47 protein-coding genes and 1 pseudogene (1 of these 48 only partly in view) are annotated in these 57,671 nt (G+C 44.0%); 26 read left to right on the plus strand and 22 right to left on the minus strand.

Features of this window, described 5'->3' with window-relative positions:
• Positions 1-262 precede the first annotated feature (262 nt).
• The 3 genes from AACT19_RS13175 (at position 263) to AACT19_RS13185 (ending at position 2,842) form a co-directional block, all read left to right on the plus strand.
• The gene (locus tag AACT19_RS13175; RefSeq protein WP_076646628.1) at positions 263-1,156 is read left to right on the plus strand and encodes a nuclear transport factor 2 family protein; all 894 of its coding nucleotides are present in this window, start codon (positions 263-265) and stop codon (positions 1,154-1,156) included.
• Positions 1,157-1,457: 301 nt separating this feature from the next.
• Complete coding sequence (locus tag AACT19_RS13180; protein WP_076646752.1) at positions 1,458-2,324, plus strand: DMT family transporter; 867 nt, start codon at positions 1,458-1,460, stop codon at positions 2,322-2,324.
• Positions 2,318-2,842: a MerR family transcriptional regulator gene (locus tag AACT19_RS13185; RefSeq protein WP_054543117.1), complete on the plus strand. Its 525-nt coding sequence runs from the start codon at positions 2,318-2,320 to the stop codon at positions 2,840-2,842. The genes AACT19_RS13180 and AACT19_RS13185 overlap by 7 nt, the downstream gene beginning before the upstream one ends.
• A 209-nt stretch (positions 2,843-3,051) precedes the next feature.
• Here the strand turns inward: AACT19_RS13185 and AACT19_RS13190 are convergent, their stop codons facing one another.
• Positions 3,052-4,863, minus strand: coding sequence for a PLP-dependent transferase (locus AACT19_RS13190; RefSeq protein ID WP_076646630.1), 1,812 nt, complete (start codon positions 4,861-4,863; stop codon positions 3,052-3,054).
• A 142-nt stretch (positions 4,864-5,005) separates the two neighbouring features.
• On the opposite strand from AACT19_RS13190, the gene AACT19_RS13195 reads away from it, so the two are divergent.
• Positions 5,006-5,461, plus strand: coding sequence for an Lrp/AsnC family transcriptional regulator (locus tag AACT19_RS13195; protein ID WP_017088527.1), 456 nt, complete (start codon positions 5,006-5,008; stop codon positions 5,459-5,461).
• An 11-nt stretch (positions 5,462-5,472) separates the two neighbouring features.
• Here the strand turns inward: AACT19_RS13195 and AACT19_RS13200 are convergent, their stop codons facing one another.
• Positions 5,473-6,042, minus strand: coding sequence for a hypothetical protein (locus AACT19_RS13200; protein WP_076646632.1), 570 nt, complete (start codon positions 6,040-6,042; stop codon positions 5,473-5,475).
• A gap of 469 nt (positions 6,043-6,511) precedes the next feature.
• On the opposite strand from AACT19_RS13200, the gene AACT19_RS13205 reads away from it, so the two are divergent.
• The 9 genes and pseudogenes from AACT19_RS13205 to folM all read left to right on the plus strand — a co-directional run bounded on the left by AACT19_RS13205 (position 6,512) and on the right by folM (position 14,495).
• The gene (locus AACT19_RS13205; protein ID WP_076646634.1) at positions 6,512-7,420 is read left to right on the plus strand and encodes a dienelactone hydrolase family protein; all 909 of its coding nucleotides are present in this window, start codon (positions 6,512-6,514) and stop codon (positions 7,418-7,420) included.
• Between the two features lie 307 nt (positions 7,421-7,727).
• Entirely contained in the window at positions 7,728-8,531 is an 804-nt protein-coding gene (locus tag AACT19_RS13210) for a MetQ/NlpA family ABC transporter substrate-binding protein (protein ID WP_076646636.1), read from the plus strand.
• A 228-nt stretch (positions 8,532-8,759) separates the two neighbouring features.
• On the plus strand, positions 8,760-9,440 hold the full coding sequence (locus tag AACT19_RS13215; RefSeq protein ID WP_076646638.1) for a haloacid dehalogenase type II: 681 nt from the start codon (positions 8,760-8,762) through the stop codon (positions 9,438-9,440).
• 77 nt (positions 9,441-9,517) lie between these two features.
• Positions 9,518-9,610 (plus strand): annotated as a pseudogene (locus AACT19_RS13220) (Lrp/AsnC family transcriptional regulator); the annotation flags it as partial.
• A 431-nt stretch (positions 9,611-10,041) separates the two neighbouring features.
• Positions 10,042-11,661, plus strand: a complete 1,620-nt coding sequence (locus tag AACT19_RS13225) for an endonuclease (RefSeq protein ID WP_076646640.1) — start codon at positions 10,042-10,044, stop codon at positions 11,659-11,661.
• A gap of 438 nt (positions 11,662-12,099) precedes the next feature.
• Complete coding sequence (folK, locus tag AACT19_RS13230) at positions 12,100-12,597, plus strand: 2-amino-4-hydroxy-6-hydroxymethyldihydropteridine diphosphokinase (RefSeq protein ID WP_076646642.1); 498 nt, start codon at positions 12,100-12,102, stop codon at positions 12,595-12,597.
• Positions 12,598-12,754: 157 nt separating this feature from the next.
• The gene (gene folX / locus AACT19_RS13235; protein WP_004734786.1) at positions 12,755-13,126 is read left to right on the plus strand and encodes a dihydroneopterin triphosphate 2'-epimerase; all 372 of its coding nucleotides are present in this window, start codon (positions 12,755-12,757) and stop codon (positions 13,124-13,126) included.
• A gap of 17 nt (positions 13,127-13,143) precedes the next feature.
• Positions 13,144-13,782, plus strand: a complete 639-nt coding sequence (gene folE / locus AACT19_RS13240) for a GTP cyclohydrolase I FolE (protein WP_076646644.1) — start codon at positions 13,144-13,146, stop codon at positions 13,780-13,782.
• Positions 13,779-14,495, plus strand: coding sequence for a dihydromonapterin reductase (folM, locus tag AACT19_RS13245; RefSeq protein ID WP_076646646.1), 717 nt, complete (start codon positions 13,779-13,781; stop codon positions 14,493-14,495). Before folE ends, folM begins: the two co-directional genes overlap by 4 nt.
• A gap of 95 nt (positions 14,496-14,590) precedes the next feature.
• Here the strand turns inward: folM and AACT19_RS13250 are convergent, their stop codons facing one another.
• The 3 genes from AACT19_RS13250 to AACT19_RS13260 all read right to left on the minus strand — a co-directional run bounded on the left by AACT19_RS13250 (position 14,591) and on the right by AACT19_RS13260 (position 16,269).
• Positions 14,591-14,959, minus strand: a complete 369-nt coding sequence (locus AACT19_RS13250; RefSeq protein WP_076646648.1) for a hypothetical protein — start codon at positions 14,957-14,959, stop codon at positions 14,591-14,593.
• 15 nt (positions 14,960-14,974) lie between these two features.
• The gene (locus tag AACT19_RS13255; RefSeq protein ID WP_076646650.1) at positions 14,975-15,847 is read right to left on the minus strand and encodes a patatin-like phospholipase family protein; all 873 of its coding nucleotides are present in this window, start codon (positions 15,845-15,847) and stop codon (positions 14,975-14,977) included.
• An 83-nt stretch (positions 15,848-15,930) separates the two neighbouring features.
• Entirely contained in the window at positions 15,931-16,269 is a 339-nt protein-coding gene (locus AACT19_RS13260) for a hypothetical protein (protein ID WP_004734781.1), read from the minus strand.
• A gap of 509 nt (positions 16,270-16,778) precedes the next feature.
• Here AACT19_RS13260 and AACT19_RS13265 point away from each other — a divergent pair.
• Positions 16,779-18,287: a DUF3360 domain-containing protein gene (locus AACT19_RS13265; RefSeq protein WP_004734780.1), complete on the plus strand. Its 1,509-nt coding sequence runs from the start codon at positions 16,779-16,781 to the stop codon at positions 18,285-18,287.
• A 471-nt stretch (positions 18,288-18,758) separates the two neighbouring features.
• Positions 18,759-19,133, plus strand: a complete 375-nt coding sequence (locus tag AACT19_RS13270; protein WP_241905751.1) for a hypothetical protein — start codon at positions 18,759-18,761, stop codon at positions 19,131-19,133.
• Between the two features lie 122 nt (positions 19,134-19,255).
• On the opposite strand, the gene AACT19_RS13275 is transcribed toward AACT19_RS13270, so the two are convergent.
• Positions 19,256-20,182 carry a hypothetical protein gene (locus AACT19_RS13275; protein WP_076646653.1) on the minus strand — a complete coding sequence of 309 codons (927 nt, stop codon included), beginning with the start codon at positions 20,180-20,182 and terminating at the stop codon, positions 19,256-19,258.
• 1,083 nt (positions 20,183-21,265) lie between these two features.
• On the opposite strand from AACT19_RS13275, the gene AACT19_RS13285 reads away from it, so the two are divergent.
• Genes AACT19_RS13285 through AACT19_RS13295 form a run of 3 tightly spaced genes read left to right on the plus strand, consistent with a single transcriptional unit; the run spans position 21,266 to position 25,096 of the window.
• Positions 21,266-22,477 carry an N-6 DNA methylase gene (locus AACT19_RS13285; protein ID WP_076646655.1) on the plus strand — a complete coding sequence of 404 codons (1,212 nt, stop codon included), beginning with the start codon at positions 21,266-21,268 and terminating at the stop codon, positions 22,475-22,477.
• On the plus strand, positions 22,470-24,197 hold the full coding sequence (locus AACT19_RS13290; protein WP_076646657.1) for a zinc ribbon domain-containing protein: 1,728 nt from the start codon (positions 22,470-22,472) through the stop codon (positions 24,195-24,197). Before AACT19_RS13285 ends, AACT19_RS13290 begins: the two co-directional genes overlap by 8 nt.
• A gap of 11 nt (positions 24,198-24,208) precedes the next feature.
• Complete coding sequence (locus AACT19_RS13295) at positions 24,209-25,096, plus strand: hypothetical protein (RefSeq protein WP_076646659.1); 888 nt, start codon at positions 24,209-24,211, stop codon at positions 25,094-25,096.
• A gap of 134 nt (positions 25,097-25,230) precedes the next feature.
• On the opposite strand, the gene pheT is transcribed toward AACT19_RS13295, so the two are convergent.
• The 7 genes from pheT to AACT19_RS13330 form a co-directional block, all read right to left on the minus strand.
• Positions 25,231-27,618 (minus strand): phenylalanine--tRNA ligase subunit beta, encoded by a 2,388-nt coding sequence (gene pheT, locus AACT19_RS13300; protein WP_076646661.1) that lies wholly within the window; start codon positions 27,616-27,618, stop codon positions 25,231-25,233.
• Between the two features lie 18 nt (positions 27,619-27,636).
• Positions 27,637-28,620 (minus strand): phenylalanine--tRNA ligase subunit alpha, encoded by a 984-nt coding sequence (gene pheS, locus AACT19_RS13305; RefSeq protein WP_004734764.1) that lies wholly within the window; start codon positions 28,618-28,620, stop codon positions 27,637-27,639.
• Positions 28,621-28,976: 356 nt separating this feature from the next.
• Positions 28,977-30,128, minus strand: a complete 1,152-nt coding sequence (locus AACT19_RS13310; RefSeq protein ID WP_371699051.1) for a GGDEF domain-containing protein — start codon at positions 30,126-30,128, stop codon at positions 28,977-28,979.
• Positions 30,129-30,288: 160 nt separating this feature from the next.
• Positions 30,289-31,521 (minus strand): hypothetical protein, encoded by a 1,233-nt coding sequence (locus tag AACT19_RS13315; RefSeq protein ID WP_076646663.1) that lies wholly within the window; start codon positions 31,519-31,521, stop codon positions 30,289-30,291.
• A gap of 9 nt (positions 31,522-31,530) precedes the next feature.
• Positions 31,531-32,322 (minus strand): outer membrane lipoprotein-sorting protein, encoded by a 792-nt coding sequence (locus AACT19_RS13320; RefSeq protein WP_076646665.1) that lies wholly within the window; start codon positions 32,320-32,322, stop codon positions 31,531-31,533.
• A gap of 44 nt (positions 32,323-32,366) precedes the next feature.
• Entirely contained in the window at positions 32,367-34,865 is a 2,499-nt protein-coding gene (locus tag AACT19_RS13325) for an efflux RND transporter permease subunit (protein WP_076646667.1), read from the minus strand.
• Positions 34,866-34,985: 120 nt separating this feature from the next.
• Positions 34,986-35,771, minus strand: coding sequence for a TetR/AcrR family transcriptional regulator (locus tag AACT19_RS13330; RefSeq protein WP_061024674.1), 786 nt, complete (start codon positions 35,769-35,771; stop codon positions 34,986-34,988).
• Positions 35,772-36,325: 554 nt separating this feature from the next.
• Between AACT19_RS13330 and AACT19_RS13335 the strand changes: the two genes are divergently transcribed.
• Positions 36,326-37,111 carry a hypothetical protein gene (locus AACT19_RS13335; RefSeq protein WP_017091255.1) on the plus strand — a complete coding sequence of 262 codons (786 nt, stop codon included), beginning with the start codon at positions 36,326-36,328 and terminating at the stop codon, positions 37,109-37,111.
• Positions 37,032-37,817 (plus strand): hypothetical protein, encoded by a 786-nt coding sequence (locus tag AACT19_RS13340; protein ID WP_076646669.1) that lies wholly within the window; start codon positions 37,032-37,034, stop codon positions 37,815-37,817. Before AACT19_RS13335 ends, AACT19_RS13340 begins: the two co-directional genes overlap by 80 nt.
• A gap of 150 nt (positions 37,818-37,967) precedes the next feature.
• Here AACT19_RS13340 and AACT19_RS13345 read toward each other — a convergent pair whose 3' ends face one another.
• From AACT19_RS13345 to AACT19_RS13355, 3 genes are all read right to left on the minus strand, one after another.
• A complete protein-coding gene (locus AACT19_RS13345; protein ID WP_017088180.1) occupies positions 37,968-38,462 on the minus strand; it encodes an outer membrane beta-barrel protein in 495 nt (164 codons plus the stop codon).
• Positions 38,463-38,604: 142 nt separating this feature from the next.
• The gene (gene hrpA / locus AACT19_RS13350) at positions 38,605-42,705 is read right to left on the minus strand and encodes an ATP-dependent RNA helicase HrpA (RefSeq protein ID WP_076646671.1); all 4,101 of its coding nucleotides are present in this window, start codon (positions 42,703-42,705) and stop codon (positions 38,605-38,607) included.
• Between the two features lie 198 nt (positions 42,706-42,903).
• Positions 42,904-44,217 (minus strand): MipA/OmpV family protein, encoded by a 1,314-nt coding sequence (locus tag AACT19_RS13355; RefSeq protein ID WP_076646673.1) that lies wholly within the window; start codon positions 44,215-44,217, stop codon positions 42,904-42,906.
• A gap of 81 nt (positions 44,218-44,298) precedes the next feature.
• On the opposite strand from AACT19_RS13355, the gene AACT19_RS13360 reads away from it, so the two are divergent.
• From AACT19_RS13360 to AACT19_RS13370, 3 genes are all read left to right on the plus strand, one after another.
• Positions 44,299-44,829 carry a hypothetical protein gene (locus tag AACT19_RS13360; protein WP_076646675.1) on the plus strand — a complete coding sequence of 177 codons (531 nt, stop codon included), beginning with the start codon at positions 44,299-44,301 and terminating at the stop codon, positions 44,827-44,829.
• 6 nt (positions 44,830-44,835) lie between these two features.
• Complete coding sequence (locus tag AACT19_RS13365; RefSeq protein WP_076646678.1) at positions 44,836-46,953, plus strand: hypothetical protein; 2,118 nt, start codon at positions 44,836-44,838, stop codon at positions 46,951-46,953.
• Between the two features lie 140 nt (positions 46,954-47,093).
• Positions 47,094-47,543: a tellurite resistance TerB family protein gene (locus AACT19_RS13370; RefSeq protein ID WP_004734748.1), complete on the plus strand. Its 450-nt coding sequence runs from the start codon at positions 47,094-47,096 to the stop codon at positions 47,541-47,543.
• Between the two features lie 33 nt (positions 47,544-47,576).
• Here AACT19_RS13370 and AACT19_RS13375 read toward each other — a convergent pair whose 3' ends face one another.
• The 6 genes from AACT19_RS13375 to AACT19_RS13400 all read right to left on the minus strand — a co-directional run bounded on the left by AACT19_RS13375 (position 47,577) and on the right by AACT19_RS13400 (position 52,800).
• Positions 47,577-48,014, minus strand: a complete 438-nt coding sequence (locus AACT19_RS13375; protein ID WP_076646680.1) for a hypothetical protein — start codon at positions 48,012-48,014, stop codon at positions 47,577-47,579.
• Positions 48,015-48,016: 2 nt separating this feature from the next.
• A complete protein-coding gene (locus tag AACT19_RS13380) occupies positions 48,017-48,742 on the minus strand; it encodes a winged helix-turn-helix domain-containing protein (protein ID WP_445286121.1) in 726 nt (241 codons plus the stop codon).
• Between the two features lie 441 nt (positions 48,743-49,183).
• Positions 49,184-49,879 carry a hypothetical protein gene (locus AACT19_RS13385; protein WP_076646683.1) on the minus strand — a complete coding sequence of 232 codons (696 nt, stop codon included), beginning with the start codon at positions 49,877-49,879 and terminating at the stop codon, positions 49,184-49,186.
• A 16-nt stretch (positions 49,880-49,895) separates the two neighbouring features.
• The gene (locus tag AACT19_RS13390; protein WP_076646685.1) at positions 49,896-50,252 is read right to left on the minus strand and encodes an antibiotic biosynthesis monooxygenase family protein; all 357 of its coding nucleotides are present in this window, start codon (positions 50,250-50,252) and stop codon (positions 49,896-49,898) included.
• A gap of 391 nt (positions 50,253-50,643) precedes the next feature.
• Positions 50,644-51,174: a 3'-5' exonuclease gene (locus tag AACT19_RS13395; RefSeq protein ID WP_004734743.1), complete on the minus strand. Its 531-nt coding sequence runs from the start codon at positions 51,172-51,174 to the stop codon at positions 50,644-50,646.
• 87 nt (positions 51,175-51,261) lie between these two features.
• The gene (locus tag AACT19_RS13400; RefSeq protein WP_076646687.1) at positions 51,262-52,800 is read right to left on the minus strand and encodes a sensor domain-containing diguanylate cyclase; all 1,539 of its coding nucleotides are present in this window, start codon (positions 52,798-52,800) and stop codon (positions 51,262-51,264) included.
• Between the two features lie 350 nt (positions 52,801-53,150).
• On the opposite strand from AACT19_RS13400, the gene AACT19_RS13405 reads away from it, so the two are divergent.
• From AACT19_RS13405 to AACT19_RS13415, 3 genes are all read left to right on the plus strand, one after another.
• Positions 53,151-53,783 carry a DUF2760 domain-containing protein gene (locus tag AACT19_RS13405; protein WP_017108190.1) on the plus strand — a complete coding sequence of 211 codons (633 nt, stop codon included), beginning with the start codon at positions 53,151-53,153 and terminating at the stop codon, positions 53,781-53,783.
• Complete coding sequence (locus AACT19_RS13410) at positions 53,783-55,771, plus strand: Hsp70 family protein (RefSeq protein ID WP_076646689.1); 1,989 nt, start codon at positions 53,783-53,785, stop codon at positions 55,769-55,771. The genes AACT19_RS13405 and AACT19_RS13410 overlap by 1 nt, the downstream gene beginning before the upstream one ends.
• Positions 55,772-55,909: 138 nt before the next feature.
• Positions 55,910-57,671, plus strand: partial view of an Hsp70 family protein gene (locus AACT19_RS13415; protein WP_065681266.1) — the 5' portion only. The gene runs 1,079 nt beyond the window's last position; 1,762 of the gene's 2,841 nt are visible here — the first part of the coding sequence; it begins with the start codon at positions 55,910-55,912; its stop codon lies off the right edge, out of view.

The following is a 57,671-nucleotide window of genomic DNA, read 5'->3' on the forward strand; positions in this document are numbered from 1 at the left end:
TCTATTCAGAGTAATTATATTGCTCTGATTTGCCCTTTAAAATAAGTAGTTATCAGATCCCAGCCAGTATCCCGTGACCATCATTAGATCTCGATTTAAGTAATAGACTTCACCTACCACCTCGCCACAACTACAACTACAACTACAACTACAACCAATCGAATTTATTCATGATAAGTATGAACAATGCCCTATTTTTTAAATTAATTAGAGTGGCTAGCATACAGGTGCTCAAACAAAACAAACCTAAAAAGGAAGAATCATGTCTATTAAATCTGTTGCAATCGGAATGGCTGTTTGTCTATTTACTGCCCCAAGCTTTGCTAACCTAAGCACCATTGATGCTCAAACTAATCAATCCATTAAACTAGCTGAAGGCTTCTACGAAGATGTACTGGTTTATAGGAATTTGAACAACTTCGGAAAGTACGTTGGTGACACTTACATCCAACACGCTACCGCTTATGGCGATGGACCAGCAGAACTGATTAAAGCGGTAGCTGGCGAGTTAACTGCTGATCCTGGCGTGAAAGTAGATATCTACCGTACCATTGCAGAAGGTCCTTATGTCGCAATACACTCTGTTTGGACAACTTCAGACGGTGCGGAATATGTTTATGTTGATATCTGGAGAGAAGAAAATGGCATGCTGGTAGAGCATTGGGATCACTACCAACAAGTTCCGGAAAAATCTGAAAACAAAAACACCATGTACCAAGGGCCAGACGCGAATATCTATGATGCAACTCAAGACATCGAGCGTAATCGAGGCAGAGCCATTGCTGTGTTGAAAAGCTTTGATAACCCAGCGGATACAAGTGCGTTAAAAAAGTATATTTCTAGCGAAACCTACATTCAACACAACCCAGAGGTTCCAAATGGTAGAAAAGCATTGGTTGGTTACCTTGATTACTTAAACAGTAACGGGACCAAGCTAAAAACGGAGATAGCAAAAACAATCGCAATGGGTGACATGGTTCTTGTTCATTCGAAGCAAATTGACCTAGGTAAAAAAGGCGATTTAGGTGTTGGTTACATTGATATCTTCCGCTTTAATAGCGAAGGGAAAATAGTAGAGCATTGGGATATTGCAGAAACTCAAACTGGAGAGTCAGCCAACGAGAACGATGTGTTTGGTTACCCTAGCCAACGTTAATTGCAGCTTCATTGAGTGGAAAAAGTGCTCAACATCAGTGTTGTCCAAAAACTACTTTTTCCGCTCATATTTGCCTTATGTTATAGGAAATGACCCATTAACATTTGAATATAGCCACCTCTGTGGCTAATTTCTTTTTCTAGCCGTTGACGACTCATACCACTTGACCTGTCTACAGGTAACCACTTTAGAATGATTAGCCTTATGCTTATCATGACTAAAGAGGCACATTTCGTTGTACCAATTACGAGACTTACAGCAGTCAAAGCTATTTCAGCTCTTCGACCATTTACCATCGACAATGAAAGGGATCACTCTTGCCCTTATATCTACAGCACTGTTTACGATCGTTGGGGTATTTGTTCGACAGCTCAGCACAGACTATGACACCTTTCAGATCCTGTTCTTTCGCCAGTTCATTTTTATGTTGTTGCTCATGCCTGCGATCAGCAAAAATATCGGCGTGCTACTTAAGCCCAACAAAATATCGCTTCACCTACTAAGAATACTAGGCGCTTTTACCGCTCTATATTTTGGCTTTATTTCAGTGAGCAATATTCCATTTGCTGACGCAACAGCACTCGGTTTCTTGCAGGTGCTTTTTGTGGCTCTAATCGCTCATTTCGTGTTGGCAGAGCAGATCACCAGCAGTCGAATTTTCACGATTGTGGTTGGATTTATCGGGGTAATGACGGTTGTTCGACCGACCTTTTCTGCAAACCATAGCCTTTATGTTTTATCTGGCGTGATTGCCGCACTAGGCGCGTCGGTAGCGGTAGTGTGTGTAAGGAAAGTTGCACAGAGCGAACCAAAGATAACATTGATGGCATACCAAGCTCTGGCAATTGGTTTGATGACATTAATACCAACCCTTTACTTATGGCGCACGCCAACAGTCGAAGACTTCATGTTACTGCTGTTAGTTGGCCTCATCTCTTCGTTTGCTCAGTATGTTGGTATCTCTGCATATAAATGGGCGCAAGCCAACATCATTGCCAATGTTGAGTATGTAAAGATTATCTATTCACTTATTATTGGCTTAGTTGTCTTTTCTGAAATTCCTGATTTATGGTCAATGATTGGCGCACTGATTATTCTTATTAGTGCATTGATTCCATTGATTTGGTCTCACTATCAAACCACCAAAGAGGATAGCCCTAAGTGTTGAGCATCAAACAATTTTGTGAACAACTAGAGGTATCTCGAACAACGGTTCTCTACTACGAACGAAAGGGGCTAATCACTCCCGCAGCTAGAACACCTAACGGTTATCGCCAATATGGCGAACGAGAGCTTGAAAGGTTTAGAGCAATACTTGCCTATCGTTCTTATGGTATTCCTGTCAGTGAGATTGAGAGCCTGCTACAGCAATCTCAAGATGAAGACCGAGATACGGTACTAAGACAACAGTTTGCTGCTCTCGATCTAGAAATTCAAAAGTTGCGTCAGCAGCAACAGTCCATTATGGCGTTACTCAAAGAGCCTGAACTTCTTAATCAAGGCCTACTCACCAAAGAGCGTTGGACAGAAATACTTAAAGAGTCAGGAATGGATGAACAGGACATGATCAATTGGCACAAACGCTTTGAGCAGATGGAGCCACTAGGACATCTCAAATTCCTCCAATCTTTAAATATCGATGAAGATGAAATTGAGCAAATAAGGGCGTGGTCACGAAAGCCGTGAGGTGTTGAAATGATTTGCCCACATTCCACGAGTTAAAGGCTATTAGGTGATTCATCGACGCATTTTTCTAGGATTTGTTCTAGGTTGGTTTATGCTGCTACCTAAAACCCAAAAGGCCTCGCACACGCGAGGCCTTACGTTTTTCATTTAACGTTTACAGCTACCCTACTTCACTGACTCCTCTTGTTAACTGTCCTTACTGACCTAAGTTACTGAGTAAGCTGACTGAACTTCGGCAAGCTCTTCACAAACCTCTGGTGTACATCCATATAGGTTTGCATATAGATTTCATCGATACTGTCACCACTCGGGAAACTCGATGAGAAGTCTGCGTGTTTGTGGTCAATCGACAATTTAGCGGCCTCGATAATATGAGCGATGAACATTCGAGGATCTTCTAAGCCGATAGAGATACGCATTGTGGTCGGTTTGATGCCTGCTTCATTTAACGCTTCATCGCTGAGCTCTGAGTGCGTGGTCAGTGCTGGACACAAGGCCACGGTGTTGGTTTGCCCTAAGCTCACTTGCATGCCGATTGCTGGCTCAAGCATGTCGAAGAACTGTTTAAACCCATCTCGATTGATTGGTGCACGATTGCCATTTCCTTCCATATCGATGGTAAAAAGCGCCGCTGGTAAACCCAAGTACATGTTGTTCTGGCAGTGTTCATAGTTATCGCTGTCTGGCAAAGCTGGACACGACACATTGATGTCTGGGTGAGCATCAAAGATCTTCGCGAGAGTCAGGGTATTAATCGTTTTCTGCACTACTCGCATCTCATACGTTTTCATACCATTGAGCACTTCAAACGCTTTGTCTGCGTCTAGGAATGCGCCCTTAATGTAGTACACATTCCAAAACAGCGTTTCGTTCCATGGAATGGTGGCCTCATCACCGTTAGGTTTGGTGAAAGTGACCTCCTCTCCTTTTGGAATAAACATGGTCTCGTTGCGGCCAATCACAACTCCAGCGGTTGTGGTGCCAGAACCCGCCAGTTCTTTGGTGTAGGAGTGAATCACATAATCGGGTCTTTCAGCCACATCGTCGCGTTTTAGTACTGGATGCAGCAATGGAGTCCCCACTGTTGAGTCAACAATCACATCCCAACCGCGAGAGTGGCCAGCTTTACTGATGCTAGCAACATCCAACACGTATCCATGCGGGTTACACGGTGACTCAAGGTAAACATAGATCTTCTTACCACCAGCGAGGCGATCTGCGTATTTATGAGTAACCTCATCAAGGCGCGTCGCGAACTCATCACCGGAATAACCATCCACCCACTCTACCGCGACATTCAGATTCGAAGGCTTGCCAAACCAATCTTCCAACAGCTGGTAAGAACCGCCATAGATATTACGTGAAGCCAAGACAATGTCTTCATACCCGAGCAAGTGGCTCAACAACCCATCAATAGCCGCCATCCCCGAGTTAAAATTCCATGCGAGGTATTCGTTGGCTCTAGAGCCGGCCTCAATATCAACCATATGGTTAGCCAATGAAATCGATGTTGGGTTAAGCAGTCGAGAGTAAATATCGTGCAGCGGCTCTTTACCGTTGAACGCATCTTCAATCCATTCTGTACACGCAAACAAATACGTTGCAGTGCGTGTAATTACGGGGCTGGCAGAGAAAATAGCAGCGACATTATCGAAGATAGGATACGCACCTTTAGACGCAAAATTGCCATTATTGGTGGCAATAGATTGGTAAGTAGCACGCATTGGGTTTTGCAGGTTGTCGAGGATCTTAGCTATCTGGAATGACAAGAAACGTTTGGCGTTAAACCAAGCGATTCGGTCACTCTTGTCGAGTTCTGAAAGTCCATCAACCGTCAATGCCCAAAGATCGTGTGTCTTGGTATTGGCTTTGTACAGTGTCGTCGCCAGTTCAATCAGAGTGACGCCGTAATCACTGTTTGGATCGATACCAAAATGCTTTGCTTGCTCAATGGCAAGGGCTTCTGCTTGTTCATGTTTGGTTGTTTTACGCAGCGGGCTAAGTTGAGTTGAAGTATTCATAATTCCTAAGTCATTCCATGCTTGTTGTTCCTCCTTTAATTTTAGTTTTGTACAGATGCTAAAAATTGCTATTTGCGAAGTAAGACATACACTTTGAGCAATAATATTGCCAAACTGAATTCGATATTGATGGATTATGCTAATGGACGAGATCGACAAGAAAATACTGGCTGAATTGCAAAGCAACGCACGACTGTCTAATCAAGAGTTGGCCGATCGCGTGGCGCTGTCGCCATCTCCTTGTTTACGCCGAGTTCGAGCACTCGAGAAGCAAGGGATTATTCGTGGCTATCACGCCAGTGTCGACCAAGAAGCATGCGGCTTGCCTGTGAATGTGTTTGTGTTGGTGAAACTTGAAAAGCCGACTGAAGAGAACATGCGAGACTTTGAACAGCACATCGAAGTGATTGACGAGGTGTTAGAGTGTTTTCTGATGACGGGCAATCACGACTACCTATTGCATGTGGTGAGTGAATCGCTCAAAAGCTACGAGCAGTTCATCCGCAAGCAATTAACCCGCCTGCCCAATATCGCTTCTATTGAATCCAGCTTCGCTTTCGGTCAGGTAAAAACAAAGACTAAGCTGCCAGTGAGGTAATTAGAAACGACTTAATTTAGCTGTGCTGATGGCATTGGATAGTCATCTCCAATCATACAGATAAGTGCGCCACCAAAAGCTTTGTCGTAACGTACTTTTCCTGTCGCATCCGAGCTTTCTATGCTCGAACTGCCGTCCACAATGTGATTAATTTCTTGTGCGACTTTTGTTGGTACCAACCAGATACAAGCCGCAACAGAGCAAGTGGATGATGACGATTCGCAACCTGTCTCGGTGCTTCCTCGTGCCCACTGACTATCTTTTTCCTTGAGCAGTAGTTGCGTTGCTATGTAATCTGGATGATCAATATATTGATCACCACCTATCCATGTATCGTCATAAGGTAGGTATGGTCCTTTCCATGTTGATAAGCCCGGATTTTCGATTAAGTGATTGATGTTTAAGTAGCCGAAGTTCGTGTCGGTATCGGAAGTGATTGGAGGCAAAGAGCTATTATCACGAGAATATTGCTCAGCAGCATCCAAAACAGTATTAAGTTGCCCGATTAGAAATTTTGCCTCGTCGACACGGGACATACGGTTCCCGAACTGGTTGTAGATAAAAAAAGCGGCAATGAGCATTAGTAAACTAAACGCGGCAAGTTTCTATTTTTCTATCTGACGCAAAAGTTTCAACATCTATTTTTATCTCTCATAAAGAAGGTTCTGATAACGCTAAGGCTGCTCTTATAGGAAAGATTATACCAGAGTAAAATCAAGCGTTTTGCATTGAAACGTACTTGTCCATATCTGTGGTAAATAGGCTTAACTCTTAAATGCCCAATTTAAAGCTAGAACTTCCTCAAAAACCAATAATCAAAACCGCACTACTTCACTGACTTAATCACTTGCATCAACCTTGTGTTGATTGATTCAGTAAAACAAACCTAAGACATGGGAATCGATTCCGAAGTGATCGTTTTATCTGACTGTCATCTAATTTTTGTACTTTGATATAACAAATAGCTTAAAAGATATTGAGCGATCGTTCAAATATGTTGAAATTTCCACTATAGTTGATTGGTCAAACAACTCACAACAAGGAAAAGTTATGAATCAAAGTACCGAATCTCAATCAGATCCGACTCGATCTATCCCTCAAGAAGCATTTGATTGGTACGACGAATATGCGCACGGTCTGATTGATCGCAGAGAGTTTATGGCTCGTCTATCCGGGCTAGCTGTACTTGGCTTAACCATGACAACATTAACTTCTGCACTGATCCCTAATTATGCGCAGGCAGAGCAAGTCTCTTTCAATGATCCTTCCATCAAAGCAACCTACGAGAAGTTTCCTTCGCCTAAAGGACACGGAGAAGGCTATGGCTACTTGGTGGTACCAAAAGAGTTAGAGGGTAATGCGCCTGTTGTCTTGGTCATTCATGAAAATAGAGGCTTAAATCCATACGTAAAGGATGTGGCAAGACGACTCGCGGCCGCGGGGTTTATTGCGTTTGCACCTGATGCACTCTATTCGCTTGGTGGGTATCCAGGTAATGATGATGAAGGCCGAGCAATGCAAAAATCATTATCCAGAGAGAAAATCGAAGAAGACTTTATCGCCGCTGCAAACTTTTTGAAATCTCATGAAAAAAGTAACGGCAAGCTAGGCGCAGTCGGATTTTGTTTCGGTGGCTATATCGTAAATATGTTGGCGGCGGTAATGCCAGAGCAACTGGATGCGGGCGTTCCGTTTTATGGTACTCCTGCCGCACCTGATTTAAGAAAGAGCGTTAAAGGGCCATTACTCATCCAATTCGCTGGAATCGATAAACGTGTGAATGCAACTTGGCCAGACTATGAAACCGAACTCAAAGAGAACGGAGCAGACTACACCGCATACATCTATGACGGTGTGAATCATGGCTTCCATAACGATTCAACAGGTCGATATGCAGAAGAAGAAGCGGAGTTAGCATGGACACGTACACTTGAGTTCTTTAATCAAAAGCTCTCTTAATAGGAAAGATTACCGAACCCGTTTTCTTTAAGTTCCAAGTTACTGCCCTATACCTTATTCAACGAAACCCAAAAGGCCTCATACGTGCGAGGCCTTTGTTTTCTCAACGCTACATTGGCTTGCCCTACAGATAGGTTTGGGGTCGTCGACATTCTGATATGAATTAAACCTGACTCTTAATATCAATCTAACCTATTAATATCAATCTAACTTTGCTTCTAACAAACCTATTGACCCGATCTTATAAATAGATAATATAGACACCCAGACGCCCAGATGTCTTTTTGAACAATTAAATGGAGTTATCATGAACAGCTACAAAAAAATCACAGCATCCCTGTTGGCATTAGCTTTCGTATTCGGTGTAACAGGATGTGGAAAAAAAGACGAGGCTGTCATCAAGATTGGGGCGACAGTTGGCCCACATGCACAAGTTGTACAGGCAGTCGCCAAAGAAGCAGCAAAGCAAGGGATTAACATTGAGCTAGTTGAATTCTCAGACTACATCACCCCTAACGCAGCATTAGATGATGGAAGCATCCAACTGAATAGCTACCAACATCAGCCATTTCTCGACAACTTTAACGACAATCACGATAGCAAGTTAGTTTCTATCGGGCGTTCAATTTTGATGCGCATGGGCGTTTACTCTAACAAGTACACTTCGCTTGACTCTATCCCCGACAACGCACGAATCGCGATTCCAAACGACCCAACGAATGGCGGGCGTGGACTATTACTGCTTGAAGATGCCGGGCTGATTTCACTAAAAGACAACGCTGGTTTCAACGCATCTTTAAACGATATTGTTAGCAACCCGAAGAACATTCGATTTGTTGAAGTGGATGCCGCGCAGTTACCCCGCTCTCTTGACGATGTAGATGCTGCTGCAATCACCATGAACTATGTGATGTCGGCTGGACTCGATCCTAAGAAACAAGGCATTTACTTAGAGAAAAAAGACGCACCTTTAGCCGTGATGGTTGTAGCGGCGCGAGAAGAAGACAAAAATAACGAAACGTATAAAAAGATCATCTCAATTTACCACTCTCAAGAGATTAATGACTTTTTAGACAGCACTTTCAAAGGCACCATCGAAGCCGCAAATTAAGCTAAATAATCTAAATAATCCAGATAAATCAAATAAGTCATTTCAGATTTGGCGTTGCCTGATACCTATGAAGCAACGCCAGATTTGAGTTGAAGGGTTGTCGCTGACGCATTCCAGCCCCTTTTCAAATTAGAGAGCAAAGCTCAAGTTACTTAAATCGAGGTTGAAAACCGTATCGTCAGAGCGGATTATGTAAGCATGAAATTCAATTAAATCTGGGTTCTTCGCATGAAAAAAGAAGTGATACTGTTTGATATAAATGAAACGGTTTTAAATTTGGGGTCATTACAGCCTAAATTTAAAGCAGTATTTGGCAGCGAGGATGCACTATCGCTTTGGTTCTCAAAGCTTTTGCACTCTTCAACGGTTTGCATCGCAACAAACGTAAAATCTACTTTTTCTGAATTAGCGAATGCAGCGCTCGACGCTATTGCACAGCGATACAAGTGTGATTTAACGGCGGAAAGCAAAGATGCTTTGTTAACTTCTTTTGCCAATCTACCAGCGCACACTGATATCAAAGCATCTTTACTTAAATTGCGTAACAACGGTTTTAAAACAGTCGCTTTTTCCAACTCATCCCTCGATCTCATCACTTCTCAAATCAAGAACTCGGGCTTAGAAGATTATTTCGACACCGTCATTTCCGTTGAAGAAACAGGCAGTTTCAAACCAAATTCAGACGTGTATAAATTTGCAGCCGAAACCTTACAAGAGCCTGTCGAAAACCTTCGTCTTGTCGCTACTCATGATTGGGACACTCATGGTGCACTATCCGCTGGCTTACAAGCAGCCTATATAGACCGCACAGGCGTTGAGTATCATTCCTTGTATTTGAAGCCGGAGATTAGCTCAAAGACGATGGATGGTGTGGTAGAACAGATAATTAAGCACAATTTAGAAAACTAAACCTCAAGAGACTTTTCTACTCCCGCTCGATACAAACAAAAAGGCCTCGCACACCCGAGGCCTTAATTCTATCTACAGAGCAATTAACTCGCCTGCCCAATATTGCCTCTATTGAATCCAGCTTAGCCTTCGGTCTGGTAAAAACTAAGACCAAGCTTCCCGTGAGATAAATGTGTGACGCTGTTGTTGGGGTTTATGGTGCGATAGAGGCTGATCTTCATCATGCCTTGAATCAAAAGCAATATGTGCTTGCACGGTCTTCAACTAGAAATCAGAACCAAACTGAATTGTGCGCATAATTTTCAGTTGGTTAGGTAAGGGCTGGATCGAACTTTAGTAGAGGTTACATTTACTATAGGCAGGGGTTGTGAATAAGTGCTTATTTTGGGTTCATCGCGGCTTTCCCCTGAAAGCCGAGATGAACTTTTTTCAATAATCTAGCGTGTGAAAGCATTAGACAGGCCGATATCACATTGCTTTACATCACATATATTAATAAAAGTAATGTTACTTACATTTATAAATGTGATGTTTATCTCCATTCATCTTTTGATTACTTTCTAAGCTTAGTTGGTTTTTATCCGATTAAACAGAAGGTTATATGATAAATAGAATAATAACACTAAGTGGCGTTGCATTACTTTGTTCAGCGAGTGCGCATGCGCAAATGCAAAATGGAAGTTTCGAAAACTGGGAAGGAAACGTACCATCTGGATGGAGTGTGATTGACTCCGGCATTGCACTTTCGCTCTCTACCGATCCTGTAAATAACGGCAGTTTCTCTGCACAAGTCACAGTGAATACAAGTACTCAAAGTAATACCGATTTTCTTCAAACGATAAGTGTTGAACAAGGGAAAACTTATGATTTCTCTGTCGATGTTTATCACACTGAAGGTAACGTGAAAGCTCGCCTTTTTGTTGATGGCTATTTAGGCTACTCGAATAATGGTTTAACGAATCAGTGGCAAGCATTGACTCACTCGTACAGCGCTACGAGCACTAAAGATATCGTTGTGGGCATACGATTTTATGATGATGCAGGTTTTGATGGTTCGGAAGTGGTGTATTTAGATAACTTTCAGCCTACGGAGGCTCCACCAACACAAAGCTGCAATGACACAAGTGCCGCACTCACGCTAGTGACGGATAACTATGGCTCTGAAACCAGTTGGTCTCTCAAAAACTCAGTATCTCAAACTCTTTATTCTGGTTCAGACTATCAAAGTAACACCAACAATGAAGTGGAAATGTGTTTAGCAGATGGTAGCTACACCCTAGAAGTCTCAGACTCTTATGGAGATGGAATGTGCTGCAGTGTGGGGAGTGGTTCATACAGTTTGTCGGTAAACGGAACCGTTGTGGCATCTGGTGGTGATTTCCAAGCAAGTCAGAGTACAGAATTTACGATTGGTGGCTCAACGACTACACCACCAACTGAACCACCAGTGTTAGGTGAGTATTACAAAGACGCTGAAGGCAAAGTGGGCTTTGCCTTAAAAACGGCCTTATATCAAATTATTGATAATCATAGTAGTCAGGGTTACACCGCTATTTGGACGTTAGTGTCTGAGGCTGACCTAGACGCATACTATGACACTGATGGGTCGATTCTCGATATGTATTCGGAGAAACCTTCAGACTCAGATTCAATCCAATTTACTAAGGTGGCCGATCAATGTGGTCAATACAGCAAAGAAGGTGATTGCTACAACCGTGAGCACTCATTCCCGAAAAGCTGGTTTGGTGGGAAAGTCGAGCCAATGAACTCTGACGGTCACCATTTATTTGCCACTGACGGCTACGTTAACTCGAAACGTAGTAATTGGCCATTTGGTGAGGTAAGTAGTGCAACATACACATCAAGCAATGGTTCTAAATTAGGCAGTGCAGCAAACTCTCTTGGTTATGCAGGTACGGTGTTTGAGCCAGTTGATGAGTTTAAAGGTGATTTCGCAAGAGCATATTTCTACATGGCAACACGCTATGAAAATGAAATCGCTAATTGGGAAGGAAACTCTACAAGCTCGGATGCTGTTCTGGATGGAACCAATACAACCGTTTTTGAACCTTGGCTACTTACTATGCTAAAGCGTTGGCATTCTGAAGATCCAGTAAGCCAAAAAGAAATCGACCGAAACAAGGCGGTACATGATTTCCAAGGGAATCGTAATCCGTTTATTGACCATCCAGAGTTTGTAAGCCAAATCTGGGGAAATTAATCGGAATATAACCACCATGACAATGGTTTAATGATTATTGAATTGAGCCCAATCCTTTGTTTGGGCTTTTTTATTGATAGGCATTAGAGAGCATGACTTAAAATATGTGAAAAAGCATATTGTCATGAAGGTCCGTATAGTTGTCAGTGGTCGTCACCATCAATACTGGACGCTACGTTAAGCGACTTTCCATACCTTTAGTTATTCATGACCGATCATATTCAATTTTTCCCACACACATTTTTGTCCAATACCTTCATCGGCTGAGTTTTTACTCGTGGCACTTTCTAGCTCACAGGTGCCCTTTTGTCGGGCTCAAAACGGGCAAAACTTGTAACAGAACCGTATTTTTCTTTTGCCGCCCTGCCATTAAAAGGACGCATAGCTGATCTTCATAGCAAGTCGGACGTATAGGCTGTTTAAAAGGAGGGAAAGACTATGGCCACCGTCTATGTCAGCATCGGAAGCAATATTAACCGCGAACACCACGTCACAGAATCTCTCAAAGCATTGCATGACCGCTTTGCGCCCCTACATATTTCTAAATTCTACGATTGCGAGCCTGTCGGTTTTAAAGGGGACAATTTCCTTAACCTAGTCGTTGGGTTCGAATGTGATCTTCCTGTCGCAGAGCTGGTTAAGGTTCTACATCAAATCGAATCAGAGAACGATCGCAAGCGTCAGACCAAAGCCTATGCTTCACGCACAATGGATATCGACATCCTTCTTTGTGGTAATCAAGTGGGCGTTATCGATGGCGTAGAGCTGCCTAGAGGCGAAATCACCGAGCACGCTTTTGTGCTCAGGCCGTTAGTCGATATTGCTGCGCAAGAACGTCACCCCACTCTAGACATCTCATATCAGCAGCTCTGGGAAAACTTCGATCAGTTAAGTCAGAAAACCCAACCCATCCCTTTCGATATCAGTTTCACCTAGCCTTTACATGACTGAAAAAAGAACGGCTGCAACAGGAACAGTTGCGAAAGGAACAACTGCGAAAGGAACAACTGAACTCTTAATCGCGTGAGCTTTACTGATCTTTTCTTAAAACAAGCACGTACCTGACTTTACTCTCTAAGGATTGGACACTGTTATGAATCACAACGCCATTATCACCATTACAAACCTGAGACTAAGAACCTTCATCGGCTTCAACGAAGAAGAAAAGTCTAAGCAGCAAGACATCGTTATCAATGCAGAGATCCACTACCCCGCTAACAACCTTTGCCTCTCAGATGATGTGGAGAACGCACTCAACTACAAAAACATCTGCAAGAAGATCATTCAACATGTCGAATCCGGAAGATTTTTGCTTTTAGAAAAGTTAACTAGCGACGTACTCGGCATTTGTATCGATCATCCATGGGTACGATACGCTCAAGTGAGAATTGATAAGCCTCATGCCCTACGTTTTGCCGACTCCGTTTCACTCACGCTTAGCTATGAAGCAGAGCTCGAAAATTAACTCATAAGGAGAGAGTCATGCTGAATACAGAAGCCGAAAAAGTAAGAGAAGCTTTGCTCGCAAAAGGACTTGAAACCCCAATGACACCGAGCGAAATGAATCCCAACCAGAAGTACAACCGCATCAAAGGACTTTTGACGGAAGTGGTCAGTACGCTTGGACTGGATTTAACCGATGACAGCCTTGCTGAAACACCTCATCGCATTGCAAAAATGTACGTTCACGAGATCTTTTCAGGGCTCGATTACGATAACTTCCCAAAAATCAGCGTTATAGAAAACAAAATGTCGGTTGATGAAATGGTCAAGGTGTCGAACATAGACTTAACGTCGACGTGCGAACATCACTTCATTACCATCGATGGTTTAGCAGAAGTGGCCTATATACCTGAAACCAAGATACTCGGGTTATCTAAAATAAATCGTATTGTTCGATTCTTTGCTCAGCGTCCTCAAGTGCAAGAACGCCTTACACAGCAAATCTTGGTCGCGATACAAACTCTAGTCGAAACAGAAAACGTGGCCGTGACGATTAAAGCCACTCACTACTGCGTTAAATCCAGAGGTGTCATGGATGCAAACTCTGAAACTTCAACGACCGCGCTCGGTGGTATTTTCAAAACTAACCCTCAAACCAGAGCTGAGTTTTTACGATGAGCGAAACGATACTAATAACCGGCGTGGGAAAGCGACTCGGATTCGCACTGGCGCAGCAACTTTTAGCGGATGGATACAAAGTAGTTGGCACTTACCGCAGCGACTATCCTCAACTGCAACTGTTGCGCGACAGTGGAGCCGACTTGCAGCAGGTAGACTTTTATCAACAAAGCAGCCTAGAGGGCTTTCTTCATTACGTTGGTCAAGAATATAAGACACTTCGAGCCATCATACATAACGCTTCAGACTGGAAGCCTGAGAACAAGACAAACCCCAGTGACAATGCCTCACAAATCATGCACCAGATGATGACGATTCACGCCACCGTGCCTTATCTGTTCAATTTAACGCTCAAAGACCAACTGATGTCTGGTGATAAAACGTCAGACATCATCCACATCAGTGATTACGTTGCGGAAAAAGGCAGTAAAAAACACATCGCTTACGCGGCCAGTAAAGCTGCACTCAACAACCTGACGCTATCGTTTTCAGCAATGTTAGCTCCCAAAGTAAAAGTAAATACCCTCTCTCCAGCCATGATTAAGTTCAATGAACATGACGATGAGGCATACAAAACCAAAGCTCTTCAGAAAGCTCTGATCCCGACAGAAGCGGGCTTTGAGGAAATAATAGATGGCATCAAATATGTGTTGGCCAGTCACTACATGACAGGAAGAACCTTACACCTTGATGGCGGCAGGCATTTGAAGTGAAGTCCATATCATGTGGGCTTACGTCAACATAGAAACTCAAAAGACTAGCGACTGCTGTTACCAAGAAACCGCTAGAAGCTAGAAGCTACTATGACCTAGAAACTGCTAAAAGAGTGAGGAAGGCGTTTTTCTTCGTCCCAACCGGATAACTCAATATTGGTCAATGACTTGCGCTTCTCATTACACAGTGAAGCGAGATTGATGATAGGCAGCTGGCTGCGAAACTGCGCGGTAAGTATGACCTTTTTACTTTCACTCAGGCTGTTTCGACATTGCGCTAAAACCGCTTCGGTATCTAACTCGTGCGCGTTCTCGATAATCTGAATATCAGCGCTCTCTTGATGGCACTCTATCAGCCAAGATACGGCAGCTTCTTCTGAGCTGGTGAGCACGATGACATCTTTTGTTGCCATAAGCTCGTTGAGTTCAAGCTCTTTTAGTTCAGTTTCCATAAATACCCTCATTCAGCTGAAAATACATTAAAGTCGGTTGCCCAGTTTAGCCTGTGCCAAATGGTAGCCCCTGTCTATCATCTCTTGTGAGCGATCGAACTCTAAGGTGCTACAAGCATTACGTGGGATCTCAAGCGTAATATCGGCGGGATAAGCGGCCAGTTTTTGGCGAGCAATGGTCGATTGCATCGCATCAAACGCTTGGTTGGCAATGTCGTAAGCAGCAAAATTGAAGCTCATTTTACTTTTTACACTGCTACCGAGATTATCGATAAAGTGAACAACCTTCTCATGCAGATTGCTCTCTTTTGTAGGTAGGGAAACCGGTATCACTTCCTGTTGAAGCATCTCAGGTTCACCACCTAAGTTCACAGCCAGAGTAAAGTCTGTCTTATCACTAAAAGTAGGCGCAATCGGTACGGGATTGAGCACTCCTCCATCAATCAGCACTTCACCATTAATGACATGTGGAGTGAAGAACAGTGGCAAAGAGATGGAGGCGCGAATGGCATCAAACAGAGAGCCGGATTGCAGCCAAACCTCTTTTTCTTCGGCGACGTTGGCAGCAACTGCGGTATAAGGGATAGGCAGATCTTCAATTGAAATCTCGCCGATCAGCCCACGCAGTGTGTCGATGATCTTGTCCCCTTTGAAGATACCACTCGATTGCCATGAAAAGTCCAACATCATCGCCATATCCGATTGGTCGATACTGGTGACCCATTCTTCAAATTCATCCAACTTGCCCGCAGCGTAGACACCACCGATAAGTGCGCCAATTGAACAGCCAGAGATGGATTTTATCTGATAGCCATGCTCGATTAACCAACGGATGATTCCAACGTGAACCAAGCCTCTTGCGCCACCACTGCCAAGTACCAATGAGACCGTTTTTGCCATCGTATTAATCCTTTAGTTTTTAATTCTAGGGGAGCTAACTCGCCGATTTACCAATTCGCAGATCTCAACTCACTGAGTCACTATCAGTCCATACGGGTAATGAAGGTTTGCTCGTCATCCACAAAAGCCACATAGTCGCCGTGATAGATAAACACCCGACCACGCCCTTCCACTATACACGCTAGCTGTGGGTTCAAATCTTCTTCAAGATTTTCACTTTGATACGTGCCGGTATCGGTGATCACACCGCGGAGTTTAGGCAAAAATCCATAGCTACGCTTGGCTTGATCAATCAGGCTCAATTCACTGGTGGTAGAGAAGTAAGCTGGGATGGGACCAGCATCTTCGATAAACATCGGTTTCAGTTCTTCAAAAGCTGTAATCACCAGCCAGTCGATGCCGTTTACGTGATGGATAAACATTGTTTATAAATACCTAATTTCTCGATAATTCTGATGCGGAGATTCTAACACTATCAGGGGCCAAACGTAGGAGAAATTGAGTTACTAGAGGCAATCCCTACCCCTGTTTATCGCCCCATTATATCAAGTATAAAACCGGACCAGATGTCACTATCAAATCACACCAGAACGCAACCAAGCATGCAGCCAAACGTAAGTCGTTGGACTTTTTTCTGGGCCTTTAGAGTCGAACCATTTGTTGTTGAAAGTGGCTTTGTTATTCCTGAAATTAAGAGCCTACCAATAAACAGACACATACTACCTACAGGGTCTAATACTCGTCGTCCGATTCTACGACTAATGTCTAACCGACTGAGTCTATTTGTTTTTTTTGGTTTGGTATAAGGTACTAACAACTAAATGTTAATGAATTTTTAATTATAAGTTGACGCATTGTTTACACTTCATGCCGTGAGTCAACAACGTTTGTTGGAATAACACACCTCAGAGTGTGAACGAAAGGAATCAAAATGAGCACTACTTTAGAGTCCGCACATATACAAACAGAGAAGCCTCAAGCCAATGAGGATGAACTCACCTATGAACAACAACATAAACCAAGATCGGAATTTGATTCCCGAGAACAGTATTTAGAACATGAATTACAAATCATGTCGCCTAAGCGCTGGCGTCCAAATTTGCCGTTTAAAGATTATCGATTTGAGATAGAAGACACCATCCCAGCGATGGCGGCGACCATTGGTAAAGTGGTTATGGTGGGCGCTATTGCAGCCACCTTTGCTGGGGCTCTCGGATTAAATGAAGACTTCATTCTAGAAAACGTTCGTTATGAACTCCTCATCGCCTCTGTTTTCATTATTATTTTCTCTGGCTTCCTGTTGCCGACCGCGAACCTCGCAGGTACACACGGCCCACTCATCCCTTTAATTCCAATTGTGGTTGCAGCAGGCGGACACCCTATGGCGTTTGGGTTATTGATTGGCGCTTTTGGCCTCATCTTAGCCATCAGTAAAGGTGGCAGCATGTTGGCCAACCTCACCAGTAAAGGCGTATGTGGCGGATTATTGCTCTACCTTGGCTTTGTTGGAACCGCTTCTCAAGTGAAAAAGCTGTTCGCTTGGGCTGAGGGAATTGGCATGAGCCACATTGCTTTTGTCGTGATCTTTTGCACCATTATTTTGTACGCGCTATTGGAACACTTCCGTAAACGTTGGTTAGCCGTCCCTCTTAGTTGCTTGCTAGGCGGTACGATTGCATTTGCCATGGGTGCCCCATTTGCTTTCCACACAGAGCCAGGCTTGCCTAACATGAACCCTATGTATTGGTGGGGAGAAGATACAGGTTGGATGCTAGGCCTACCGACGATTGAACACTTCATGGTGGTATTGCCGTTTGCAATTTTGGCTGTCGCTATGTGGTCTCCAGATTTCTTAGGCCATCAAGTATTCCAAAAGATCAGCTACCCAGAGCGTACCGAAAAAGTACACATGAACATCGACGACACCATGACCACGGCTTCAATTCGTCAAACGTTCGGTTCTCTGCTCGGTGGTACTAACTTTACGTCTTCATGGGGTACTTACATCGTACCGGCGGCGATTGCTAAACGCCCTATTCCTGCTGGCGCGCTACTCACAGCTCTGTTCTGTATCATCGCCGCAGTTTGGGGTTACCCGATGGATTTAGCTATCTGGCAACCTGTACTGTGTGTGGCGCTGATTGTTGGGGTATTTGTTCCATTGCTAGAAGCTGGAATGGAAATGACGCGTGAAGGAAAAACCACACAGTCGGCTGCTATTGTTGTGTTCTCTTCAGCGCTCGTTAACCCTGCATTTGGTTGGGCTCTCACCATGCTGTTGGATAACTTAGGCTTAGTCGGTTGTAAAGAACGTAGTAGTGAACTGAGTAAAATGAGCCGCTGGGTGTTGCCTGGCACTATGTTTATTGTGCTAAGTGGCGTAATGGCGTTGGTTGGTCTTCTGCCGGGCATACCGGCGATTATCCCGAGTTTTCGTTAACCTCGATTAATATTTAGTTTTAGTCGGAACATAAAAAGGCCTCGCACATGCGAGGCCTTAGTTTTTCCATCGAACCATTACAGCTATTCTTTATCAACTACAGCGTCCTACTTCACTGACCTAATCGCTTTCATCAACGTGCGTGAACGGTTCTAGTAAACCAAGTCCTCCCCCTCAAATGGAGTTCACCGATCTCTTTAGACATACGATCGAGGGGGAGAATATTCTTTGTCGCTGAACACATGGCAGCACTTGTCACGATCAGTATTCAGTTCCTCCCCTTTTCCCGTTACCAACAAGAAATTAGAGATGTAAACCAAGGGGAGGTTAGGAGGGGATTATCGGTCAAGCCTCATATGCAATTGATTCAAAAGCAATAACGCAATTTGTTACAATGCCCATAATTAAAGGATGGTCTTATTTCGCTATACTCCGCGCCTAACTCCAGAAACAGACCTAATACCAATGAATATGTTTAAAACCTTAGCTCTTTCTATCACGCTATTTTTAGTTGGCTGTGCATCTGGTTCAGCAATATTAGTTGGTGAAGCCAGAGACCCAATTACACCTCTAGAAGTAACACTGTATCTCGAAGCGCCTGAGGACTATGAAAAAATAGCTTTAGTTGATGCATCTAGTGATGCAGGTATGACTAAACAAGGCTCCATCGACTATGCAATCGAAGAGTTAAAAAATCAAGCGGCCAAACTAGGAGCTAATGGGGTCTTACTTCAAGCGACAGGAAGCAACAGCTCTGTAGTATTGGGAGGCGTCGGCACAGACTACCAGTACTTAATCCCTGTTTCAGAACAGACGGTTAATGGAATCGCGATCTACACAGAGTAGTTAATATTGTCCAAGTTAGTTGCCTCTTAAGCACAAACAAAAAGGCCTCGCACACGCGAGGCCTTGTTTTATCTAAGTTTCAACGAACGAACACCGAAGCAATTGGCGATGATAAAACCAAATCAACTCGAGAGCCATTCATCCAATACTTTGATGAATTTAGGATTAATGAGATAACCGATAGAAGCATGGGGATTGCTTTTTCCATTGCGAATATTGAGGTTATAGACTGGGTGGATGTCTTTCATTCCGCCGGGTATCAGATCCAGTTTAAGCATATCCTTAAAGTCATTTCTAATTTTGCTGTCATGAGAGATAAAATCATCTTCTGCCGAAATGTTTATCCATTGATCAATGTTTAAAGGGTACTTCTTCTTATCTTTCAAGCGACTCCCTTTTAGCCTGTCTTTTACGTTTTCATCGCCTAACGGTGACCCGAGCGTAAGCAATAAGTTGACCTTCTTGTCCGCACCATAGTCGTGCCTATACTCTCCGTAATGAGACAACTTCCATAACACGTCATAACTGATCATCGACCCTAGACTGTGCGACACAATCATCACATCATCCTGATTATCAAACGCTTCCTTCAGCTCAACCATTAGCCTATGCCTGACATCGCTACCAAAATAGGTATCTTCATACCAATAATGCTCCATATCCGGCGCGACCTTGGTTATGAGTGTCTCAGCCACTCCCAGCTTTCCAAATAGCGATGAAAAAGTATCTGCTAACGCCTCTTTTAGAAAACCAATTTTAGATACCTTGTTATACGTTGTTTTATTGAACTGGCTTGTCTTGTACTTTTTGAGTTCAGACAGCGCTTGCTGTCGACTTGCTGGGTCTTCCGTTGGTTTATCTAACAATGTGTTTGATAGTTCACCGTAGTAGACAAACCGTTTATCGACATCTTTAAAAGCTTGTAATGAACTTGAGTCTCCACAATCTCGCTGCAAGCCATGTTCTATGGCCTCGTACCAGAGTGCTTGAAGGGGAGCTTTATCGGGCTTTTGAGCGCGACCATGAATGAATATTATTTTCTTAGCCATAGCAGGACGTCCTAAACACATAGTTAAAATTATTATCAGTAGAAAGCACCACTAGATTCGGTCAGCAATTACTAATAACAGCGGTGCTGATTACGTATCTAGGGGTGGTTGGTAGAGCATTTATATAACTATGAGGTACTCGTTTAAGGACCATAAACGAGTGAACGATGCGAACATCACTCGCAAATGGAAATGAATGTAGCTAGCAAAACCTCCGACCAACAAAAAGGCCTCGCACACGCGAGGCCTTAGTTTTATCTATAGAATGATTACATCCACCCTTTAACGACTACAGCGCCCTACTTCACCGCTTTCATCAACATTGTGTGAATGGTTCTAGTAGACCAAAGCCTCCCCCTCTAGCTCCCCCTCGAATGGAGTGACCCGATCTCTTGAGATATAAGAATGAGGGGGAGAACATTCTTTGTCGCTGAACATATAGCAGCACATGTAGCGATCGGTATTCATTTCCTCCCCTTTCCCATGACCAACAAGAGATTGGAGATGTAAACCAAGGGGAGGTTAGGAGGGGATTATCAGCCTATTCTAACGTACAACTGCCCTACTTCGCTGATTTCACCGCTTTCATCAACGTTGTGTTGAACTGCTGTGGCTGCTTTAGCATTGGTAAGTGGCATGAGTGTTCAATGTTGTAATCATTTATGTAGTGATTTTGCTAGTACAGATTTTAACCCATCAATACAAAGGTCAAAAACACCATGATAGATAAACCTTCGCTCGCACGCTTCGAACAAACTCGCTAACCGTTGGTCCAAATCTCCTTCGAGAACTTCGCTTTGATGTGTCCAGTATTGTTCATGGCACCACTAAATGTAGGTAAATATCAATAACTGCATTTAGCTAGAACATCACGCTCGATTCATCGACGATGGGTGGATCACCCCATTAAAATCCAAGCACCTATAAGACGAAAACATGATTTTACAAGTAACGTTAACCGAACATACCAAAAGAAAGACGTGCAGTATTTACCTTATAGCATCGGATATATACCGAATAAGCTTTGTTGAATTCAATGATTTACTATAAAATTCAGAAACTAGAAAATTTTAATTATTGAAAATGCAGCAATACAAATACACAACTTCAGATAGACTAGGTCGTTACTACACAAAACATGAGATAAGCGTAGTCTTAAGAGACGCACTATCATGCAAAAAAATCTCAAGCATATTAGACCTAGGTAGTGGTGAAGGGGCATTATCACAACCATTGATGGAGCATTTTCCTAATGCAAAGTGTATTACTGTTGATGTGGATACTGATACAAAGTTTCCAACAAAGTATTCAGGCCATACTCACTACAAACAAGATGTCTCTGATCCTCAATTTTTTGTTAAAAACCAATTGAAGGAACAGAGCTTCGATGTTGTCGTATGCAATCCGCCCTTCATCGACATTACCCTAAACGAAGAATTGTTACACCTCTTAAAGGTGAATGGTTATTCAAAGATTATGCATAAAAGAGCAAAAATATCAGCTGAAATTATTTTTGTTATACATGCAATAAATGCGCTAGTGACTGGTGGAAAATTAGGATTAATCGTTCCTGATGGTTTCATTACCGGAGAAAAGTATAAACACTTCAGAGAATACCTGACGCAAAAGGGAACAATATCTCAAGTTATAAAACTGCCGAGAACAGCATTTGAAAAAACTGATGTTCAAGCTCATATAGTAATATTTATAAAGAACAAGCTCTCAGATGAGATAAATATAAATAAATACAATGAAGGAAAGCTTGGACCGAAAATCATAATAAAAAAATCGTTAGGAGTAGACTCTCTTGATTATGACATTAACTCGACGTCTAAAGAAAGTTCAAGAAGTCTAACTTTAGAAGATCTTGGATGTACAATATCTAGAGGTAAATATAATTCAAAACAATGCAGGATGCTATCAGAGAATATATTTCACACAACTAACTTTAAACCAAATGAAAATAGAGTTAATTTCAAAAAAGATTCATTTAATAATAAAGAAAGCTCGGTAATAGATTTTGCACAAAAAGGCGATATTTTAATTGCAAGAGTAGGAAAAAACATACCAAGAAAAATAGTTATCGTTGATAGTGGAAACGCAATCATTTCTGACTGCATATTAAAAATAAGAATTCCAAAAAAATTTCAAGAACTAGTTTTTAATTATTTAGTTAGTGATAAAGGTAGAGAAAAACTAGCCTCAAATATAATTGGGGCTAGCGCAAGATACATCACCAAATCAAAGTTATTAAAAATATCTATTCCAGTAGAGGAAGGGAAAGTTAATGAGTAGAGAAAAAAAAGAATTTTTAGACAATACAATAGAAAGAAGAGCTGACTACATCAAAAGTGACGAACTTATGCTCAACACCTCTATGAATGATTTTTTCTCTGATGTCATAAAAAGCCTTACGAATAGACAAACCACACTTATCGTCGGGCCAAGAGGCTGTGGTAAAACTCATATGATGAGATATACGGCATTGGAATGTAATTCAGATGATACGAAGCCATTCTCCGTCTATGTTACATTCAATAGATATTACCGTCTTGAACCAATGTTAACCTCTGACATAAACGCTATTAACACCTTCCACACTTGGGCATTGACTCAAATTATACTTGCTGCATATGAAACTTTAGAGACCACCATAGATAATCATAATATTATATTAGAAGAAATAGGTGGCTTTTTTACTATCGAGATACTCTATAGCATAATTGCAAAAATAGAAAAAGGTGTGCAATTATCAAGTGAAGAACAAGAAGCTGCTGATTATATTTCCATATCAATGACAAAAAATTTCTTGATGAAAGTGAAAGAACTATCAAAAAGAAAAAGAATATTGATTCTTATGGATGACGCTGCATTAACTCTAACTCCAGAGTATATGAAAGAGTTCTTCGAAATATTTAGAACGCTAAAATCACAATTTATTACACCTAAAGCTTCAGTATATCCAGGAACCACTGAATATGGTTCTCGGTTCCACCCAACACAAGAAGGAGTGTTCAAGTCTGTTTGGCTATCTATAGAAAACGAGAGCTACAGTGAAACGATGGAAGCTATTGCCGTTAAAAGAATTCCAAACTTTAGTGAAATACCTGAACCAATTCGTGAACTGCTAAAATATGCAGCTTTTGGCGTACCCAGAGCATACCTCTCTCTTTTGCAAGACTATATAGATAACAAAACTAGTAGATCCCAAGCACAAAAGCTCAACAGTGTAATAAAGTCTCATATAACCGCCAGAGTCGATGAGTTTAAATCCATCGCCATAAAATCACCGAAATTAAAAATATTAATAGAAAGTGGTGATAGAGTATTCAATAAAATATGTAGTGACCTTAAAGAAGTAAATGATTCCAAAAATGAAGAAAAACTAAAGCAGCTACTTTTTGGTATAACCGGAATTGATAATGATCCATATGTAGAACGCATGTTTAACCTATTGGTAGAAGCCGGATTATTATATGAAATAGAGTCTGATGTATCTCATGGAGAGGACAGGGATTACAAACGTTTCATTCCACATATAGCTGCATTACTAAATATTAAAACGTTCCTTTCAAAGGGTACAGCTTCGTCTGCAAAAATAGCTCTTGAAAGATTGCAGTTTAAATCTACAAAGCACCCAATTAGAAGAACAAAAGACTCAATTTTAAAAAGTTCTGGAGTGGATGAACTGAAGTTCAACCTCCCTTCTTGTTCATCATGTAATACAGAAAGAATAAGTCAGAATCAAAAGTTTTGCCACAATTGTGGAGCCGAGCTAATTGATATTTCTTCATTTGACCAGTGTATGTCTATACCCCTTGCTGATATAACAGGCTTAACTCCTTGGATGAGAGACAAAATAAAGAACGAAATCCCGAAGTTCGAAACTATCGGGGACTTTGTAACAAGCCAAGATCCAAGTAAAGTTCTTCGCCAAGCAGAACAAATCGGACAAAAAAGAGCTGAAAAAATCATTTTGTTAGCTACAACTTTTGTCGATGAATTTTTGCAGTGATGGAGCCTTATATGAACGTTAATTTTCATGAAATTGTCAAAGTACAAGCAATCACGACAACAATTCAAACACACGATCTCTTTGACAAGAGTTATAAAGAAGGATCAGGATCACCTATCGATAGCTTTCTTTTGAACTCAAATCAATTAAATTTACTTTGGATAAGCAACGAAAATATAACTAGAGAACTAGCAACAGTTGTATTCCTTGGCTATATGTCTGCCGTTGAAAGCTATATTAGAGCTTTAGTCAGAGGTATAATCCAGATAGACATATACTCTCAAAACCACGCTTCCTCCAAAGAAATCAAATTTGGTGCAGCAATGCATCACAATAAAAAACTGTTAGCTGAAGCCCTGATGGACGAAGACTCTTTCGTACATATGGATAACATAAAAATCACCTTTAAAAACTTGTTAGGCATAAACCTTCCCATTAATGAAAAAACAGCTAATGAATTCAACAACATCTGTCAACTTCGTCATTGTTGCGTCCATAGATTTGGTAAATTAGGTGCAAAGAATGCAATGAACCTAGGCATAAACAGTCATAGTAATTTACTGGAAAAACCGCTAAGCCTAGATAACAATTCTTTGGAACTGATCGCTAGAAACTTACGTTCAATCTTAAAAGATATCAATAACATGGCATACAAAGAAGTCTTAAACCGCACTTACCCGATCCCAAGAAATAGGGATGATAGAAAAAGACTCGAGAAGGAGGGTATTAAGTCACTTTGGAAAGAAATATATAGCGATGATCGGGAGCAATTCTTAAAATACTACAACCTATTTTCAACTAAACACGATTCATCCAAGACGGCAAAGCCAGCAGTAATGTATAAGTTATTTATTGAACAACGCATGCAAGCTAAAATACAAGCTGCAAATAGGAAGTAGTAGGACCAGCTCTAGACCTTTACAACGCAACTATCGGGTTTAGCCCAGCTATAAACTAGTGCCCTACTTCTTAACCGCAAAAACAAAAAGGCCTCGCAATGCGAGGCCTTTGGTTTTCTATCTATCAGAAGAGATTAGTCGCGAAGTGCTGCGCCGAATTTCTCTGAGATTGAAGCTACGATAGCATCTACTGAACCAGCGATGTCTGCATCTTCAAGTGTGCGCTCTACAGACTGTAGGCTAAGTGCGATTGCTAGGCTCTTCTTACCTTCTTCAACGCCTTGACCAACGTATACGTCGAACAGTTTAGCGCCTGTTAGGAATTCGCCACCAGCAGCGATACACGCTTCTACGATGTCGCCAGAAGCGACTGCTTCATCAACAACAACGGCGATATCACGACGGTTTGCAGGGAACTTAGATACTGCTACTGCTTCTGGAAGCACGCGAGTGTTGATAGCTGCCCATTCGATTTCGAATACGATAGTGCGGCCGTTAAGACCAAACTTACGCTCTAGTTCTGGGTGAACAGTACCAATGATACCCACTTCTTTGCCGTCTACTACGATAGCCGCAGTTTGACCTGGGTGAAGTGCTGGGTGCTTAGCAGATTTGAAGCTGTATGCGATTTCGTTTGCAGAAAGCTCAAGAACGGCTTCTAGGTCACCTTTAAGATCGAAGAAATCTACAGTGTTAGTTGCAATGTCCCAGTGCTCTTCGCCACGAGTACCAGAGATAACGCCCGCAAGCATCATTTCTTGGCGCATGCCGTTTTCAGCCGTTGCTTCAGGGATGAAACGTAGGCCTGATTCGAATAGACGAACGCGAGACTGTTGACGCTTCTGGTTGTGAACAACTGTGTTTAGAAGACCTTGGATTAGGCCAAGACGCATTGCTGACATGTCCGCAGAGATTGGGAATGGCAGGATTAGCGGCTCAACACCAGGTACAACAAGTTTTTGCTGTTCTGGTTCTACGAAGCTGTATGTGATTGCTTCGTGGTAGCCACGGTCTACAAGAAGGTCACGAACGCGCTTAAGCGGTTGGTTAGCTTCTTTGTGGTCATTCATTTTAAGTGCCGCTTTAGGCGCTTGGTTTGGAATGTTATCGTAACCGTAGATACGACCTACTTCTTCAATTAGGTCTTGCTCGATTGCGATATCAAAACGCCAAGATGGAGACGTTGCCGTCCAACCAGCTTCTGTCGTTTCAACTTCACAACCTAGGCGAGTAAGAATTTCCACTACGTCTGTAGATGGGATTTCGTGACCTAGTAGACTGTCTAGCTTAGCGCGACGTAGAGCAACTACGTTTACTTTAGGAAGATCAGCTTCAGATTCGCTGCCGTTTACTGGCGCAACTTCACCACCACAGATTTCAACTAGAAGCTGTGTTGCACGCTCCATTGCTGCTGCTTGAAGTGTTGAATCAACACCACGTTCGAAACGTAGAGAAGAATCTGTGTGAAGGCCGTAAGCACGTGCGCGACCACGGATGTGATCCGGTGCGAAGAATGCTGCTTCAAGAAGTACGTCTGTTGTTTCAGTAGTAACACCAGAATCTTGACCGCCAAAGATACCAGCGATTGCTAGTGCTTTGTTTTGGTCTGCGATAACAAGTGTGTTGCTGTTAAGTTCAGCTTCGTTGCCATCTAGAAGTGTTAGCTTTTCGCCCTGCTCTGCTAGACGAACCACGATACCGCCTTCGATCTTAGCAAGATCAAATGCGTGCATTGGTTGGCCTTGCTCTAGCATCACGTAGTTTGTGATGTCTACAACTGGGTCGATTGAACGGATACCACAACGGCGCAGTTTTTCCTGCATCCAGATTGGAGATTCCGCTTTCACGTTTACGTTCTTAACCACACGGCCAAGGTAACGTGGACAAGCATCAGTTGCTTTGATTTCAACAGATACTGTGTCTTCAATGCTTGTTGCAACAGCTTCAACTGCTGGCTCTGTAACGTCTGCGCGGTTTAGTACGCCAACTTCACGAGCAAGGCCACGGATGCTGAAGCAGTCTGCGCGGTTTGCTGTTAGGTCTACGTCGATAGTTACGTCGTTAAGCTCAAGAAGCTCACGAACGTCCATACCTAGCGTTGTGCCTTCTGGCAGCTCAAGGATGCCGTCAGACTCTACGTCGATACCTAGCTCAGAGAAAGAACAAAGCATGCCGTGCGATGGAACGCCACGTAGTTTTGCTTTCTTGATTTTGAAGTCACCAGGAAGTACTGCACCAACTGTTGCTACTGCTACTGTTAGGCCAAGACGACAGTTAGATGCACCACATACGATGTCTAAAAGCTCTTCTTCGCCAATATCAATTTTTGTAACTTGTAGTTTGTCTGCGTCTGGGTGCTGACCGCACTCAACCACTTTACCTACTTTAACGCCGGTGAAAACACCCGCAACAGGTTCTACATCGTCAACTTCCAAACCAGCCATAGTGATTTGGTGAGCTAGCTCTTCGCTGTTAATTGCAGGTTTAACCCACTCGCGTAGCCAAGATTCACTGAATTTCATAGTTTTGACTGCCCCGGATTACTTGAATTGTTTAAGGAAACGAAGGTCGTTCTCGAAGAACGCACGAAGGTCATTTACGCCGTAACGAAGCATCGTTAGACGCTCTACACCCATACCGAATGCAAAACCAGAGTATTTCTCAGGGTCGATGCCAACAGAGCGAAGTACGTTAGGGTGAACCATGCCACAACCTAGAACTTCTAGCCATTTGCCATCTTTACGTTTCACGTCAACTTCAGCTGAAGGCTCTGTGAACGGGAAGAATGAAGGACGGAAACGCACTTCAACTTCTTCTTCAAAGAAGTTACAAAGGAAATCGTTAAGAATGCCTTTAAGTTGTGCGAAGTTTACGTTCTCATCAACTAACATACCTTCCACTTGGTGGAACATTGGCGTGTGAGTTTGATCGTAGTCGTTACGGTAAACACGACCCGGAGCAATGAAACGGAAAGGCGGTTTGCCGTTTTCCATCGTACGGATTTGAACACCAGAAGTGTGCGTACGTAGCATTAGATCAGGGTTGAAGAAGAAAGTATCGTGATCAGTACGAGCTGGGTGATCGTCTGCGATGTTTAGTGCATCAAAGTTGTGGAATGCATCTTCGATCTCAGGGCCAGACTCAGTGCTAAAGCCAAGCTCACCAAAGAACTGTTCGATACGCTCAACTGTGCGAGTCACTGGGTGAAGACCACCGTTCTCAATGCGACGACCTGGTAGGCTCACATCGATAGTTTCTTCAGCTAGTTTCGCTTCAAGCTCTGCACGTTGAAGTGCGTCTTTGCGAGCTGCGATCGCTTGTTGAACAGCACCTTTCGCTTTGTTGATCTCTTGACCAGCAGTGCGACGCTCTTCAGGTGGAAGTTTACCTAGGCTTTGTAGTTGAAGAGTTAATTCACCCTTCTTACCTAAATACTGAACTCGCACTTCATCAAGTGCGACTAACGAATCTGCTGTATCAATAGCAGTCGTTGCATTAGCAATGATCTCTTCTAGATGTTGCATCATTTCCTCATCTACCAGTTGGTAGTGTCCGTATCGGATGATTAGTTTTTTTAGATAGCTACACATAGTAATCAAACACGCTACCAATGCCAAATTGAATCGCTAAAAGAGCAAGTTATTGACTAAAAACACGGCAAATTTAACAGGATATTAATGAGGAATAGGAAGAAGTGGAACAAATACCGGTTCCACTTGTTTATTTTAAAGTGAGTCGCACTCAAAAACTAAAGTGAACTAGGTTCTAGAATTAAAGCGAATAGCGCTCAAAAAATAAAGTGAGTAGCGCTCAAAGACTAAAGCGAGCGGTGTTCTAGATCTGAAGTGAACGGTACTCTCGAACTCGAGTAAATCGAGCTCTAAATCTGAATCGAACAAACGCTGTTTTTGCCTGCGTTTTTCGCTAAATAAACGGACTCATCAGCGGCTTTAACCAACTCATTCATGGACTCGAATTCTTGGGTTATTTCAGCTACACCGACACTAATACTGCCAATCCAAACTTGATGACTGGTTTCAACCTCTAATTCAGACACTTTCTGTCGAGTCGTTTCCGCGATGTGCATGCCACCTTTGAGGTCGGTGTCAGGGCAAATAACCAAGAACTCATCGCCCCCTAACCGACACACAATATCATCATTACGGAACGTGTTTTTCAGTTCACGCGAGAGGGTTTGTAGCACCAAGTCGCCTGCATCATGGCCACTGGTGTCATTAATGCGCTTGAAGTGGTCGGCATCAATCATAATGCACACTAAAGGCATACCAAGTTCTTTGGAGTCTTGCCAATGTAGCGCTAACTGTTTAAAGGCACTACGGCGGTTAGGCAAATGAGTGAGTGAGTCTGTTAACGACAGTTCTTCAAGTTTCTTACTCGCTCGTTTCAATTCTGCAGTCCGTTCCTCAACTTTGTCTTCGAGTAACTGGTTGAAGCGTAACAACTGTTTGTTTCGTTCAGATACTTGTTCAAATAGGCCATTAAGCGCCGCCAACAGCGGGACAATCGAAGAGTCTTGCTGCTTTTCTTCTGCTTCAAAGGCTTGTAGAGGTGTTGCACCCTCTTCTATGGCGACCATTTGTCGCGCCATGTTTTGGTCGATGCCGAGGATGTGATAAGTAAGCCAATGGATGAGGAAGTCCAATAACTGCCGTGCTGACACCTGATCTTCTTCTAAGATGAAAGCTTGCATACTGTAGATATCTTGCTTAAATACACGATGCACTTTGATGTGTTCTTCAATGTGTAACTCATGTACACCGCAATCTCTCATCAAAGATTCTTCTTCTTTAAAGTGAAATTCTGCATAGCGCGCGAGTTCGAGTAAAGCGATGTTAATGTCGTCTATAGAGATAGTATTCTCTGACAAAAGATTTCCGTAGTGATTGATAAAACCAACAAGGTATTGATGTTGTTCATCTACAACACCAATACCTGTTTCAAAGTTTTTATCCCAATTAAATAAATTCATAAATCCCTTAGGGCCGATACCACCAGCACGATTTACATGCATATTCGGAGGTTATAGATACTCGAAAAATACAACCATTTTACCTTTGGGACTATTCGATTATTTGCTCTATTTTATAAAAAGATGACATTGAACATTCTAAATATTGCGCTTCTTAAATCTGAGACGCCCCCTTTAGCAAGAGCGCCCCACCAAACCAACATTAGAAATAATATTCCAACGCTACCTCAACAAAATCATCCTTTCGAGCGAAGAACAACAAGTCTTCTGGGGTTTCGTTCTCAAAAAACCAAGCGTTCAATCGCCACTTGAGATTGTTGTTGATGCGGCTTGATGCTTCCAACTTAGCACTGTAGACATCGCTGTTATCTAAGTCTTGAGTGATGCCTGTAAGTACTTCGGTGCCGTCTTCATCATTCAAGGCGAAACGCGCTCCAAGGAATACATCGTTTTGACCGATGGTTTGGGCGTTGTTACCTCTGCTGTCATACAGGTATTCGGCAATAAATCCGATGTCCCAATAGGATTCAAGCGCCCCAACCCATGTGTATTCAAAGCCTGTTACCACGCCGGTGTGGTTGTCGTAGCTGTCACGATAAATGCTTTCAAGCTTCCATAACCAATCACCCACAATACCTTGTACATCGAGTCCGAAGTGCTGCATTTGCGCGTAATACGGCTTGAGTTCATTGCCCTCTACACGGTAATAAGGGTCGCGATTTGTGCCGCCTAAGTAGCTTAATCCCACATCCCAATCGCCGTACATTTGGCTATAGCGCAATGCCACATCGACGTGCTTTTCTTCTCTCGACGATTCGTAAAGCGCATCATCCGATACAGGCACAGTTGGCCTTAATCGACCGTCTTCCCCTGCAAAGGTACGCTCACGAAAATACGGCAGTAACATGGCATCGATGGTTCCCCAGTCTTTTATCGAGGTGAAGTGGACCATTGGCTGACCTAACTTCGACTCACCATCGACCGATTCAATGGCATCGGTTTGGTTTACCACATCCACCAAGTGCGCCGATTCGGTTACGCCCCAGAACACCTTGCCGACACCCGCTCGCAGTTCGTAGTCATCCCAATACGTTAGGTATAGAGCTTCGCGAACGTCACCATGGGTTCGTTCATCGTCTTCGCTATCTAGGCGGTAAAACGGCGTGAAGGTAAAGCTGCCATTGCCCTCTTGTTGTTCCCAATAAAACTCTGGTTGTAACACCAGCGAGCTTTGCCCTTTATCTTGCCCTTGCAAGCCGTCGCTAAAGAACTGCCTGTGTTCAAGGTTAACCTGCCCTGCTAGCTCCGGGGTGACCTGTTCTACGAACTCAGAGCTAAAGCCTGCCGCCACACATGGCAACGACACTTGCATGAGCCCGACTGTCGCTGCCAAGGTTAAAGATAACTGCGTTCCTGTTAACACAATCCTTTTCATATTCTTGCCTTACTTTGCACGTTTGAGTGTGTTTTTCTGGAAATCTTTGTCCTTAAGACCTGTCTGGAACGCTAAATCTGTCGTGGTTAGTACCGTGCTCTTGCCTGTTTGGTGGTTTTGCATCGACATAGTGTGCGCGCGCCAGTATTGGTTTAGGTATTGTTTGTAATCTTGGAACGAAAGGGTTTTCAGCAATGCGCCTTTACGGTCGTAAAACTCAACCTGAACGGGGCGGTAATATTGTTGGTCTAGCCATACCTTTTGCATGGTGTAGCCGGAATTTTTGTCGGTCGGAACCTGCTCCAAAACAAAGGTATCGACGCCTTCGATTTTGGCGTCTTCAATGTAGTTAAAGGTGTACTTTCCTAACTCGAACGAGCTCAAGTCTTCGTAAGCAAATTCACTGCCCATAAACGGGCCCGATTTGTTGCGCGAAGAGATGCGTTTTACACGTTTCAACGCAGGCAAGTACAGCCATTGGTCATCCGATTTAGAGATGTGTGAATGGTTCAAGAAAGCCGTGCCTTTTACGTCACGCGGCTCATCAAAAATGGTCAGCCCTTTGTCGCCATCATCATCCACTTCTAACGACTTCAATCGCATTAGGCGCGAGCTGCTTTCGCCTTGTTTGTTCCGAAGTAGCATTTCCATGGTCGCAACTGAATCGCCCCACCCCATATCAACGGCTTTTCGTTGCTCGGCAATTTCTAAGCCTTTCGCGGGGTCGGCTAACGCAGGGAAAGCGGCGAATGTGCTCAGTGTAAATAATGTAGTAACGAGAGTTTGTTTAACGCTTTTCATAAATTTCTCCTTGAGTCAGCCCACCGCAGCAGGCTGACGATTCCTTATTTGGTCGAAGTAGACAGTTCGCCAGTCGAGCTAGGCTGGGACTTAGTGTCAGGCTTGTTTGAATAATGAGTCTGTTTGTCGAAGATCATCAGCAAGCTCGGTAGCAAGATGAAGTCGACCACCAGCGCAATGAAAATCACAATCGCGCTGAGTAAGCCCATGTCGGAATTGAGTCTAAAACTCGACATCGCCAGTACAGAGAAACCCGCCACAAGCACGACCGTGGTGATCCACAGTGCGCGACCAACGGTGTGGAACGCGTAACGCACCGCTTCTTCCGCTGATTTCCCTTCCATTCTGGCGCGTTGGTATTTACTCAAGAAGTGCACTGCATCATCGACCACGATACCCAGTGTGAGCGTGACCACGACTGACAGACCCAAGTTGATTTCACCAGAGATAAGCGCCCACAAACCAAAGCCGATAATCGCTGGGGCAATGTTTGGCACTAGGCTGATTAAACCTAAGCGAACCGAGCGCAATGCAAAGATCATCAGGCCAGAGATAAGTACTAAGGTGATAGGCAGAGTTGATAGCATGCTCGCCATGTTGGTTTCGCCTATGTGAGCAAACATCAGTGACGGACTCGATGCGACCACTTCATACTGAGGCGCGTTGGCTGCAAACCATGAGTAGATACGTTCTTCGAGTTCCACCAACTCCACGCTGCCTAGGTTGTCCACCGTGAGCACCATTTTGATCGATGACTTATCGACATTGATTTGGTTGTTCAAGTCCAAGCCGTACGGCAGAGACATCTCGTAAAGCAGCAGGTATTGCGCGGCAAGTTCTCGGTTAAGCGGCAATTGATAATAGCTGTCGTCATCGCCGTGCATGTTCTTATTCAAACGCATGTAAACATCGGAAAGCGTGGCGACATGGTCGGTTTCTGGTTGAACACGTAGCCACTCAGTAAAGTCGCCAATCGCTTGCAAGAACACAGGATCGGCAATCGCTTGAGATTCGTTGGTTTTGACTGCGATACTGATGGTGGTCATGCCGCTTACGGTCTCTTCCATGAAGTCGGCTGCTTGTCTGAATTCGCTTGAGGTATCGAAATACTTCACCGATTCATCATTCACTTTGTTCAACGGAATTAACGCCGCAGCGCCAACAATCACAAGAGTAGAAATAGGCAGCAGTGCTTTACGGTTAGCAACGACAAAGTCACCGAGCTTATCCATAAAGGTTACTTTGCTTTCCGCGGCTTCATTTGTTGGCAGAGTTTTAACTGGCAATAGTTTTAACAGCGCAGGAAGCATAGTCACAGATAGGAAACACGCGATGATCACACCCAATGCCGACAAGTTACCGAAGTCTCGCAATACGGGAGAATCCGACATGTTCATCATCAAGAAGCCAATCGCGGTGGTCACAGAAGTAATCAAAATTGGCATCGCGTTCAACTTGATGCTGTATTGAATGGCTTGTGCTTTCTCCATCCCGCGCTGCATAGCTTGTCTCATGGTCACAATCACGTGAACACAATCGGCGACAGCAAGGGTTAATACCAAGGTTGGCACGTTGACCGTTGCGGTGCTGAGGAACATCCCTGCCCAGCCAGACAAACCCATGGTCGCGACAATCGAAGAGATAATCACAACTAAGGTAGCCACCACACTAAAGAACGAGCGCAACATAAAGGTCAGGAACACCAACACAACTAGCAGCATTAATGGCACCAGTGTTGAGCTGTCTTCTTGAGCCGAGGTCATAAAGGCGTTGTTCATGGCAATGATGCCCGCCTTATGGAATTCGACGTTGGGATATTGTGCTTCGTAGCGGTCAATCATAGCGTTGATGGCCGCAATGACTTCTTGCACTTCCGCCGTTTTGTCCACTTCGGGCAATTGCACCGTCACGTTCACAATGGTCACGTCACCAGAAGCCGATACCAATGCATTCTTAAGCAGTGGTTCGTTGAGCGCGATCTGTTTTACTTTGGCGATCCGCTCTGGTGTGTGCTCGTATTCTTCGTACAGCAAGTCTTCCACTAAGAGGTCATCTTCAACGGCTTCGGTATGCTGATAATTGGCAAGCGAATCGACACGGCTTGAGTACGGGATCTGCCACGCATCGACCGTGAGGTTTTGAATTAGAGTGAGGGTTTCTGGAGTGAAGACATTACCGCCTTCAGGTGCGACGACAATCGCGAGGTTGTCGGTTTTCGCAAAGGTGGTTTGGATTTCATCGAACGCCATCAACTGTTTGTTGGTGCCTTCGAAGAAGATATTGTAGTCCCCTCTAAAATAGAGGTTCTTCGCCCCTAATGCAGAGAGCATGATGATCGAAAAAACCACCAGCAGAACGATAAACGAATGCTTGGTCGGTATTGAGTGCCAACTGTTATTTAGATCCCCGTTTACGCTATCGACATTACGGTTATCTCGATTTTGGTGATCGAAAGCGGGCTTCTGGCTGTCATGTTCCATCACAGTCTCCATTTGTGACGATTCGTCATAGTTGTGTTTTAAAAAGCCAGCCGAAGCTGACAAAAACACAATTCTTAGTCATATACTCAAGAAAACCAAAACCACACTAGGCTAAACTTAAGTTTATGACGAATCGTCACTAATGGTTATTAATAAACCCACATAGGTGGGCTTAGTTGAAGCTTATCGACCTACTGACTCTAAGTAAGCGACTTCTTCACTGAACAGTTCTTGTTCTACACGGCGCCAGGTTTTGCGGTAATCCCAATCACTCGAAAGGGGCTGCCAGTTGAGGCCGTCTAAAATCATGTTCGCGTTATGTAATACTGAATACGGGTCTTGTAACCGCTTGATACAATGACTGTTTGAAGCATTCTGAGACAAAGCATTTGAACCAAATGCGATTGACCAGTTGGCGAATACAATGGCATCTGAACCCACGCCAGAAGAGAACTTTAGGTCACCGGCTTCTACTGCTTGATTGACGAGCAGATCTGCTTGTTCGATAACGATCTCTTCTAATTGATTCATCTCGGCCACGCGTGCACTGGAGGCTTTCTCTAGTACCCATGGGCTTTTCGCCATAATCGCGCAAGTTGATAATACCGGTTCCATACGAGCATAAACTCGGTACGCAACGTGCAATGCGACAATCTTTTCGCGAGAGTTGCCTTCAAACTCTCCAGAACGAGCAAACAACAGTGCCTCGGCCTTTAAAGAATGAATACATAACGCTAAAACCACGTCTTCTTTACTGCAAAAGTGATTGTATATCGTACCTTTAGAATAAGAGCTTGCCGCCGTTAGCCTATCCATCGTCAGGTTTCCGAACCCTTGTTCTCGAACCAGATCTTTTGCTAACAACATCAATTCTACTTCTCGGTCGGCTATGGATTGCTGCTTCTTAGACAGCACCGCCTTGCAACCAAAGATACTTTGTTTATCGCCTTTACAACCAAAGCCAAACATAATTTTTCAGTCCGTATTTGAGCTTAGCTATTACCTAAGCTTAATCAGCATTTAAAACGCTCCTGTCCAATATATTAACACGAATAGTAAATTCATGTGGTTAACCATTTTGTGACGCTTCGTCATTTCTGACTTATCGTCATAATAGCGCAAATATTGATCATATCAAGGTGTTTTATAAATTAAATACAACTTATGAATGGATGGATAAATAGGTCAATAAGTAGATAAAGAAATCATCAACAGTCACTAGAGAGGAAAGATAAGCGCTTTCATGAAGACAACACGAAAGATTAGAAGCTCATGCTTAACGTTAATAGACCACGTTATTTTAAGCCTTGGTGCAGAATCAGACCCGAAAAAGACGGCCGTAAACCCCATCTTTAGCCACCTTCTGACCTAGAATGAATGAGTGTAGGCTTACTTTTTGGGGCAGACCTCTCCTTATGGTCAATATTTGGCTTACTAATGTCGTTTTCTGTTAAGTTGCTATAAATTCGGTAAGGGGTGACTTACAATAGTGACAACGACTTACCTTTTTTGAGAACACGATATTGAGCGCCAAATATTCTTATTTAGCTTGGCAAGTGAATACTTCTAGCCCAGCAGAAAAGCTGGTTTTATTGATGCTTGCAGATGGTGCTGATGAATTCGGTTACACCAATGTGTGCCTGCAAACGGCAGGTCAGCTTTGTGCTCTCTCTACGTTTGGTTTAGCCGACTGCCTTAAGTGTTTAGTCGACCAAGGTTTCCTCGATAAGGTGAAAGTAGACTATCGAGATAAGAAAGAGATTCACGTTTTCAAAATGCTCATTGAGCAAGAGCAAGCTACGGCGCACGTTGAGGTTCAACCGACCAATAGTATTCCGGTCTACTCTACTGCACCTGCACCTGCACCTGCACCTGCACCTGCACCCAAGTTTCAGCCTGCTCCGGCACCAATGCAACACATGCAGCAGGCCCCTCGCCCACAAGGTCGAGGCTCAATGAACAGCAACACCGTATCTACTCATGATCTCAACGAAGAAGAGATACCATCATGGGCAGAACGTGCGTTTAAATTCTCCGGTTTGACCGGTGACCATAGTTTAGTATGGAAGAAATTTGTCCTCTGGTATAAAGCCAAAGCCAATGAATTAATGCCATTATCTCGGATTGAATCCAAGCTGCAGTACTGGCTAGTTAACGAGAAGCAAAATGAAAGACAACAACAGCAGAAGACCTCTCAATATTCAGGAAATGCAGGACAAGCTCAAGGAAATGGGTATAGACAAAAGCTTAGCCCATCTGAACGCTTCAGGCAGCAGCTCATTCAAAAAGGCAAAAAGCCAACCTTCTGAGCCAGCTCAACCTGTTGTTCCTGACGCTACAGTACAGCCTAACGCATCTGAAGTGATTGAAGCACAAAGTACAGAAGTAAAAGTAGCGACACCAAACGCTGCGGGCTCTGGTGCATCTCAACAAGTGCCTGTTGTTGATCAAGATCCAGCAGAGCTTGAGCTAACGGATTGGTGTATCCATGTGTTCGGTTCTTTCTTGAGCGTGTACGAAACTCAGTGGGAATACCAATACGGTAGTGAACCGAGCGGTAAGTTTCTTGAGTTTGCCCACTCTGTTGACTCAGACGGCCTTAACCGCGTGCTAATGCACTGCCATGAGCGTATTCAACTTGGCAACAGTTGGCCACCGCAAATGGGTGAGCTTTGGATCCTTAAAGATTCTTTGACTGAAGAAGAGCTACTTGATAGCCGTATTCGTGTGTTGTCGCGCGCAGCTGTTAACAACATTGAAAAATGGCTAATCCAAAACAAACTGTACGACTTGAAGCGCACGGCTGAAAACAAGCTCGATGGCCTGTTTAAGAAATACTACTTGGAAGCAAAGCGTTTAGATGAGAAAGGCATGCTGGAAACAGAATTGCCGCAGTTCCTTCTTGCCGCTAACTCAGTGAAGAACTTGAACGACTTGAAACGCGAAGAGTATGAAAGCCAACACGGCAAAGCGATTAACCCAAGAATTCAGAAGATTCTAAACAGTAAGAAATAGCGCTGCTCGCTTAACTTATACCGCTTAAGTCAGCGACATTACTATTCTACAGATACAAAAATGCCAGCTATCAAGCTGGCATTTTTTATGAATTCTAACGAACTCTTTAACGACTATCCGACCGTTATCTACGATCGCCCTACTGATTAATTACAGTAGGTGGATAGTTGCGTTTAGAGAGAAAACGCCAGAGTCGTCATCTTTCATTTTGAAGTTTTGGTAGCTAGCGCCAACAGATAGTGGACCAAAGATAAAGTACTCAGCGCCAACTGCAAACATTACGTCCACATCGTCTTGCTTAAAGTTATCGCCTTTCACTTCGTATGAGTGAAGACCACCTTTCGCGTATACGTGTAGAGGACCGAAATCGATGCTTGGTTTGATCGCTAGGTAAGCTGTGCTTACGTCAACGCCTTGTTTCGCACGGTTACCGTAGCTAACGTTGTCGAAAGAACCAAGATCCCAGTAACCAGCTTCAACACCAATTAATGGAAGGATACCAGTACCCACGTGGATACCCATCGCCGTTTCATCTTCACCAGCAAATGAGTTTTGACCACCCATTACGCCGCCGTACAACCAAGAGTCAGCCATTGCTGTTGAAGATGCACCTAGCAGTGCTAGTGCCAATAACGTTTTTTTCATATTCGACCTTTTCGTCCTAGTGGCAGGCCTTGCGTGGTAATAAATTGCCACCAAGTCGCCCTTTTTGTAGTAACTATTTAATTAGTATAGCAATAAGCAAGATTTATACCCAAACCTTGCCATTGCGTCTAGTTTTATTCCTTTAGCAAGCATCAATAGCGTTTTTAACACGCTTGTCTGATACTGGGTAAGGCGTACCGAGCTGCTGTGCGAAGAAGCTTACACGAAGCTCCTCTACCATCCAACGCACCTCTTTTACATTTTCTGGAACCGCGATCCCTTTTGGGATTTTATTCAGCAGCTCTTTGTAATCATTCATTACTGACTCAACTTTGATCATATGCAAGCGATCTTTGTTCGGGTCAATCGGCAGTTTTTCCATGCGGCGTTCAATCGCTCTCATATAGCGTAGAATATCCGGCAGGCGTTTCCACCCACATTCTGTGGCAAACCCCTTAAAAATCAAACCTTCTACCTGAGCTTTTATGTCAGAAAGTGCGAATGCCATTGAAAGATCGACACGTCCTTTGAGCTTCTTACTGATGCTGAATGCGGTCGTTAGGATGGTTTCAACCTGTTGAGCAATCTCAACAACGCTGTCGCCCAGCTCTGCACGTACGTGTTCTTTCAGTGCTTCAAACTGCTCTGGTTCCCAAACCAAACCGCCCTTCTCTTCAATCAGCTTATCAATACCACAAGCGATACAGTCATCGATAAGATCGAGCACCTGTCCGTATGGGTTGAAGTACAAACCAAGTTTCGATTTGTTCGGCAAATTCGAGTGCAAATATTTGATCGGCGATGGCACGTTCAACAGGATTAAACGACGCTGACCCGATTTCATTGCCGAGATCTGCTCTTGCTCGGTTTCGAACAGTTTGATCTCTACGCTGTCTTTAGAATCCACCAGCGCTGGGAAGGCTTTAACATCGTAGCCGCCACGCTTCTGTTGGTAGACTTTTGGTAACTCACCAAAGCTCCACGTATGCAGGTTTTGCTGTTCGATGTCATCGTCTGCCACTTTAGAAAGTGTTTCTTGAACCTTGTCTTTCAGGCTCTCTTTCAACTCATGCAAGTCTTTCTGTTCTTTCAGCTTACGCTTGCGATGATCTACAGCGCGGAATGTTACCTTTAAGTGCTCTGGTATCTGGTCTAACTTCCAGTCATCACGTACCACTTCCACGCCCGTCATGCGGCGCAGCTCTTTTTCAAGAGAATCCAACAACGGTGCTTCAAGTGGTGTCACACGAGCCAAGAACGCATCGGCGTAGTTGGGCGCAGGCACAAAGTTACGGCGTAGCGTTTTTGGTAACGACTTAATTAGGCTAATCACCAGTTCCTGGCGTAGGCCTGGGATCTGCCAATCAAAACCGTTTTGGTCAATCTGGTTCAAGATAGGCAGCGGAATGTGTACCGTTACACCATCGTTGTCGTCGCCCGGCTCAAATTGGTAGCTCAGCTTCAGCTTGATACCATTTTGGTGCCAGAAGTTCGGATAATCCAAGTCAGTAACGTGGCTTGCATCACCGCGGAACAGCATCGACTTTTCGAAGTTAAGCAGCTCTGGTGTTTTCTGGCTGGTTTGCTTCCACCATGTATCGAAGTGACGGCCTGAAACAGCCTCTTCGCCAACACGTTGGTCATAAAAGTCGAACAGTTCATCATCGTCGATCAAGATGTCACGACGACGAGACTTGTGCTCTAACTCTTCCACTTCTTGCAGGAGTTTACGGTTTTGTTTGAAGAAGGCGTGTTTGGTTTCCCACTCACCTTCAACCAAAGCGCTGCGCACGAACAATTCACGGCTGACGGTTGCATCAATAGCACCGTAGTTTACTAAACGTTTCGGGATGATTGGGATTCCGTAAAGCATCACTTTTTCGTGTGCCATTACCGCCGCTTGCTTCTTCGACCAATGTGGTTCGCTGTAGCTGCGCTTAATCAGGTGTTTTGCTAGTGGTTCAATCCATTCAGGCTGAATCTTCGCGATAACACGACCCCAAAGTTTTGAGGTTTCCACCAGCTCAGCAGACATGATCCACTTAGGCTGTTTCTTAAATAAGCCAGACGCAGGGAAGATATGGAAGCGCGCATTACGAGCACCTTGATATTCATTCTTCTCTTGGTCTTTCATACCAATGTGCGAAAGCAAGCCTGATAGCAGTGACATGTGAATGCCGTCGTAGCTGCCCGGCTCGGTGTTCAGCTTGGTATCCAATTCACGCATTGCTTGGTGAATTTGGAAGTACACATCTTGCCATTCACGGATACGTAAATAGTTCAGGTAATCTTGCTTACACTGTTTGCGGAATTGGTTACTCGACAGCTCTTTTTGTTGCTGCTTAACGTAATCCCAAAGGTTCACAAACGTGATGAAATCTGACTCTTTATCAAAGAAGCGCTTGTGCTTATCGTCAGACGATTGTTGCTTGTCTGATGGACGCTCACGCGGATCCTGAATCGACAACGCAGACGCAATCACCATCACTTCGTGCAGACAGCGGTTGCTTGGCGCTTCAATCACCATACGCGCTAAACGCGGATCAATCGGCAGCTTAGCGAGCTTGCGACCAATCGCGGTTAGCTTCTTCTTGTCGTCGCCATGATTCTTGTTTTTGTTCGCAGCCGGTTCAGCTGTTGCGATCGCACCGAGCTCTTCAAGCAGTCTTACACCATCTTGAATGTTGCGCTTATCGGGCGCTTCAACAAATGGGAATGCTTGAATGTCGCCTAGGCCTAACGCTGTCATCTGAAGGATAACGGATGCTAGGTTAGTACGAAGGATCTCTGGGTCAGTAAACTCTGGACGTGATTCGAAATCTTCCTCAGAGTACAGACGAATACAGATACCTTCAGCAACACGACCACAACGACCTTTACGTTGGTTCGCACTCGCTTGAGACACTGGCTCGATCGGTAGGCGTTGTACCTTGGTACGATAGCTGTATCGGCTGATACGCGCCGTACCCGGGTCGATGACATACTTGATGCCCGGAACCGTTAACGAGGTTTCTGCCACGTTGGTTGCCAGAACGATGCGTCGACCAGTATGAGACTGGAAGATACGGTTCTGTTCGCCAGCAGAAAGACGCGCGTACAGCGGAACAATCTCAGTATCACGCAGGTTACGTTTACTTAAAGAATCGGCAGTGTCACGAATTTCACGTTCACCGTTCATGAAGATCAAGATATCGCCTTGGCCTTCATCACACAGTTCATCAACAGCTTCAAAGATACCTTCGATTTGGTCACGATCTGAATCACTTTCATCACCACCTAGTGGGCGGTAACGCGTATCAACTGGGTACGTTCGACCTGATACTTCAATAATCGGCGCATTGTTAAAGTGCTTCGAGAAACGCTCAGGATCGATGGTCGCTGATGTAATGATAACTTTAAGATCAGGACGCTTTGGCAGAAGCTCTCTTAGGTAACCCATGATGAAGTCAATGTTCAGACTACGTTCGTGGGCTTCATCGATAATGATGGTGTCGTATTGACTTAAGAAACGGTCGTGCTGAATTTCCGCCAGTAGAATACCGTCGGTCATCAATTTGATTTGTGTTTTATCAGATATTTGGTCGTTAAAACGAACCTTATAACCGACAAAATCACCCAGCTGTGTTTCCATCTCTTCCGCAATGCGGTTGGCAACTGAACGTGCCGCAAGACGACGAGGCTGAGTGTGACCAATTAAGCCCATGCGGCCACGGCCAAGCTCAGAACAAATCTTTGGTAACTGAGTGGTTTTACCCGAGCCCGTTTCGCCGGCCACGATAACCACTTGGTTTTCAGCAATGGCTTTCGCAATGTCATCGCGCTTTTGGCTAACTGGGAGAATCTCTGGGTATTCGATGGTTGGTTTGTGCGAGGCACGCTGATTTGCCGTCATCATAGACTTGGCAATATCTAACGCAATCTCATCGAAGACAACGTTCTTGGATTGTTCGTTTTTAATTCTACTCGCACCAGCAATTCGCTTACTCAGACGGAAGCGATCGCGCATCATACATTCGTTGAGCGCTTTACGAAGAGAAGCTGGGCTATTTTGAGATGCTTTTGTATTGGCTGCTGCTGAATGATCGGCAGGTTTAGCTTTTGGTTGATTAATTTTTGGTTGTTTAGCTTTTAAATGTTTAGCAGGTCGGTTCGATGCAGGCTTATTCGATTTCGCTTCGTTCTTTGGAGAACTCGGCTGTGCTGCATTCTTGTTGTTGTCTGCTTTTTCCGGAGACGAAGTCAAAGCGTGTCCTATTCTTGTACTTATTAAACTCGCGCGATTATATCACAAGTCTCAAACAAAAAAGCCTGACAGCAAAGGGAAAACCTTTTGCTATCAGGCTGATTAATCTCGCTAACACTCGCAGGAGCTATAGAAGCGAGGTCAAATGTAAGTCGTACTTAGTAAACTCTGGCTTAAAGCTAACGTTAAAAACTGCGCTTAGAACTCATATTGGAAGTAAACCGTGTTGTAGTTGCTGCCGCCTTTGATACGCCCGAACTGGGATGCGTTTTCAAAGATCGCAGAACGGTGATGCAATGAGTAGCCGAACCACAAGTTGTTCAAGTCATTCTTACCAATCAAGTCGCCGACGTTCACATCGAATGAGAAGTCTAAGTAGTTCAACAGATGGCTTGCTGTGTAACCTTTGCGGTCCATCTCAGATCCTTCGATATAGGTAATCGAATCGATGTAAGACATACCTTCTGCCACACCTACACGCCACTGAGTTGGCCAATCAAAGGTGTAGTACGCTTTGATTGCGATGATGTATTCAGTGCTGCTTGATTGAACCTCTGAACTCCAGTGGTGTGCGATACCTGGCGTTAGGTAGATGTCCAATGGGAAGCCGAAGATCTCATCGGTTAATGGGTGGCCATAGAAAAACGAGGTCAACTGGTTGTTGTATTCGTCTTTCTCTCGATTGAACTTCATTATGTCGCCAATATTGGATGGCGTAGCCCAACCGTGGGCGACACGTAAATACGGCGCATTGCTCAACTTAGGTTTTGGTGCTTTCTCTTTGTCGTTAAAGAAACCAAAGCCAAGGTACAATTCACCTTGATAACGGTCTTCGACTATCGACGAATCGTAGGCATTATCGTCTAATCGAGTCACACTGGTTGAGCCCAATAAGTACAAGTTTGAAACCACATGGTAACGCGCTTCAACGCCGACATTCAGATCTACACCTGCACCAATGGTTTCATTAGACGCTGAGTAATACTCGCTATTGAAGTCAGCACTTTTGTAACGAAGTGTCGCACTTGGGTAAAACTCCCAATCTCCGGTTTCATACTTGGCTTTAGCACGTAAGTTACCGTGGAGGTTGAATTCACTGTCGCTCATCAATTCCGTCTCGATAGACCAAGGACCATCAAGTTGGTAGGTCAGTTGAGCACCGAAGTCCGCCGTATCACCCTCAATTGCGTTCTGTTCAGAAGCTGGAATATCAATAAAACGCATGCGAGAGATAGCATTAAAAGACCATTTCTCGTCATCTGTTTGATAGAGGTAAGCCCCCATCTCGGTACCATCAATGAACACATAGTCATTCTTGAAAAACAGCATCGGCACGAATGAGTTAACCGATTGGTCACCACCAGACGTGTCATAAGGGATGCTCGCAGTACGGAACATTGCAGCGATGCCCCACTCTTGCTCTTCAGCAGCCCACGCATTAGCACTTAGGAAAGCGCTACTTAGTAAAACCACTCCAGTTGAAGTGAGAGTCGGTAAATATTTGAGCTTCATTCTTATGTAATTACTCTTTGTAATAAATAATGTGTTACTGAATAGACATTTATTAACCATGACGGCTAACTATTTTTAGGTTTGATCGGCATTGACCGTTACAATGTAGAATATTCTCGGTTAAATGAAAGTATTGTGAAAGTCTCCGAATTACAAAACATTATAGATCAGTTACCCAAAGATTCCGATCCAGATATTGTTATGGGTGATGCGTGGCTGCCCGAGCGTTTGGTGGATACCAACCTAGACGGCGACATGCTATTTCTTGAATTCGATAATGCCCCTGAAGACAATCAAGGGGATGAAGAAGGCCGTGGCTTTGTTGAGCACGAGATTGCTATGATTCGAGATAAGCTCGAACTGTTGTTAGACGAGCCTTCCGATACCAAGACAAAAGCCGATGCTCTATTGGCAATATTTCTAATGGGTCATGAACTTTCTAGCTCGGAAGTTATCGAAGTTCTTGAATCAACAGAGCTTGAATCAACAGAATCTGAAATGACGGAGCTTGAGGCTACTGAATCTGAAATGACAGAACTCAAGATCACAAAGTCAGAAGTAACCGAGTCTGAATTAGTAGAACACGAAGCAAAAGAACTCCACGACGACTAACCACCAATGATTTTAGGTACCGTATTGAAACCCTCTACGACATCATCTCTTCCCCTGTTACTCGCCGGACCCATTTTAAGAAAAACCACCGCGACTGAAGTGGTACTTTGGTTAGCCACCAGCTCGCCCCTTGTTGGCCGGGCTGATCTTTATATTAGTGAAACTGAGCACATTCGTGAAACTGAACATAGTCGAGAAACAGGCTTTTCTAACGAAAAAGAGCATCCTGAAGCAGAACAAGACCAACCGTTTTATACCTCATCGCTTGAAGAGCATGATTCCATTCAAATCGGTACACATGCGTGGGTAACGCTAATTCGCTTACAAGGTGAATTCCCGACTAATACGCTTCTTGAATATGACATTCACACAGAGTCAGGTTCACTAAAAGAGCTCGCCCCTCACCTGGTTTACAACGGTAAATCTCGCGTTGAGTTTAAGATATCGACCTCGGCTGATTACATTCTGCATGGCTCTTGCCGTAACCCGCATCATCCAAGCAAAGACAGCTTAGTCGCAGCCGATAACAAGATTGCCGAGCAAAGCGTCGCTGAAAGACCCGACATGCTGATGATGAGCGGCGATCAGATCTACGCCGACCATGTGGCGGGGCCAACACTTGATGCTATTCAGCAGGTGATTCAACTGCTTGGCCTTGTAGGTGAGAGCTTACCTACTGACTCGCAAATTAAACAAATCAACAGCAGTGACGCACTGTATAGCAGTGAATATCACTTATATCAGCGTCATCACTATTTGCCGCACCACACCGCTTCAGAATCCATGCTCGATAAGTTCTTCCCGAATCGTGGCGTGCCGATTTTTAGCTCTACCGACTGCGAAAACCACTTGGTCACGCTGTCTGAATTTATTGCGATGTACTTGTTGGTCTGGTCTCCGACACTGTGGCAATGCGTCAATCGAGAGCGTTTAATTGAGAATAACTTCACTCAAGGTGGACGCCAATTAACACCGACTAAGCAGCAACAGTGGCGTGATGAAAGCATCATCATGGATGATTTCATTGCTGGCTTACCGCAAGTGCAGCGTCTGTTCGCTCATATTCCGACTTACATGATCTTCGATGATCACGATGTGACTGATGATTGGAACCTTACCGTAGGCTGGGAACATACCGTCGACCAAAACCAGTTCGCCACTCAAGTGATAGGTAACGGCCTTGCGGCTTACTGGATGTGTCAGGGCTGGGGTAACAAACCGGAGAGTTTCGACGAAGCGTTCATCGAGCAAGCAAAACAGCTTTTTGTCGATCAACCGCGCATTACTAAACAAGCGCATATTGTTGAAAAAAATAAGAATATAGAACAAGCGCATAATGAAGCCGATGATAGCAATACTACTGACTCTGTTAGCAATATCGAGCCAGACAAGCATCAAGCCTTTATTGACATGCTGAGTCGCTTTGAAGAGTGGCATTACACAATAGATAGCTCACCCAAAGTCATTGTGTTGGATACTCGTACGCGTCGTTGGCGTTCAGAGTCTCGCATGAATAAGCCTTCAGGTTTAATGGACTGGGAAGCCTTGATTGAGTTTCAACATCAGTTAATGAATCAAGATAAAGTGGTGATCGTTTCTGCTGCACCGATGTTTGGCGTGAAGTTTATTGAAACACTGCAAAAGATGGCGACCACAATCGGCAAGCCATTAGTGATTGACGCTGAAAACTGGATGGCGCATCCGGGCAGTGCTAATACCCTGATCAGTATCTTTACCCATACCAAAACACCGACCAATTTCGTGGTGCTTTCTGGTGATGTTCACTACTCCTTTGCTTACGATATCAAGCTTAGGTATCGTCGCAACAGTCCGAACATCTATCAAATTACCTGCAGTGGCATTAAAAATCAGTTCCCTGCTTCGCTGCTTAAATTCTGCGATGTGTGGGACCGCCTGTTATACAGCCCTCGCTCAGTTTTGAACTATTTCACTAAGCGTAAGCGCTTAAAAATCGAGAAGCGAAGCCCTGATAATCAGACCTTCTATCGCCTTTCAAACCGCAGTGCGATTGGGGAGTTGAGGCTAGACACTGATGGGAAACCGCAATCGATCACCACCCTGAGCGGCGATGGTAAGGTTACGCGTTTTCCGGAACCGGACTAGGAAGTGCTCCTTATCGCTCGCGTATCCGTAATGTCAGTTTTTAGTAAAGACGCTTGCGATCACACTCTGTAGACCCAATAGTTATAGTTGATAGCTATCAGCGTTACGGAACCCGATAAAATTTTTAACTGGAGCTCGTTATGTTCAATTCTCTCACATCAATGTTTAAACAATTGATTGAAGGCCAGGACCTAAGCAAAAACCAAGGCACATCACCTAATGTCGCCATTGCGAGTTTATTGTGTGAAGTCGCGGGAGCCGACCATCAGATCAATGAATCAGAAAGAGTCGCTAAGCTACAGCTTCTGCAACGTTTGCTGGATTTAGACGAAGAACAAGCAAAGGTGCTGCTAGAGCAAGCAGAACCGAAAGTAGAGCAATCAGTCTCGCTGTATGACTTTACATCTCAACTCAGAGACCTGTCTCAGCCAGTGCGAATCGACTTAATCAAAGCGATGTGGGAAGTGGCGCACGCAGACGGTGAAATTGACCCTATCGAAGATTCTGTGATCCGTAAAACAGCGGAGCTGCTCTACGTTGACCACAGTGACTTTATCAAGACTAAGCTGAACGTACTCGGTAAAAGCTAACCAAAGGCTCTCTACTAGCATTAAGCCTCTGTATTAGCGTAATCGATCGCCATGCATGATGCCTTTGAGCTCTAACGGCGTGCCCTTCTTAGTGACATAAAGGCCGCGCTGATTTGATACCAACACACTGCGCTTGCCTTGCGTTTGTTGAATGTATAAGTGCTTGATATTGAATGTCTGCTTATCTTGGGCCTGATCCTGGTCCAATTGATAAAGGTAGTAATGATTCCCCCAGCGCAAGAACACACCAAACATTTGCTTGGTTTGAGCGACATTCCCATCCATGTCATAGCCAATGTACTGCATTTTGACTCGACCATTTTCCAATCGGAGCGAGATTCTCTCCCACCCGACCATCGGGTATTCCGCAGAAAATCGATAGGTACTTTTGGTTGCGAGCCCAGAGATCAGGCCTACATTTAGAATCACAAACAGCGTCAATAAGATAGGCATCAAAAACTTACGATTCATACTTATTGCCCTCGCTCATTGTTATTGTCGACTTCGCAAGAGACAGTTTTAAACTGATGGCTTATCTCTTTCCAATGTCCATTTATCAAGGCGACGGCTTGGATATTTTGACACCCAACACCAATGCGATGCAGATAGAGCGAATCAACACCGAGCTCTGACACGGCATCCAGCTCTTTTATAACTGCTTCATCAAAATTCAAACTGTCGTGATAAACATCCATACCTCGGTAGGCACTCTTATCTATAAAAAAAGCAAACTGATAAAACAGCATGAGAAGAAGCGCGCTGACTACCATTCCGGCAATACGAGATTGGTGACGAGCGATAAAGTGCTTCGCCTTGAACTGACGTGATTGTGGAGCCTGTTGCTTTGATTGCCCAGCTTGTTGGTTCATGCCTGAAAGCTTAAACGGTGGCGGTGATGTTAACTCATCAACGATGGTGGTTTTCTCCGAAACGATGCCAGCTTTCTCTGAAAACGCAGCTTCAACATGCGCTTCAGCGGTAGGTGTTGGCATCGATAAATAACTACCGACCTGTTTCAAACCATTGAAGCTGTACCCTTCCTTTTGAACCGTTAAGATTTTGCAATCACACTCAAACGAATTTAATGCCGTGCGAATGTTCTTAACCGCGACATTAAGTGAACTGCCCGTCACAACCCTGCCCGGCCAGCAATGCTCAAGTAAAAAGTCTCGACCAACGGCTTTTGGGCTGTTCTTCACTAGATGCTCAAGGATCAGACCTTCTGAGGGGGATAAGGTGACCCGCTTACCAGATTCCGAATCAATGAGTGTGTTATTAATCAATTCGATGCCCGAAGCGTCTAAGGTGATTTTTTCATGGCTATTGGCGTTCATTTCGGCGAGGTGTTCATAAATAAAAAGGTCATCAAAAAAGTGTTTGTTTGGTCGAACTAATAGCAAACCATACATAGAAAAGAGTAGTGATAAGTTTAGCCAATAATTAAGCTAAATATAAGCTCAGCGAGTAACAATATAGGCTCAGTGAGTAACAATATAAAATAACAACAAGGTGAGTCAGTCACGTAAACTCACTCACCTTTGAACATAGCCAAGGTTTAACTCTAAACTGGTCATGGCCCTATATTAAAACCTCGTCGTTACGCAATCTGAAAACGAGGTCACAATTCTGTTCTAGCGAAATTAGAGTTCCAGTTTGAATCCAAGTTCACTTACCATAACTTCAGCGAAGCCTAGCTTTACTGCATTCAACTGATTAGCAACTTCGCGCGCTTGCTCTTCGTTTTTAGCCAATATTGCCATTGAATAGACTGGCCTGATCATCGCTTTTTGGTTTGGCTTCTCTTCTGCTATTTCTTGATGTTTTAAGTAAGCAGACGTAATCACACCTTGAGCACTCCAATCGACAACCATTTGCAAATCTTTGCTAATAACCTCATCGACAATGAATTGATTCTCAGGCTCTTTCCAAGCAAGTTCTACTGCGTAGTTTGTGAAAGCGACATCCGTGTTTAACCACTTATTACCGATGTCTCTGATTTCAGTCACCTCTACAAGCTCTTTAAATTGGAATGGTAAGTTACCAATCAAGTCTCTAACGTGCTGCTCACTGTCCGCTTCAATCACAAACTTAATCATCGGAAACTTTTTATCCCCAATTAAGCTTTGTGATACGAACATATCGTGTACCAAGCCCGCATCAATCAGGTTGGCAAATGCTTTTTTCTGATGAGGCATTGCCTCAAATACGGCTTGGGCGTCATCGGTTTTCCAAGCCACTGACACGCCGTATGCCGCTGCGTGGGCATGGGTTGAAAAAAGAATGGCTGAAAATAGAAAGCTAAAAATAGCTAAAAAGGTTCCTAGAGTTGTTTTCATTATGGTGGCTTCCTAATTAGTCGCGAATAATTTCATACAAGTTAGGGTCAGCAGAAACCCCTTCAATTTTTAAAGGTGGTAATTCTTTTCTCATCGCCTGTATCGCATCATGGAAATGCTTTTTGCTTTCCCACTCTGCAACATTAATAAAACGGTATGTCGCATCCGAGCTTAAAGAGCGGTGCAATTTGGTAGAGATATATCCAGGTTGCTTCACCAATACGTCTCGCGCATCTTCCCAATACGTTAACGTAGCGGCTTCATGGGCTTGCTCGACTGAAAAAGTGTTTATCAATACAACGGGTTGTGCCGAAACCAACGCACTTACGCTTAGCGCCCCCAGTGCCAATCCATACTTAATAATGTTCTTCATCCTATTCTCCTTGTTTTGGGTGAGCTAACGCTACCACCTAGCCCTACCCAATCAAGGTCGAGACCTAAGATTTAATATTAATTAAAAAGCTAAATTTCAAACGAATATTATTCACTCGTAAAATAAGCGATGTAGCCATTCACTATTGATAAACCACTTGTTGAAATTAGGTTTCTTGGAATAGTCATTGCCCTTAACGTGAGTAGTCATTCCCCTCAGCGTGAATAGTCATTGCCCTCAATTTGGATCGTCATTGCCCTCAAATAACAGGCACAAAAAAACCACCTAATAAGTAGGTGGCTCTTCATTTTAATAACTCACAAAATTCAGGCTAACTTTAAGTGTTTAACTTTTCAGTATTTAACCAAGCGCCTCTCTGAAACACAAACGATTACAACATCGTCAGCGCAAGCTTTGCCAAGTTATAAGCATCGACATAACCCGAGTGCTGACGACCTTCCCACTCAATGTTTTTCGCTTCTTGAGCAGCACGGTGACCAATACGTTTCTCTTTCAATCGATTCTGAACTCGATAAAGCGTGGCGATATTCAAGAACTCGCTGAACGGAGGTTCAATGCCTTTCTCAATACACTCTTTATGTAAGATAAGGTCGTCACGTCCCCATGCTGCATAGATTTTCTTTGGGCCACCGAAGTTCTTAATCATCGACTTGATAACAGACTCTAATGGGCGACCCTGTTTTTCGATTTTACGAGGTGTAATGCCCGTTAACTCGGCGCAGAATAGAGAGACTTCGTCTTTTTCGGGCTTAACGTAATATTGCGCGCGCTTCACGATGGTTCCAGATACAAGATCGATCTCAGCAAGACCAATTTCAATGATCTCCCCTGTTGTTCCTACACCGTCTTCGCTCCAACAGCACATTTCCAAATCGAAACACACCACTCGATTGTGATTCATACGTCGCCTAATTCTCTCGTCAAAAATTTCGTGAAATTGTACATGAGCCTAATAAAGAACTCGACCCCAGTTGCATCAAGTGCTCATTTAGCCTGCAATTGTGACTCGATTTCGGCCATTTGACTTACTTAGGTACAACATGCTGTCAGTTTTTTGAAGGAGCGCTTCAATGTCTTCATTAGTGCGGATGGTAGCCCCGATGCTTAGAGTGCAACTCAATAGCTGGCTAGAATGCTCGCAATGAGACTCACTCACCGTATCTAAAATACATTCTAAATAGCGAGACAATGAGTCATGTTCGGTGATGCTCGAAATGATACCGAACTCATCCCCTCCCATCCGGAATAGGTTATCTCCAGACTTCAAGCTCACTGAGATAACCTTAATCACATGGATAAGTAACGCATCACCGGCTGGGTGCCCAAACTTATCATTGATCTCTTTAAACTTATCAACATCAAACACTATTAAGCTAAACGGCTTATCACTTTGTATCGATTGACCAAGCATCTTATTAAAAGCTCGGCGATTATAAATTTCCGTTAAACTGTCATGATTGGCAAGAAAGCGAAGCTCTTCTGTTCTTTCATCAATCATTCGATACAAGCGCTCTTTCTCTCGAATTTGCAGGTTCACAATATAAGCAAGCAGTAATGAGATAGTGGTACCAACTATGCCGATTCCCGCCAACACTAAGTAACCATTAAATGAAATACATGCATCTATCTTGAAGTCGATGATCCATTCACGGTTAGTTAATGTAATCGTCTTTGTAATGTGCTGCCCAGTTACCGCTTCATAACCATTGGTTTCGAACATTATCGGGGCATCTTCAGCTTCAAAACCGCTATCGGTAACACGCACATAAACGTCCATATCGCCGACAGTAGACGCCAGAAGTTTCTCAAAATAGTATGTGGTACGAACAACACCAATCACAACCCCTAACAAATTGTCCGTTTGACCATCAAACACAGGGTGGTAAACCAACATTCCGCTCTTAGGTGTGTTGCTGTCTAAACCATCTTGCAATAGACTAACTTTGTCTGAAATATTCGCTTCACGTGTTTTTTTAATGTTCTCAATGATCAGATTAAACCGCTCACGAGAAGAGTAAAAACCCAAAACACCGTTGTTCACTGGATCATTCGGATAAATATCTGTCGCGATAAATACGGGCTCGCCATCCAAGACATAACCATAAGTTTTTGGCCCATGTTTAGGGATAGTAAACATTCTATAGGATGGGTATTGAGCTTTCATTTTGGCGGTGTGCTCGGCAAGATCTTCTACCGCTACTTTTTGCATCCACTGCAATCCGATCAGGCTTTTCGAGCCGTTAATCGTTTGCTGAGCAAAACGATCAAATCGATCCCGACTATCGACATCATTAGAATAGAAAAAATTCGCACCGGAACCGATATAAGCAACATCGTTATCAATAAACGCTTTTAAACTGAGCGTTTGATGCTGAGCAAAGCTATCCAGATTCTCATTCAAAGACCTATTTTGATTCGCCGCAACCAAAACAAAACACAACACCGTCATCAAAAATGTGGCAAAAAAGACAACTAACGGCAAAGTTCGTTTCTTCAACCCTGTTATGGGGTCGGTAGTGTGGGGCATACAGCTTCCCATATGATGTTATTTTGAGTCGAAAGTATACACTGCCGGAATGCTAGGCTCTATTTATCTTTGACTCTCACAATGGGATAAAACTAACACTATTTACAACCCATGGACATTTACGGCTAATAAACCAACAAATCTCGATTAACTTTCAAGCTAACTCACCAAAAAGCCAGTTTATTGAAAACATTAAATAAAGCCCTTAAACCTTGAATATGCTAGTATCCACCCATATTTATAGCTTGAAAGTGACCATTTCGGCCTTATGCCATTGAGTTTCTTTCCAACCTGTATATTCCTTTAAACCGACGAATATACCGTTAAATCAATTTTAAAGAGAAATCACTATGATCGTTGATTTGAACCTAATCCCACAAACGTTTGATATGCTTCACGCAGGCCTAACTGCATCAAGCGTTTTACTACTGCTAATTGCCGTTTCTCGTAAAACCAAAGTGGTTGAGAAAGTCGTAGAAAAACCAGTAGAGAAAATCGTTGAAGTTGAAAAGCAAGTTGAAAAAATTGTCGAAGTAGAGAAAGTTGTTGAAGTAGAAAAAGTGATCGAGAAAGTCGTTGAGGTTGAATCTAAGCTAGCAACAGCGCCGACAGATTCTGCAATGCAACTTCTGTCTATAATGCAACAAGAAGCGCGTTTAATCGACTTCCTAAAAGAAGACCTAACATCATTCTCTGATGAAGAAGTTGGTGCAGCAGCACGTGTTATTCACACTGGCGGTAAAAAAGTACTAGCAGACTACGTAACGCTTTCTCACATCCGCACTGAAGATGAAGAAACACGTATCACGGTTGTTGAAGGCTTCAACCCACAAGAAATTCGCCTAACTGGCAATGTAACGGGTAACGCACCGTTCAATGGCACATTGGTTCACAAAGGTTGGAAAGCAACTGACATGAACCTGCCTAAGCTTGCTGAAAACTACGATGCATCTGTAATTGCACCGGCAGAGGTAGAGCTATAATGGAACACCAAACTCAGCCATCATCGCACGAGTCTTCTTCTCAAGAACATACGCCGCAGATGCATTCACAAGAGCAAGCGCCTAAGTTCAGTGTTGGTATCGATTTAGGTACCACACACTGCGTTTTGTCTTACATCGACACAAGCAATGAAGATGCTCGCGTAGAGGTGATGCAAATCCCTCAATTGACGGCTCCAGGTACAGTAGAAACTCGCAGCCAACTTGGCTCGTTCCTATACCAGCCGCACGAACATGAAATGAATGCGGGCTCTCGCGTTCTTCCTTGGTCTTCAGAGCCAAAAGCGCTAGTCGGTGCGATTGCGCGTAACCTAGGTTCGAAAACCCCTATCCGTTTGGTAGCAAGTGCAAAATCTTGGCTATGCCACGGTGGTGTGAACCGTCGTGATGCGTTCCTTCCTGCAGGCAGCCCTGAAGAAGTTGAAAAGGTATCTCCGCTTAAGACAACTGAGTTGTACCTAGAGCACCTTAAAGATGCTTGGAACCACGCTAACCCAGAACACAAACTGGCAGAGCAAGATGTAACGATCACGGTTCCTGCTTCGTTTGATCCTGCGGCTCGTGACCTAACAGCAGAAGCTGCGCGTAATGTTGGTTTCACTCACCTGACGCTTCTTGAAGAGCCACAAGCGGCTCTTTACAGCTGGATTGATAACAGCAACGACACATGGCGTGATGAAGTAAACGTTGGTGACATCGTTCTTGTTGTCGATATCGGTGGTGGTACGACTGACCTTTCGTTGGTTGAAGTAACACAAGATGAAGGCAACCTAAGCCTGAACCGTATCGCTGTAGGTGAACATATCCTACTGGGCGGCGACAACATGGACTTGGCTCTCGCTTACCGTCTTAAGATGAAACTGGCTCAAGAAGGCAAAGAACTGGCTCCTTGGCAGGTTCAAGCGATGACTCACGCGTGTCGTGATGCGAAAGAAGCATTGCTTAATGATGCTGAGCTTCAATCTGTGCCAATCGTTGTTCCAAGCCGTGGTTCTAAACTACTGGGCGCAACACTGAAAACAGATCTGACTCAGCAAGAAGTACAACAAACATTGGTTGATGGCTTCTTCCCGAAAGTAGCGGTGACTGAGCACCCAGTACAAAAGACGCGTGGCGCATTGACTCAAATGGGTCTGCCTTACGCTCAAGACGCAGGTATTACTCGTCACATTGCCGCGTTCCTTTCTAAGCAAGCGAACGCGCTTTCTGGAAATAGCGAAACCGCTCAGCAAGATTTCAACCCGTTTGCAAACATGCCCGGTATGCCCGCTACAGAAGCGCAAGGGTCAGAAGCGCCAGCGGCAGACTTCATCAAACCAACAGCAGTACTATTCAATGGTGGTGTTCTAAAATCGAATCTACTTGCTGATCGTCTTTCAGACACGATCAATGAATGGCTAATTAATGCCGACGCTGAATTTGCTAAACAACTTTCAGGTTTAGACTTAGACCTAGCGGTTGCAAGTGGCGCTTCTTACTACGGCGCAGTACGTCGTGGCCAAGGCGTTCGTATCCGCGGTGGTATCGCTTCTTCTTACTACGTAGGAATTGAGAGCGCGATGCCAGCAATTCCAGGTATGGCGCCTCCAATGGAAGCATTGTGTGTAGCACCATTTGGCATGGAAGAAGGCTCAAGCGTTCAAGTGCCTAGCCAAGAGTTTGGTCTAGTGATTGGCCAGCCAGTACACTTCCAATTCTTCGGTTCAACAACACGTCGTGAAGATGAAGCGGGTACGCACCTTGATCACTGGGCTCCAGAAGATCTGGATGAGCTTCCTGAAATCCAAGTGACACTGCCTGTTTCTGAAGGTCGTCGCGAAGGTGAAGTGGTTCCCGTGACTTTGGCTTCTCGCGTTACTGAACTAGGCACGTTATATCTAGAAGCCATTGCGACTGACAATGGTCAGAAGTGGCATGTTGAGTTCGACGTTCGTGAAGACTCGAATAACGACTCAAACGTAGAAGCATAATGAATCAACGGCACCTTAACGGGTGCCGTTACTTTATCAATGCGATTCCCTAGCCCTGTATTAAAAGCATTCCAAAGACAATAATAAGACCAAGATTATCCATTAACTGGTCATCACTTTGGCAGAATAAGGTTTTGTATGGCATCTCCTCGTTTTTTAGTCGGCATTGACTTAGGCACAACCAATACTGTTGTCGCTTACTGTGAAATCAACGACGACCTACAACATGCTCCCGTTTCTCTTTTCGATATTGACCAACTCATCGGCCCCGGTGAAGTGGTTCGCAAGCCACTACTTCCATCATTTCGTTATCATCCCGCACAAGGTCAGATCTCCCCTTCCGATCTCACCATGCCTTGGGAACCGAGCTTAGTTGAAGGCGATATTCAAAATGTCATCGTAGGCGAATGGGCACGCGAACTGGGCGCCAAAGTTGAAGGCCGCCAAGTATCCAGTGCAAAAAGCTGGTTATCTCACCAAGCGGTTGATCGTAACTCCGACATTCTGCCGTGGGCAGGCGCAACTGACGTCGATAAAGTATCGCCAGTTGTGGCTAGTGCAAGCTACCTCAACCACATTCGCCAAGCATGGAACTACCGTAACCCAAGCAACAAGCTTGAAGACCAAGACGTTGTAGTCACCGTTCCTGCTTCATTCGATGAGACAGCACGCAAGCTGACACTTGAAGCGGCAGCACTTGCTGGCTTAGGTAAGATTCTATTACTCGAAGAGCCTCAAGCTGTGTGTTACGACTGGTATGCCCGTCATCAACAAACCGCAGCCGATGAGCTTCAACAGATCCCGCTGATTCTAGTGTGTGATGTCGGCGGTGGTACCACCGATTTAAGTTTGATCGAAGCAAGCTTCAACTCAAACAATGGCGATGACCAAGAACTCGCACTCGACCGTATCGGCGTTGGCGAACACTTGATGCTCGGTGGTGATAACCTAGATTTAGCCCTTGCCCACCTTGCAGAGCAACGCTTCAATCAAAACAAAAAGCTGAATGCTTCGAGCCTAACCAAACTGATTCAACAGACTCGCGCCGCAAAAGAGAGCCTGCTTTCTGTTAACGCGCCAGACGATGTAAAGATCACCATGCTGGGCAGCGGTTCAAAGCTACTTGGCGGTACCAAGAGTATTGGTTTAACGAAACAAGAAGTTCATCAGATTGCACTGGAAGGTTTCTTCCCGCTTTCTGAGTTTACGGAAGTACCCGACAAACGACGTAGCGCGGTGGTAGAGTTCGGCCTACCCTACGCAGCAGATCCTGCGGTAAGTAAGCACGTTGCCGAATTCTTAGCGACACATCAGCAAGTATCTAAAGCCGCATTGGAAAAGTCAGACTCTGTTGAGTTTGATGACACCAAACCTGCAATTCCTGTTGGTGTGCTACTCAATGGTGGTGTGTTCAATAGTGAGCTGGTAACAGAGCGAATTACTCAGCTACTGGACAACTGGAACGGTTCTCCTATCACAGTGCTTGATAACCCTCATCCAGATTGGTCTGTAGCCCTTGGTGCAGTAGCTTTTGGTAAAGCACGCCGCGGTGCACAACTGAAAATCGGTGGCGGTGCTGCCCGTTCTTACTTCCTGCATCTGCAAGAGAAGAACAAGATGGGTAAAGCGCTTTGTCTGCTTGCCAAAGGAACCGAAGAAGGCCAAGAGATACGCTTGAACAGCCGTCGTTTCTCGCTGACTTTAGGCGAACCGGTACGATTTAATCTTCTGACTTCAACACACGATCAAATTGCTCATGACACCGCTATTCAAAATGGTGTGATGGTCAATGTCGACGCTGATTTGTTCTCCCCTCTTCCACCTTATATTTCTACGCTGGAAGGGTCTGGCACTGCAGAGCTTCAAGCCAACCAAAAAGAGCGCGTTGAAGTATTGCTCG

Source organism: Vibrio sp. 10N.222.47.A9 (assembly GCF_963872585.1).
Classification (GTDB): domain Bacteria; phylum Pseudomonadota; class Gammaproteobacteria; order Enterobacterales; family Vibrionaceae; genus Vibrio; species Vibrio splendidus.

Coding starts and splice junctions, on each gene's coding strand:
- folK (WP_076646642.1), top strand. CDS start 12,100: ATGGCCACCGTCTATGTCAGCATCGGAAGCAATATTAACCGCGAACAC.
- AACT19_RS13250 (WP_076646648.1), bottom strand. CDS start 14,959: ATGAGGGTATTTATGGAAACTGAACTAAAAGAGCTTGAACTCAACGAG.
- AACT19_RS13320 (WP_076646665.1), bottom strand. CDS start 32,322: ATGAAAAGCGTTAAACAAACTCTCGTTACTACATTATTTACACTGAGC.
- AACT19_RS13355 (WP_076646673.1), bottom strand. CDS start 44,217: ATGAAGCTCAAATATTTACCGACTCTCACTTCAACTGGAGTGGTTTTA.
- AACT19_RS13210 (WP_076646636.1), top strand. CDS start 7,728: ATGAACAGCTACAAAAAAATCACAGCATCCCTGTTGGCATTAGCTTTC.
- AACT19_RS13405 (WP_017108190.1), top strand. CDS start 53,151: ATGATCGTTGATTTGAACCTAATCCCACAAACGTTTGATATGCTTCAC.
- AACT19_RS13190 (WP_076646630.1), bottom strand. CDS start 4,863: ATGAATACTTCAACTCAACTTAGCCCGCTGCGTAAAACAACCAAACAT.
- AACT19_RS13295 (WP_076646659.1), top strand. CDS start 24,209: ATGAACGTTAATTTTCATGAAATTGTCAAAGTACAAGCAATCACGACA.
- folE (WP_076646644.1), top strand. CDS start 13,144: ATGCTGAATACAGAAGCCGAAAAAGTAAGAGAAGCTTTGCTCGCAAAA.
- pheS (WP_004734764.1), bottom strand. CDS start 28,620: ATGCAACATCTAGAAGAGATCATTGCTAATGCAACGACTGCTATTGAT.
- AACT19_RS13400 (WP_076646687.1), bottom strand. CDS start 52,800: ATGCCCCACACTACCGACCCCATAACAGGGTTGAAGAAACGAACTTTG.
- AACT19_RS13195 (WP_017088527.1), top strand. CDS start 5,006: ATGGACGAGATCGACAAGAAAATACTGGCTGAATTGCAAAGCAACGCA.
- AACT19_RS13340 (WP_076646669.1), top strand. CDS start 37,032: ATGGGTATAGACAAAAGCTTAGCCCATCTGAACGCTTCAGGCAGCAGC.
- AACT19_RS13410 (WP_076646689.1), top strand. CDS start 53,783: ATGGAACACCAAACTCAGCCATCATCGCACGAGTCTTCTTCTCAAGAA.
- AACT19_RS13215 (WP_076646638.1), top strand. CDS start 8,760: ATGAAAAAAGAAGTGATACTGTTTGATATAAATGAAACGGTTTTAAAT.
- AACT19_RS13285 (WP_076646655.1), top strand. CDS start 21,266: ATGCAGCAATACAAATACACAACTTCAGATAGACTAGGTCGTTACTAC.
- AACT19_RS13315 (WP_076646663.1), bottom strand. CDS start 31,521: ATGAAAAGGATTGTGTTAACAGGAACGCAGTTATCTTTAACCTTGGCA.
- AACT19_RS13390 (WP_076646685.1), bottom strand. CDS start 50,252: ATGAAGAACATTATTAAGTATGGATTGGCACTGGGGGCGCTAAGCGTA.
- AACT19_RS13385 (WP_076646683.1), bottom strand. CDS start 49,879: ATGAAAACAACTCTAGGAACCTTTTTAGCTATTTTTAGCTTTCTATTT.
- AACT19_RS13225 (WP_076646640.1), top strand. CDS start 10,042: ATGATAAATAGAATAATAACACTAAGTGGCGTTGCATTACTTTGTTCA.
- AACT19_RS13395 (WP_004734743.1), bottom strand. CDS start 51,174: ATGAATCACAATCGAGTGGTGTGTTTCGATTTGGAAATGTGCTGTTGG.
- AACT19_RS13370 (WP_004734748.1), top strand. CDS start 47,094: ATGTTCAATTCTCTCACATCAATGTTTAAACAATTGATTGAAGGCCAG.
- AACT19_RS13345 (WP_017088180.1), bottom strand. CDS start 38,462: ATGAAAAAAACGTTATTGGCACTAGCACTGCTAGGTGCATCTTCAACA.
- AACT19_RS13255 (WP_076646650.1), bottom strand. CDS start 15,847: ATGGCAAAAACGGTCTCATTGGTACTTGGCAGTGGTGGCGCAAGAGGC.
- AACT19_RS13180 (WP_076646752.1), top strand. CDS start 1,458: ATGAAAGGGATCACTCTTGCCCTTATATCTACAGCACTGTTTACGATC.
- AACT19_RS13365 (WP_076646678.1), top strand. CDS start 44,836: ATGATTTTAGGTACCGTATTGAAACCCTCTACGACATCATCTCTTCCC.
- AACT19_RS13260 (WP_004734781.1), bottom strand. CDS start 16,269: ATGTTTATCCATCACGTAAACGGCATCGACTGGCTGGTGATTACAGCT.
- AACT19_RS13175 (WP_076646628.1), top strand. CDS start 263: ATGTCTATTAAATCTGTTGCAATCGGAATGGCTGTTTGTCTATTTACT.
- AACT19_RS13205 (WP_076646634.1), top strand. CDS start 6,512: ATGAATCAAAGTACCGAATCTCAATCAGATCCGACTCGATCTATCCCT.
- pheT (WP_076646661.1), bottom strand. CDS start 27,618: ATGAAATTCAGTGAATCTTGGCTACGCGAGTGGGTTAAACCTGCAATT.
- AACT19_RS13200 (WP_076646632.1), bottom strand. CDS start 6,042: ATGCTCATTGCCGCTTTTTTTATCTACAACCAGTTCGGGAACCGTATG.
- folM (WP_076646646.1), top strand. CDS start 13,779: ATGAGCGAAACGATACTAATAACCGGCGTGGGAAAGCGACTCGGATTC.
- AACT19_RS13330 (WP_061024674.1), bottom strand. CDS start 35,771: ATGTTTGGCTTTGGTTGTAAAGGCGATAAACAAAGTATCTTTGGTTGC.
- AACT19_RS13310 (WP_371699051.1), bottom strand. CDS start 30,128: ATGCATGTAAATCGTGCTGGTGGTATCGGCCCTAAGGGATTTATGAAT.
- AACT19_RS13375 (WP_076646680.1), bottom strand. CDS start 48,014: ATGAATCGTAAGTTTTTGATGCCTATCTTATTGACGCTGTTTGTGATT.
- AACT19_RS13265 (WP_004734780.1), top strand. CDS start 16,779: ATGAGCACTACTTTAGAGTCCGCACATATACAAACAGAGAAGCCTCAA.
- AACT19_RS13290 (WP_076646657.1), top strand. CDS start 22,470: ATGAGTAGAGAAAAAAAAGAATTTTTAGACAATACAATAGAAAGAAGA.
- AACT19_RS13275 (WP_076646653.1), bottom strand. CDS start 20,182: ATGGCTAAGAAAATAATATTCATTCATGGTCGCGCTCAAAAGCCCGAT.
- folX (WP_004734786.1), top strand. CDS start 12,755: ATGAATCACAACGCCATTATCACCATTACAAACCTGAGACTAAGAACC.
- AACT19_RS13270 (WP_241905751.1), top strand. CDS start 18,759: ATGTTTAAAACCTTAGCTCTTTCTATCACGCTATTTTTAGTTGGCTGT.